A 54073-nucleotide genomic window follows, 5' to 3' on the forward strand; every position below is an offset into this window, starting at 1 on the left:
CAGGATGACGCCGTCCGGCGCGAAGACGTTGAAATAGCCCTTGTCGGATTGCGCGGTGCGGTTGGTCATGTCGACTTCCAGCACCAGCGCCTTCTGGCCCGGCTTCAGCGGCACGCCGTGGACCCTGGCATGGCCGACATAGGCGCGCACCGGCTGCAGGCGCCAGCGACCGGCCTCGATGACGGCATCTGGCGGCAATTGTGGTGGACCATGGGCGGGCAGGGCGCCGAATGCCCCCATCAGGCCTGCGACGAACAAGGCGGCAATGGTTCCCGCGCCGGCCGTTATCCAGGTCTGAACTTTTGAGCGGGCAGTCTTGAACATTCCAAATTATGTGCGTCGAACGAACAGGCACCCCAGGCGCAATCTAGAAAGAAAAATCAGGGATTGAAACCCGCAAATGGCTCGGTCCAGCCGTGCTCGGGCCTCAGGCTGCTTCAAGTGCCCAAAGACGATGGCCGAAACGGCGGAAGAAGCGCGCCACGAGCCGCTGCTGCTTCGCCCTGGCAAGATCGGCCAGGCGCCGTTCCTGGCGCCAGCGCGGCATGTTGCGCCAGCCGGCGATGAAACGGGCTGCATCCTCGACGGCTTCGTGCGCCGACAGCGCCGGGCCGATCGCGGCCAGGAACAGCGGCTCGGCGCGCTTCAACTCGTCGATGACGGCCTTGCGCCTGAAATGATCCAGGCGGGCCTGCGCGATGCCGGTGCGGCGGATCGCCTCGAAGGCTTCGAGCAAGGCGGGACTGTCGCCGGTGTAGCCGCAGGCGCGGGCGAAATCGGCATCCATTCTTGCTCCCGGATCTGGCGCGAGGTGATCCCGCGCCGACTCACATTTGCAAGTATGATATAAGCATAACTCAAACAGACATAGAAGGGAGACTTTTGGAGGAGTTTGGAAACTGCGACTCGACTCCTGCTTCGAAACACGGGAAGATAAGAACAAAGCACGAACAAAAGGACGGAGAAGTGATGGCGTTGCCAGGCAGGGAAGCAGTGATCGCGCAGGTCGCCTCGCTGTCGGTCGAGTGCGCCGATTGCGGCCGCAACAGGTGGTGGCGGCCCGATCAGTTGAAGCGCTTCGGTGTGAATGGGAGCACGCCGCTGGCCGCGCTGTCGGGCCGCATCGTCTGCTCGGCCTGCCGGGCCGACGGGCTGCCTGGCACGGCGATCTCGATCCAGGCCGCTTTCATCGACGAGCGCCAGCGCGTGCGCTCGGAAGCGCGCATGCTGAGCGGCCGCGACGTGCCGCTGGAGGGGTCGAGGCGGGCTTGAGGGCGCCGGCTGCCTAAGGCGTCAGCAGACGTGTCTTCGTCGAAGAGGGCAACGTCTCGCCCGCCGTGAAAGGCTTGCAAGACCGTCACGGTGTTGTCCTTGACGCTGAATGCTATCGTGGCTCGCGGGCGATAGCCCACGCCACGCAGGCCCGGTCTAGTATCCCAGCAGTTCCTTCAGCGGAATCACCCGCCAGACGTGCTTGATGGCGTAGCGATTGAAGGTCAGCGTCTTGGGCGGATTGTACTGCTCGACCACCAGCTCGCCCGCCGTGCGCCGGACCAGTTTCTTGATGAAGGCCTTGCCGTTCTTCTCGTTCTCGTCGGGAAAGGTCTCGATCACCACATGGTCGCCCGGCACCGCGTCGCGGCCGCCGCAATAGATCATGTCGCCGGGTTCGTAGCGCGGCACCATGGAATCCGAGAGGACATGGAGCGCGAATACTCTCGGCAGGTTGCGGACCCCTGGCGGACGCTGCACGTATCCTGCCGGCTCGCCGTTGAAGGTGAAGTCGCCGTCGTCGCCGCCGACGGCGGCGCCCAGCACCGGAATGTCCATCGCTCCGGCCGGCAGCGGGCCGGCGTCGGTGACGATCTCGGCGTCCGCCACCGGGCCGGCATCGTCGAGGAAGACAACCTGCCCTTGGCCCAGCGCCACGGGGTCGACGCGCAGGAAGGCGGCGGTCTTTAGCAAGTTCTCGGTCTTGGGCAGGTTGCGCCCGGTTTCCCAGTTGCCGACGGCGGCGACATCGGTATCGTTGTGCTCGGCGATGTGGCGCATGACCAGGCCACGCTGCTTGCGTGCCTGGCGGATCGCGGCCCCGACCCTGATCGACAGTTGCGTTTTCACCATGGCCTCATGTGAGCGGCAAGTCCTGCTTTCGTCCATGAAAGAATGGCTTGCATCATTTTTTGAGTTATGCTTATATCAACTCATGCAAAAGCTCAACCCTCTCAGAGTCGACAGCACCTCCAGACCGGCCTTGCCGGCCTGCCCTTTCCCTTCCGCCCCGGCCGCCTCCTCCCCGGCCGGGGCGAAGCGCGAAGCCGATTGCGTTGGTGCATCGGCCTTGCGTCCGGTCCGCCCGTTCCCGGCGGCCGGAACGGCCGGAGCCGCCGCTCCCCGCGGCTCCGGCCCCCCATTCGACCCGGCCGCGGGTGTTGCCTGTCGCACGCAGAACGGCACCGTAGATCCTGTACGAGCCGATGACGGGCAGGGCTGGTTCGGCCCCCCGATAGAGACCTGGCGCGGGCGCGGCTTGCGCGCCTCGCCGCAGGTCGCCCGGCGAGGCTGAGAGCCGGCTCGTCCACAGCAATCCCAGCGGCCGACAGGCCGACCAGGCCCGACAGCGCCCATGACGGCCGCGGGCAAACCCCACGCTTGCCTGACGGCGCCGTCCACGGCGGCCGCTGGCCGCGCAATGGAGACGGACATGGCAAGCTACAGTGACAGCGAATTGCAGGCGATTGCCGCCTGGCTCGGGGATGGGCTTTCGGCCTCCAGGATCGCGGCGGCGTTCAGCGCACAGCGCGGCAGCCCAGTATCGCGCAACGCCATTATCGGCATCGTCCATCGCAATGCCATGCTGGGCGCGATCGGCTTCGCCAATGGCAAGGGCCCGTCGGCGGCCGGCACGGCGATGGCCACGGCGGCGAGCCGAGCCGCCAAGGCGGAACCTCTAACGAGCCGTGCCGGCGCCATCCCGCAGCCGGGGAGCACACCGGCCGTGCGGCCGAAGCAGGCCCCTTCGCCCGTCCGGCCACGGCTTTTCCAACGCGAGGCGGGCGTGCTGATCGCTGATGGGCAAACCTACCGATTCAAGGTGCCGGCGTCGCCGCGCGGTCCTATCGGCCGGCAGCCGCATGGCGTGGCCATGCGCTTCATCGATTGCCTGTTCACCCGCTGCCGTGCTCCGCTCGACCTGGCGCCGGAGGAAGATGCTAAAAATGGTCAGCCCCGCGGACGGCCCGGCCAGGACATGCTGTGCTGCGGCATGCGCATCACTGCGATGAAAAGCTACTGCAGCTATCATCAGGCGCGCTTTCACCGCCCTGTTTGCGAAGCCGGGTGAAGCTCGGTCCCTTCTCCCCGTTGAATGGAGGAAAAGGCGCTTCTCACGCCGCCGTCACCAGTTTCGATCGCCGCCAATACCGGGAGAATTACCGTGAACGCCTATCGCGCCGCACCGCTATTTCGGCATCTGGCGCCCTTGTTTGGGCGGCTGCACCGCCCGTCGCTCCAGCATCGTCGCCGGGCCGCCGCCGGCAACCAGAATGCCGGCAACCCGGGCAAAGCCGGTGAACACTTTCATCGCATCGGATTGCGAGATCTGCGCCGCGATGGCGGCGCTGCAGGCGTTGAGGGCGCTGCGATAGACGTGGCCCCGCCGCTCGATCGGCCAGCGCTGCAGGAAATCGGCGGCCTCGCTGACAGTCTCGATCTCCTCGACATGGCCGTCCAGGGAGACTTTGAGCGGCACTCCGGTCTTCATCGTACCCACGGCATTCACCTTCGGTCCGGGCGCGGCGTTCGAGCCGACGCTCATAAACGCACAAGGCCTGCCGCCGGTTGCATCGCGGCCGTCTCAGGGGCTCGCTGCCGCGTCGAGCCACTCATGTGCGCGGCTTCTTGGCTTGGCCACCAATATGCCTTGTTGCCTGGCCGCCTCGCGGAAGGCCTCGAAGGCGGGCCGCGGACAGCAAGTACCCTCGACCGCGAGCCGGACGAGCCGCGCCGCCTCGAGATAGCCGGGCGCGGTTTTGTCGGGCCATTGGTGACGAAGCGCCATCGCCGCATCGGCCACCGAGCCGACCAGCATGGTCTTGTTGTCGCAGAAACGCAGGGTCACCGGCATGAAAGCCGTCATGGGCAATCCTCCCCTTGGGCATGGACGCGTCACAACGTCCGGACCGGCGGCGGGTTCCATTAGCGCGGCTGTAAGAACGAGGTGGTACGCGGCATGAGCGAACGGCCCTTCATGCAGCTCTACGTCTCCGATTTCGTCGGCGACACGCTGCAACTCTCGACCGAGCAGATCGGCGCCTACATGCTGCTGCTGATGGCGATGTGGAACGCCGGGGGAAGCCTGCCCGAGGATGACGCGAGGCTGGCGCGCGTGGCGCGCCTGCCGTTGAAGCGATGGCGCGCGATCAGTGCCGAGCTGCTCGCCTTCTTCGAGCGCGAGGGCGACGAGATCGGACACAAGAGACTGACGAAGGAGCTGCGCAAGGCGCGGCTCAAGAGCGAGGCGAGAGCGGCCGCCGGCGCGCGCGGCGGAGCCGCCACCGCCTTGAAAACAAAGGCGCATACCCAAGCAAATGCCGATGTTTTGACGCGGCATTCTCCAGAGTCCAGAAACCAGATGGAAAAAGCTTCGGCTTTTTCAGCGCGCGAAGGGCGCGAAAGACCGGGCCGGCTCAAAAAGCCGCCGGGCTGGACCAGGCCGAAAACCCACGGGGACGCCGCCAACGCCATCATCGAGGAGATCCGCGGATATGACCACGGTCGAACTGCAGCAGGCAACGAAGGCGCTGGCGGCAATGTTCTCCTGCTTCCCGCAATCCGCCCTGACTGACGTCGAGATGCAACTGCGCGGCTACCTCGGCGCGATCAGGGATGCCGAGCTGGGCGACCTGCAGGCCGCCATCCAGCGCTTCGTGCGCGGCGAGGTGAGGAGCGGCAACGCGCAGTTCTGCCCTTCGAGCGCGCAGCTCTGCATCGAAGTGCGCGAGCGGCGGGTGATGCGGGAGTTGCTGGCGCGGAGGGGCGCCGGCCTGGTTTCCTCGCCTGTGCGAAGCGGCGGGCAGGTGGCCCGGCGAAGCCCGGACGGAGAGGGGGACGCCCTCGGCCATGCCAGAGCCGACTGAGAATTGGCCACCACTCGAACACAACCAAGGAGCCACCCATGCCCAAAAAAACCAAGGCCGCCAGGCCGCAAGCGCCGAAACTGCCGAGAGGCGAGGCCGAGCAGGTGCGCATCCGTCGCGAGGTCGGCCATGATTTCGCGCTGAAGGACGATGCCTTCGGCCGCAAGCGGCTGACACCGGGCACGGCCGAGGCGCGGCGCGTCTACGAGGTGTCGAATGACGGCCACACTTCCACCGGCGGCATCGTGCGGGTGCGCAATGTCGACCCGCTGCTGGGCATCACCTCGCTGACCCGCCAACAGCGCGAGGCCGGCATGCGCTACCGCGAGCACTTCCGGTGCAGCCAGCAGGCCGATATCAAGCCGATGCGCTGGACGGAGCGCGTCGACGGCGGCCGCATCGGCGGCGGCATCGCCGACAGCGTGCTCAACGCCGGCCGCGCGCACGCCGCCGCGACACGGGCGCTCGGGCATTGGGACGTGGCGGCAATCGTGCGGAAGGTCGTGTGCCTGGAACAGCCGGTGAAGACCGTGGCCGAACAGAATGGCGAAGGCCGCGATGTGGTGACAAGGCTGTTGAAGGTAGGGCTCGACCTGCTGGCCGTGCACTATGGGATGATGATGGGACGTTAGGATTGTTCAACCCCGACGATGCGGGCGCGCCGGCAAATGCTGGTGTTTTACGCAAGCCGGACGGCAATATTGATCCGGCCGGCTAACGCCGGCCGGATCAAATCCCAAGGTCAGTAGCCGCAGACCCGCACTCTCTCGATTACACGGTGGTGGTGGCGCCAATGCTTCACCAGCTCGGTGTGGCAGCGGCGATGGTACATGCCGTAATAGCGCGGCCGGTAGCCGTCGTCGTACACGCCATAACGATAGTGGTGACGGCGGTAATAGGCTCCATCGTCGGAGTAGCCACCGTAATAGTCGCTATCGTCGGAGTAGTGACGGTAATAGTCGCGATGTCTGGGAACGTAGTAGTCGTCATCATAGCCGTTCCCGATGCCGAGCGTGATACTGGCGGCATTTGCCGGAGCGATCACCGCCATCGCCGAAGCGACCGCGATCACGGATGCAAGCAAGAGCTTTTTCATGACAACCTCCTTCTTAAGGTGTGCCTAATAAACGCTGCAGCCGCGGCCCTGTTCCCATAAATCGGTGGATCGATCGTTCGAGCTGTTTGCCGGGGCGCGAAAGGACCTGTCCGGCGATGCCGCCCTGGCCATACCTGTCAACATGGTGGGGCGCGTTTTGAACCTTGGCCGCCGCTGTCCATTTCCCCTGGATGCAACGGGGGCCGAGTAAGCGGGCGCCTCTTCTTTCTTCCGCAGGAGAAAGGAAACCCTCTAGAACAGCGCCTTTTCCAGCGGTGCTGCCAGTGTCTCGGCAAAGGCCGTCGCCAGATGATGCCTGTCGCGGAAGGCGAGTTTGCCGTCGATGAAGACGTGGCATTCGGTCGGGCCGCAGAAGCGGTCGGTGAGGTCGACATAGAGCGTGTCGGGGATGCTTTTCACCACCGCGCGCTCGGCGGCGGCCACGTCGTCATTGGCGGCCTCGGCCCTCGGCGTGTCGCACAGCGACGGCGCCTCGCGCCACCACAGCGCGCGGGCGACGCAGGCGTTCGCGAAGCTGTCGCCGATCGGCGTGTCGCGGATGACGGCGGCCTCGACGCCGGCCTGGCTGAAGGCCTCCAAGGTGGAGCGCAGGCCAGCCTGCCAGCGAGCTATCTCGGCCTTGCGGCTGGCGGCGGACATGTCGCGTGTCAGATTGCCGATCGAGAATTCCGAGATCACCACCAGGCGCGGCTTGCTGCGGATAATGTCTGAAATCGCCTGTTCGCGCCAGGCGTCGCATTCGATGTAGTCGCGCTTGAGCACGGCGTTGAAGGTCGACAGCCGTGAAGCACGGCACGAGGATTTGAGGTAGGTGACCACTTTGGTGTCGTTGCGTTTTGCTGCCTCGACCAGCGGCGTCGACCAGTGGTCGGCATGCGAATCGCCGAACAGCACGATGGTGTGGGCGGCGTCGGCCGGCCCGAAGGTGCAAGGTTTCGGCTCCACCGTGTGAAAATCGAGCAGGCAGTCCTTGTCGACGGCGCGCGCGATGGACGGCTGTTCGGCGGCCTCTTCGATGCCGCGCTGGGTGGGATCGATGTTGCGCGTGGCCAGATGCGCGTTGGCGTAGGCCGCAGCCACGCCGGCGGCGGTCAGCACGAGGGCCGGGGCGAGGGCAAGCCCGGGGAAAAGCCGAAGCGGTCCTGCGGCCGGGCTGGCGTCGAAGCGAAAGGCTCTGGCTGTCGCCGCCAGCCAGTCGCCGCGCCGCGCGGGGTTTTCGATCAGCCGGTAGGTGGCCGCCGACAGCGCCAGCGCCAGCACGGCGCAGCAGATGCGCTGCGCCACGCCGAGGTCGGGCTGCAGCATGGTGGCATAGACGATCACGGGCCAATGCCAGAGATAGAGCGAATAGGAGAGCGTGCCGACCCACTGCAAGGGCGGCAGCGAGAGCATGGCGGCGGGCGCCGAGGCTCGCCAGCGAGTCCTGGCCGGGGCATCGCCCTGCTCGCCGGCGCCGTTCAACAGCACCAGCACGGAGCCGGCAACCGGCAGCAGCGCGTACCAGCCGGGGAAGGGCAGGTCTTCGCTCAAACAGAGATAGGCGACGGCGATCAGCGCCAAGCCCAGCCATCCCTGTGCCGCCCGCAGCCAGGACTGATGCCGCCACAAGATTGGCGCGGCAAAGGTCGCCAGGCCGCCGGCGGCGAATTCCCAGGCCCGCAGCGGCGAGAAATAGAAAGCCCAGGCCGGCGAGAGACTGGTGAGCCAGAGACAAGCCGCGAAGGAGGCGAGGCCGACGGTACCGATCACGAGCACCGTCATGCGCCGGCCCCGATGCAGCCAGGCGGCGAAGACAAGCAGTGCCGGCCAGACGAGATAGAACTGCTCCTCCACCGACAGCGACCAGAAGTGGATGAAGGGGTTGCTCAAGGCATCGGCGGCGAAATAGTCGAACGACCAGCGCAGCAGCCACAGATTGATGGTGTAGGCCGCGGCATACATGGCGCCGCGCGAATAGAGCGCCTGTTCCTGCGGCGCCATGATGAAGGTGCCGATGGCGAGCGTGACCAGGATGACGAAGATGGCGGCCGGCAGAAGGCGCCGTGCGCGCCTGGCATAGAAGCGCCAGAGGTCGAGCCGGCCGGTTTCGGTGATCTCCTGCATCAGATGCGTGGTGATCAGCCAGCCGGAAATGACAAAGAAGATGTCGACCCCGGCAAAGCCGCCAGGCAGCGCCGTGAGGCCAAAATGGTAGGCGACGACGCCGCCAACCGCCAGCGCGCGCAAGCCCTGTATGTCAGGCCGAAACGATGCCGCCACGACAGCTCCTTCGTTTGCGCCCAGCCGTCACCTGTCCGGCCGGGTAGCCGATATTGCAATGCAGCATATATTTCGCAGTGCAACATGGCCAGAGCAAGGACGCTGTTTTTTCCTCTTCTTGAAAAAAGCGGGAAATGTGTTGATCGAGGCAAAAACTCGTGGGGTCAGGCACTTGGAGTGGGGGCCGAATGAGTAGCGGCAGGGCAAAGCACGGCGGTCACGAAAACAGCCCCGCGAACGGGGCTGTTTTCACGGCTGCGGCGCGTTATCAACTGCCGCCGTTCAATTTCACGCTGCTGCAGAACTCCGGATGCGTGTTGGTCGGGTTGGCGTTCTTGGCCTCGTCGGCGCAGGCGGTCTTCATGGCGGTCTGGTCCTCGGGCGTGAGGGCCTTCCAGGCTTTGACGAAGTCATCATTGCCGACCATCTTCTTCATGCCTGAGTCCGTGTAGAACGGCTTCATCTTGGCAGGATCGTCGAGAGCGGATGTTCCCGTGCTGCCTCCCGCGAGAGCCGAACCGGTGGCCATCGAAAGCGCCATCGCGCCAAGACAGATCATCTTGATGTTCATGACTGGATCCTTCCCTGTTGCTTTGTGATCGTCGAAGCAACGATCAAGGTTATAACGAAACAGTTTGCCCGAAAGTTCCGGTTTATCAGACCAAGATTCCCTAATTCCGCCAAAATGTGTTCTGTCTAACCTTTGAATATCTTCTATATTTGGAACGCGAGCCACGGCTCCAGACGACTGCTTGGTTTTGAGCAATCTTCCCCGCTGCTGCTCATCGCCGCTGACGCTGGACGACCAGGCTTCAGGTCGTCTGGACAACTTCGCGGCTCGCGGATGGTTCCGGGTTCCGGCAGGACGGCCTTGTCGCCGCACAAAAAAGGCCTCGCGGGCGCAGCCAGCGAGGCATTGATTGGAGGGACTTGTCATCGCCTCAGGAAGCGATTGCGCAGCAACGAGGCCGGCTTGCGGAAAGTTTCAGCGCCCAGCGACCGTCAAGCGCCTCTGCTACGAGAGCCGAGATCAGCTTGCCGGCACCTTGCAGACTTCGTCTGAGCTACAGCTTCGCTCGAACCTAGGAGGAAGCCTCGCTATCCCGCTGGATCAGCGTGCGCGCCGCGTCTGCCCCTGCCGCGAGGATGCGTTCCGAGAGTTCCGTTCCGTCCACGGCGCGGGCCATCTGAAGGGCGCCGATAAGGGTCGCAAAGATGCCCAGCGCAACGCTTTCCCGATTCCGGGTCCGCGGCGGCAGTTCCGCCGCCACTTGGCGCACCTGGGTCAGCAAGCGCTCGGTATAGAGTTGACGTGTTTCGGAAGGCTCGCGTGCGATCTCCGGCAGCAATGCGGCGGACGCGCAGCCCTGTCCCGGATTATCCCGGTGTGCCGTCGACAGATAAGCGTCGATGGCCATATCCAGGCCGCCGGCAGCCAAAGCTTCGCGGATCTGGTCCGACTGATCCTCCAAGGCCGCTGCCACGGTTTCACGGACAAGCGCCGCCTTGGATTGAAAGTGCGGATAGAAGGCCCCGTTGGTCAGGCCGGCGTCTTTCATGATGGTTGCGAGCCCGGACGCGGCGATACCGTCACCGCGAAAACGGTTGGCGGCAACCTCCATGATCCGGCTGCGCGAGGCGTCCTTCCGGCCTTTTTCATAGCGCATGGCTGCGATTCCTTTCTTCTATTGCATTATGAGTGTAATATGATATTACGAGCATAATTCTAACGAGGCGAAAAAGCTAGCCCTCATGATTTTGGAGCACCAAATGAACAGGAATTCGGGAAAGACCGCGCTCGTCACGGGAGCCTCCTCGGGCATCGGCCGCGCCAGCGCGGAAGCGCTGGCGCGAGCGGGATTTACCGTGTTCGGCACAAGCCGCCGCAAGCTCGGCGACAGCCCGAACGGAGTAACCATGCTGGTTTGCGATGTGACCGACGACAAGGCCATCGATGCACTCGTTTCAACCATACACGCGCGGACCGGCCGCATCGATCTGCTGGTCAACAATGCCGGCGTCGGCATGTTTGGAGGAGCCGAAGAATCCTCGATCTCGCAGGTGGAGGCGCTGTTCGACGTCAATCTGTTCGGCGTCATGCGCGTGACCAATGCGGTGTTGCCGTCCATGCGGCGGCAGGGCGTAGGACGCATCATAAATATCGGCTCGATCCTGGGATTGGTACCCGCGCCATATTCGGCGCATTACTCCGCGGTCAAGCACGCGCTCGAAGGTTATTCGGAATCGCTCGATCATGAGATTCGTGCCTTCAATATTCGCGTCTCGGTCATCGAGCCGGCATTCGTGCGCACCGTCTTCGACCAGAATGGAATAGAACCGAATTCCGTGCTGAAGGAATACGATCGGGCGCGAGCCGGCTTCAAGGCGTTGCTTGCCGATGTGATGCCCAAAGCCGATCGGCCGGAAGTGGTGGCGGATGTGGTCGTCAAAGCGGCGACCGCCAGCCAGCCGCGCCGGCGCTACACCGCGGGCAAGGCGGCCCGGCAGGTCAGCCTGCTGCGTCGCTTCGCGCCCGCCGGGATGTTCGACAAGACCTTGCGCAAGCAGTTCCGCTTGCCTGCCTGAGCAAACGATTTTCAGAAAGTGACCATGATGAAAGCCTTTGTCGTCGACAAATATCAGAAGAAGGGCGCCCTGCGGCTGGCCGAAATGCCAGAGCCGGATCCGCGGGACGATGATGTCCTGGTCGAGATCCATGCCGCCGCCGTGAACCTCCTGGATGCCAAAGTCCGGGACGGAGAGTTCAAACCCATCCTGCCCTATCGCCCGCCCTTCATTCTGGGCCACGACGTGGCAGGGATCGTCGTGCGGGTCGGATCGAAAGTCCGCGGCTTCAAGCCAGGCGACGAAGTCTATGCCCGGCCGCGCGATGGCCGGATCGGGACATTCGCGCAATCCATAGCCATGAACGAAGCCGACGTGGCCCTGAAGCCAAAAAACCTCAGCATGGAAGAGGCCGCCTCGATCCCGCTCGTCGGCCTGACTGCCTGGCAGGTGCTGGTCGAGAAAGCCAAACTGAGGAAGGGGCAGAAAGTCTTCATCCAGGCCGGTTCCGGCGGGGTGGGGACCTTCGCCATCCAGCTGGCGAAGCATCTCGGCGCGACGGTCGCGACAACAGCGAGCGCGGCGAGCACCGATCTGGTCAAAAGTCTCGGCGCCGATATCGTCGTCGATTACAAGAAGGACGATTTCGAAAACGTCCTGCAGGGCTACGACGTTGTCCTGAACAGCCAGGACGCCAAGACGCTCGCAAAATCGCTGCGCGTTCTGAAGCCGGGCGGCAAGCTGATCTCCATCTCCGGTCCCCCGGATTCCGACTTTGCCAGGAAACAAGGCCTCAACATCGTCCTGAGGCTGATCGTGGGCCTGCTCAGCCGTGGCATACGCCGCAAGGCAAAACGCGCCGGTGTCGACTATTCGTTCCTGTTCATGTGGGCGCAGGGCGACCAGCTGGGCAAGATCACGTCGCTCATCGAATCCGGCGCCGTACGCCCCGTCGTCGATCGGGTCTTCCCATTCGAACAGACCAACGAAGCATTGGCCTATGTCGGGACCGGACGGGCAAAAGGCAAGGTCGTCATCAAGGTCAGATAGAATGGCGCGGCAGCGCGTCACCTGTACCCGGCACTGCCCGTCATCATCCTTAGCCGGCGTCGCGGCCCACCGGTCCCATCTCGACCTCCCTGAGATAAAACGCCTTGCTCGGCTGCAGGTGGTCGACGCAGAGCTGCGCCAGCACCCAATTGTCGCTGCGTTTCAGCGCCTCGATCATCATCAGATGATGCTGGCGCGAGATTTCGAGCTTGTCCCGGTCGGCCAGCGAATTCGCCCGTACCGGCAGGCTGAGGCGCATATAGTGCTCGATCGAGGACACGAGATAGGCGTTGCCGCAGGCCGAGAACATGGTGAGGTGGAAGCGGTCGTTGGCCTCATGGATGCCTCTGAGGTAGCCGGCGTCGACATGGGTGCTGTAGACGCGGTGGATCTCGATCAGCTCGGCGATCAGCGCCTCGCTCGCCGGCAGCCGGATCATCAGCGCGGCCTGGCGCTGCAGCATCTCGCGCACCTCATATATCTGGCGGACTTCCTCGGGGGCGAGCCGGCGCACCGTGGCGCCCTTGTTGCGCTCGCGCGTGGCGACGCCAAGCCTTTCCAGCTGGTAGAGGGCCTGGCGGATGGTGTGGCGCGAGACCGGGAAGCGGGCCAGCAGCACGTCCTCGACCAGCCGCGTGCCGGGCGCCAGCCGGCCAAAGATGATGTCTTCCTCCAGCGCATGGACGATATCGGCTTCCTTGCCGCCATAGTCGACCGTGTTGAGCATCGCGATCCTCTTGCTGGCCCGGCCAAATCGTCATTGGCCCCGACCACTCTAGCGTTCGCGCGCGAGGCTGGCCACAAGCTGGTCGAGGCGCGTGTCGTCGAGGCTGACGACGCCGCACATCCGCATCGCGTGGCGCAGGCTGATCCTGCCGACTTGCTGGCGCATGATGACCGGCAGGCAGGCCGGCCCCGCTCCGGTCAGCACGAAGGCCTGGCCGACCAGGACCGGTTCGGAGAAGGGCGCCCACTGCACGGCCACAAATGGGACCTTCGGCCAATATCGCTGCTGGATATGGAAAGGCCCGCCACCGACGCGACTCGTGACGGGCCTTCCGAGTACGCCGGGCTTCCCACCGCCCGGCCATTTGCAAAACCAGCCGGCGGCGCGATCGTTCCATCAGGAAGCGCGGGCATCTCTGGGAGACGGGCTCACGGACCTTTGCGGGTCACTATTTGTGGATGAGCCATTCTATCAAGCCGGTCTCGGCCAGCTCGCAGCCGGTAAACTCGTGAACCAGGCTTTTGGCCAGATCGCGCCATTGACACTCGGGCACGTTCGCTTCGGAGACCAGATCTCGGAACACAGCGCGCAGAATGTCGGCATCGAACGCTGAGACGGCAAAGGGAACCGGGTCTGTAGCTTCCCAGGCTCGACTGTTGCCATCGCGCTGGCGTTGGCGAAGGCGTTTCAGAAGCTCGCGCGATTGCGCGATCGCGCGCCTGGAATGGTCCATTTCGCGGCGAAAGGCGATGTTTCCAGCAATGGAACGATGTCGTAGCAGGAAGCTGGCTTCGATAGCTGCCCGCGCCACGTCTATATGGCTTCCAACCATCGCTACCTCCCTGAGGTTGTTTTTTACGCCTCCGAAGGTGCATCTCAAAGGGCATTCAGCGTACGGTTTGGTACAAAACCCGCCTATGCGGTTGAGCACACCCGCGCGGTTGCTCAATTCCTGTCGGACGGCTTCGAGCGCATCCTCGACACCGTCTCGCGCTCGGCGCGTTTGGAGCGCAGCGGCGGCAGGCCACGGTCGATCAGGTCCATGTCCTCCAGCACCATGTCGCCCATGCGTTTGAAGGCGATGTCGAGGGCGCCGGCGCGATGGGCGGAGCGCAGGAAGCCGGGCAGCGCGCGCACGGGATGGTCGACTGCCAGCGGCTCCTCGGGAAAGACATCGCTGGCGGCAAGGATGTGGCCGCTCTTCACAGCCGCCATCAAGGCGGGGAAATCGACCACGCCGGCACGGCTGAGCAGGATGAAGGCGGCTCCCTTGCGCATCTTGCCAAAAGCATCGGCGCCCAGAAACCCTTGATTCTCGGAGGTTACCGAGGCGACGACGAAGACGAAGTCGCTTGATGACAGCACCTCGTCCAGCGAGGCCGGCTCGACGCCGTTTTCCCTCAGGATCGACGGCGGCAGCCAGGGGTCGAACACCTTCGTGTGGGTGCGGAAGCCCGACAGCAGGCGGTTGAGGGCGCGGCCGAGATCGCCAAAGCCGATGATGCCGACATCGGCTCCTGAAAGCAGCCGCGCCGTCTGGTTGCCGTCGCCGCCCCACAGTTCCTCGCCTTTGCGGAAAGCAAGGTCGGCATCGACGATGCCGCGGGCAAGGTTGAGCGCCATGGCCAGGCCGAGCTCGGCTACCGGCTCGGCGAAGACCAGGCCCGTCGTGACGACATGGACACCCCGGGCGAACAGTGTTTCGTAGGGCATGTTGTCGAGGAGGTTGCTCTCGACATTGAAGACGCAGCGCAGCGCCTTCATCGCTTCAAGCGTCCGCGGCGAGATCGGCGGCTGGCCGACGATGTAGCGGGCCTCGGCCAGCACCTGGGCCGGCAGCCGCGCCACGCCGTCCGGCGTCGTCTCGACGATGCGATAATGCGCCTTGAGGCGCGCCAGCTGCGGCGGCGTGAAGATCAGTTCGAGCGTGCGCGGCTCGGGCGCGCTGATCACCAGCGGCAAGGCGGTGTCTGACATTGGCAAGGTCCTCCCACGCGGCTTGTGGCGCTTTCTCGGTCCTAAATCTATCCCGTACCGGCGGATTTGAAAGTACGGTGGACCGATTCGCCCGGCGCGGGGCGTTTCGAACAATCACCACGGTCGTCATGGTACAATTGACATTGGCGGCGAAGCCGGTGTTCTCTGCGGTATCCAACAAGGGGAGATAGCTGGTGAAGAAATACGAGAAGCCAACCTGGCAGAAGCGCGAACGGCTTTCGGCCGTCACTGCTCTAAGCGGATCTTCAGGGTTACCGACCACGCTCTGAATGGGCTAGTGCATTCGCCGGTCGAACAAAGGCGCGATCGACCGATCGCGCCTTTTGCCTTTGCGAACGAGCAGGCCGTCACCCACGCCGCTTCGGCGGTGCGGGCTTCTGTCGCTCGCCGCTTGGCTCGGCGGACAGTCGCTGCTTGCGAAGGCGCTCGGTCTTTGCGTCGCGGGCCTGCCGTTCGGCGTCGAGGATGAGCCGCGACTCGCGATCGGCTCTCTCAAGCTTATGCTTGTCGACCAATCGGGCCACTTTGTCCTCCGGCAGCGTGTCGCATTCCATGAAACCAACGCCGTTCGGCAAGGTTCCGTTGGGTCCGAGCTTTGAGATCGCGTCAGGATTCTGCGTGGTCCGATCGCTCGGCGCGATGACCGGTCTGCCAACTGGTGAGTTGGCGCTCGGCCTCCGATATGGTCACGCTCATCAAGCCGTCAAATTCGGCCATGGCTTCCATATGCCCATGATCAATGATGGATTTGCGAAGAATGCGCATTGCCAGAATAGCATCCTGCAACGCGCGGTCGATATTCTTGACCATGACAGGATCTCCTGCGGGAATAACCTGTCGGCAAGCCGCTTGTTCCCACCGAACGGCACTGGATCTGCTTTTTGAGCGCGATGTCGCTGTCCCGGTGAAGCGCTCCAGCGGTTTCCTTCTCCGGGAGGGGTGGAGGCAGGTTAGAGGTACGGCCCTCAGGACAGAACCACGATGACGATAGAGGGTGGAAAGCCCCCTCACGCCATGCCCGGCTCCCGCCGCATTCCCAAATGGCGCACCTTGCGGCCGATGATCATCAGCCTGCGTGCCGTGTTGTTGCGCAGGCGCCGCGCGCGCCATTCCAGCCCGGTTTCGGTGGTGATCCGCCTGGCATAGACACTCACACGCATGCCGGCCTCATCGGAGGCCAGCTTGACCGGATCGTCATAGAAAGCGGCGATCTTGTCCGCCGCCATGCCTGGCGTTTCCAGCCAGCGTGGAATGTGAACGGAATGGAGCTGATCGACGTCGATCATGACCCGCCCTATGCCGACGCCCGGCGTCGGGCATGTCGTCCAGAACGCGTCACCGATGAAGACGACCCCGTCGCGGCGATGGCCTTGCGTCGTGGTCAGGTTGATCTGCCGGACCTCGACGGGACTTGAGACAGCGAAGTTGCCGCATTGCGCCGATATTTCAGGCATCAATTCGCAAAGCATTTTCTGCGGATTGGCCCGAAAGTCCCTCGTCCATTGTTCGGCCACGGTGCGATAGACGAACATGTTGGCCCGCATCTTGTCGCCGAGAGGAAAGACGGTGATGTAGGCGACGCGGTCGCTGGCCCGCCTGCCGTAGCAGGTGACGGCCTGGTAGCCGCATTCGCGCGGCGGAATGGCGAGGTCGAAACCCATCGACAGCGAATGAGCTTTCGATTGCTCGACCCGCTCGACGCCGATGGCGCGCCGCACCGCTTCGCTGTGACCGGTGGCGACCACCAGCAGGCGAGCCGTGATGACCCTGCCGTCGTTCAGCACAAGGCGCTGCCGGTCCGGTCCGGTCGAGACCTCGGCGACCTTGCCGACCGTTATCGGCACTTGCGGGGGAAGGGCATCGCGCAGCCCGTTGATCAACGCTCCATAGGAAAATGCGTATTCGGGCCTGCGCTCACGCGCGAACAACTGGCCAAGGCGGAAGACATGAATGTCGTCAAACGGCGTGACGAGCCGCATGATCGTTTTGTCGAGGCCGAGCTTCTCGAACAGCCGTATCTGATCGGTACCGATTTTTTCGGCCCGGAACTCGTCGTGATGAACGCGGTGCGGATCGATCAGTGCCACCTTGCGGCCGGCTTTTGCCAACACGGTTGCCAGCGTGGTGCCGGCCATTCCGGCGCCAACGATCGCCACGTCGACTTCGATGGGGTCAGCGTCGGCGGGGGTGATTTCGCTGCCCTTCATGCTGGTCATCTTCTGTCTCCACAATCCGTGGTGGAAAATATCTTCCGGACCATAATCAACCTCAAGCAACCAGCGCGGGTGGCCGGTAGTAACAAACGTTTAGGTTAACCACCGCCACCTCTTTTCCAGCGCGGCGCGATCGCCGAGCCGTCGATGAACTCCAGGCCGCCCGCCTCGTTGAGCGTGTGCAGCTTACGCCCACTCCATAGCGCGCCGGGGGTTAAGATCGTCTCGACACGCTGCTCCATGCCGTTCAAATCAAGGTGAGTGACGCGTGCGATGCCAAGGGCGCCGCCGTAGCTCCTGCGGCAGTCCTGTACCGGACGCAGCAACTGGCCGTCACGTTCGACCATGCGTCCGGCCGGCCGCGCCGAGGCGATGTCGATCAGCACCGGATTCCTGGGATGCGGCGTCCAGGGGCCGCGAAAGTCAGGCGCCGACCACAGATGCAGCGCGTCCGAGAAGGCGCCGCCGCCGTCCCGGGCGCTGCCTTCACCGTCCCGGACGGTGGCGAACAGCCACCACGAGCCGCCATGCTCGACCAAGGTGGCGTCGCTGGCGACGATGTCGGACAGCAGCGTCGCTTCCTTGACCCATCCGCCCGGGAAGGCCGTGGCGCGGTAGAGATCCACCGTCCGGTTGGCGCAGCTTTCCGGCACCATCCAAACCTCGCCATCACGCTCGAAGACGAAGGGGTAGGAGAGATGGTAGGGCAGATCGAGCACCGGCTCCGGACGGCCGATCGGCCCCGACGGACCAAAGGGCACGGCGGAAATGATGGCTCGGCCCAGGCGGTGGATATAGTCCTCGACGAACAGGGTTACCTGTCCCTGATGAAGGATCGGGAACGGATCGGCGTAGAAGCGGCTGCCGTCGTCGGGCAATTCTCGCCAGCCAGAGGCCGGATGCGCGCGCAGGTCGAACAGATCCCGCCCGCCGGTCTGGCGCCAGCCGACCTTCCAGTGCGGGGCGTTGTAGCAGAGATGGTAGATCTTCTGGACGACGCGGCGCGCCAATGCCTTGCCCGCCCTGACGCCGAGCTTGCCGGCCGAGGGCAGCGATGGCGGCCCCCTGCCGTCCTCCGGCTCGGGCAGGGCGGGTAGGGCGCCCCGCGCCGCGCCCGTCACCGCCGCCAGGATCAGGCTTGCCGTGCGCGCCAGCATGTCTTGGAACGAGGCGAGCGCGATGCCGCCATATTCGGTGCCCAGGCGTCCTTCGGCGACGACGGCGCCGTTCTCCTCGATGCAGGCCCGCGGGGTCCGGCCATCGAGGATCGACGCCAGCAGGGCCGCTTCGCCGCCGGCGCCGTCATAGGTCACATGCCATACGCGTGTTCCTTCCGTTCGCACATCGCCGCAGAGGTCGAGCACGAGGTCGGGCGCGGCGGCGGGCTGCGTGCGGTAGGGTGCCAGCGCCGACAACGGCAGGCGCTTGGCCAGGCCGTCCGCGGGCAAGCCGTGGATGACCGTTTCAAGCTGGAACAGTGCCGCGACGCTGCCTGGAATGCCGCTCCCGGCTGGGCGTGCGTCGACGCTGACCGCGACCTCGGCGAGCGCGGCCAGGCGCTGCAGCAGCAGCAGGTGAAAGGCACGGAGGCAGTCGCTGTCCAGGCGCAGGCTCACCTGCATGTCGCACCCCTAGAATTCTGATGTTCGGTATTGGCCGGTGTTCGATTTTTAGGCACGATCGGTGGGCGACAGTCGGACTGGAGGAAGATGTTGCTCCAATTCCATTCGTTTCCCGCTCGCTTGCGCCCTGTCAACACGGCCCATGCCTCTGCTACGCAAACTCCGTGCCAAAAATCAGAAGAGCTCCCAACATAATTAACAGTGTTTTAACAGTTGGAGTAATAGCTAAGCTTAAGCCGCAATTTAAGCTTTTGGGGCACATGGAGTGTTGTCGGAGCGACCTTTGCAATCATCCCTGCTCTCGTTGCCGCAACAACACGCTCCAGAGGTGATGCAATATGCGCCGGAGCCACCGCCGGCCGCGTCCTATCCGTCCTCGACCGTCGAGCTGGGTGACCTGAAGCGCATTCTGGTGCGCCGCCGTTTCCTGATCCTCGCCACCGCCGCGCTGCTGACCCTCGGGGCGCTGCTCTATGGACTGTTCACGCCTGCGCTTTACAGCTCGGTGGCGGAGATCATCGTCGATCCGCAGGACCTGCAGGTGGTCACCAACGACGTCAATCCGAGCCGCGTTCCGCCTGATGGCGGCATCACCATGGTGGAAAGCCAGGTTGCCGTCGTCCAGTCGAGCGGCGTGCTGCTCAGGGCAATCGCGGCGACCAACCTGACCGAGGACCCGGAATTCAACGGGCAGGGCGGGTTGTTGAGCCGCCTGCTCGCCGGCGTGCTGGGCTCGGGCTCGGCCGAAACCGACAAGGCGGGCAAGACGCTCGATGCGCTGCGCCGGCGGCTTGCGGTCAAGCGGGCCGACAAGGTGCTGGTCCTCGACGTGATCGTTACCGCCAAGAGCGCCGACAAGGCGGCGAAGCTCGCCAATGCCATCGCGCAGGCCTACCTGGCGGATCAGGCGAGCGCGCGCGCGAAGATGGCCACGGATGCTTCCGACTCGATCACGGCGCGGCTGGACGAGCAGCGCAAGCGCGTCCAGCGGGCCGAGAATGCGGTCGAGGCCTACAGGTCGGCCAACAACATGGTGATGGCCGCCGGCAATCTGGTCAGTGACCAGGAACTGACCGAGATCAACACGCAGCTCGCCGCCGCGCAGAGCCGCACCGCGACGCTGAAGGCGCAGGTCGACCAGTTGCGCCGGTCCGGCGGCGCGCCGGACGCGACCTCGGAAGCGATGCGCTCGGCGGTGATTTCGAGCCTGCGGGCGCAGGAGGCGACACTTGTCGACCAGGTTTCGCAGCTCGGCACGGAACTCGGGCCGCGCCATCCTTCGATGATGGCGGCCCAGCAGCAATTGCGCGACACGCGCGCGCTCATCGCGCGCGAACTCGGTCGTATCGCCGCCGCCGCCGAAACCGACTACGAGCGCGCGCTGGCCAACCAACAGGCGCTGGAAGCGAAGGTCGCGGGCATGAAGAGCAAGTCGCTCGACACCGACCAGGCCTCGGTCAAGCTGCGCGAACTGCAACGCGATCTCGAGGCGGTGCGCTCCGTCTATGCCACCTATCTGCAACGGGCGCAGGAAACGCGCGAGCAGGTCAATGTCGACAGCACCAATGCGCGCATCATCTCCGACGCCATGCCGGCCCTGAAGAAGAGCTGGCCACCGCTGTTGCTGCTGGTGTTCGGCGCGTTCTTCGGCGGGCTGGGGCTCGGCACCGGCATGGCGCTGATCGCGGAATATTCATCGCCGACGGTGCTTTCCAGCGCGCAGATGCAATCGGCCATCGACGCGCCCGTGGTGGGCGTGCTGCCGGCGAAATCAGCGCGCCGCCGCTGGTGGCCTTTCGGCGGCGCCGCCGCGCCGGCCGGACAGAAGATGGACGCCGTCGCCGGCCTGGCGTTGAGACGCCTGTTCTCCTCCAGCCGGCGTCCGCCGAACTGGCCACTGGTACCGTCGATCCTGGTGACGTCGGCGCCAGAGGACGCGGCGCAGCGGGGCCGGGTGGCGCGCCTGCTGGCCAACGCGGCGGCTGCCAGGGGCAGCCGTGTCCTGTTCATCGACACCAACAATGCCGGCGGCAGCCAGAAGGAGCCGCAGCCAGGTCTCCTCGACGTGCTGCGCGGCGAATACGCCTTCGAAGCGCTCAGCCAATACGCGCCCGGCAGCAACGTCGCGCTTCTGGGCAAGGGTCGGCCGAAGGCTGCTTTTTCCGAGGCGCAGGGCGTCTATTTCACACAGCATATGCTGGCCCAGGCGAGCCGCAATTTCGAACTCGTCGTCGTCGATGGCGGCGCGCTGGCCGACAATCTCAACGCCTCACCGCTGGTCGCCATGGTCGACGAGATTGTGCTCGTCGCCACGCTGAACGCGACGCCGATGCGCGATGTCACGGCGGCCTGGCAAGCCATTTCGGTCATGGGGCGGTTGCCGACGGGCGCCTTGCTGGTCGACGAGGCGGCCTGACATGGCTGCCATCCGGGGCGCCGCCCGGTCCGCCACCCCGGCGGCCGGCTGGGCTGGCCAGGGTCAAGCCCCGACCGCGCCCCGCACCGGCAATTCCGTCGACTGGGTGACCGGCTACGGCCTTGTGGCGGTGGTGGCGCTGCTGTTCAGCATTTCGGGTGGCATGCTGTGGCTGGTGGGCTACAATTACGACGGCCTGACCGGCAATCCGGCGACCAAGATCCATCCTTCCACCTATCTGCTCGTGCTGATGTTTGCTTGGCGCGCCTGCACGTTCGGCAACCCGGTAGGCTATACGCTGGCCATCGCCGACAGGCGGCCTGCCAGCGCGCTGCTAGCCGTCATGTCGATCATGCTGCTGGTCGTCGTCATCGTCAGGCAGCGCCCCGGCATGGCCGGCATGATCGACACGTTCGTGGCGGCGGCGCTGCTGGCGATGATGCTGGCCGAGGCCGACGAAAAGACGTTCGCCCGCATGCAAACCGTGGTGCACGCGGTGATGACGGTCAACGCGCTGCTGGCGCTGTTCGAGTTCGCCACCAAGACGCTGGTCTTTCCCTACCGGCTCGACGGCGAGGTGTTCATGAACGACCTGCGCTCGACGGCGCTCCAGGGCCATCCTCTGTCCAACGCCACGATCACCTCGATCTATGTGCTGGCGCTGCTCTCCGGTTCGAAATCCCTGTCCATGCCGCTGCGGCTCGGGCTGATCGGCCTGCAATGCGCGGCGCTGGTGGTATTTGGCGGGCGCTCGGCGATGGTGACGACGATCGCGCTCGGCGGCATCTATCTGCTTTTCAGTGGCGTGGCTTATCTGCGGCGAGGACGCATCAGCCTGCCGGGTGCCGCCCTTGCCGTCATGCTCGCCTCGCTGCTGCCGGTCGTGGTGGTCATGCTGTTCTCCTACGGCTTCTTCGACGCGCTGCTGGAGCGCTTCGTGTCGGACAGCGGCAGCGCCAATGCCCGCGTCGAAATGTTCGAGTTGTTCAAGCATTTCGAACTGCGCGACTTGATTGTGGGGCCCGACATCGATCTCATCGAAAGCCTGCGCCGCATCAACGGCCTCGAACAGGGTATCGAGAACCCGATCATCCGCCTGCTCCTCTATCAGGGCGCCTTCTTCACCCTGCTGTTGTTTTTCGGCTTCGCGCTGTTCATGCACGAAGTGGCACGCCGCTGCCATCCCGGCATCTGGCTGCCGATGCTGGGCTGGCTGATCCTGCTCAACACCTCCGAAAGCCTGGCGTCCAAGACGACGCTGATGACCAAGTTCGTGGTGATCGCGCTGGCGCTTTACAGGCCGGTGCGGCCAGCGCGGACGGCGGGGCGTCCGGGCGCACAAGGGGTGCCGAGGTAGCGCTCTACGGCGACAAGGAACTCGGCCGCATTTGGAAGGCGGTTATTCCGGCATCCTCAACCCGAGTGCATCCACCATCGCCGGGTCGAGCGAGCGGGTTTTGTCGTCCATCATGCCCATGCCGTCGAACAGGTCCCAGAAGGCCCAGGGGAAGCCGGATGCCTCGGCGCTCTGCCTGACATCGGCGATGTAGCGGGCGCGGTCGGGATTGGGGGCGGCGACGTAGCGGGCGTCGGTGCGCAGCGCGCCGAATTCGCCCATGATGACGCGCGTCGGGGCGATGCCGTGGCTGTCGGCCCAATCGCGCGCCTGGCCGATATATTTGTCGACGAACCAGCGATCTGGCCTGGCGTCGAAATAGACCTTCAGCACGCGTTCGGTTTCGGCATAGGCGGCCTGCTTGTCCGCTTCCGAGGTTTCGGTGTCCCCCGCCATGCGGGCCCTGACCGAGGCCAGCGTCCGTTCGAGCGAACCGGCGGAGGCTGGCCATGGCACGTTGTTGAGCGCGCGGTAGACCGGCTCGCGCATCCAGGGTGCGCCCTGATGGCTGAACAGATAGGGTTCGTAGAAATGGAAGGTGAACAGGATCGGCTCGAAGGCCACCAGCGGTTCCGGATCGAGCGCGGCAAGCCCGCTCACCATCGAGCCGCAGCCGCCGGTGACGACCAACGGCAACGTCTGGGATGACGCCCTGGCCGCCGTCAGGAGGGCCGCCTGGACGTTCGACCAGACGTTAGAGGAGCAGGATTGCGGCGGTTCGTTGACCGGCTCCAGTGCTACCATGCCCGACGGGAACCGCTGCAGCCTGCCGGCAAGCGTGCCGACCACCGCGCGATAGGCTTCGAATTCGGGCGCGGCCGTGCTGGAGACCATGCGGTCGGGATTCCAGTAATGGGTGGCGCCGTTGGCCTGCACGTTGACGATGATGCCGAGATCCGCATCGATGACTGCCGCGACGGCATCGTCCAGCATCGCCAGCAATTTTGTGCGCGTGGCGGCATCGGCGGCCAGGAACGGGCCGGGATCGACCGGCAGGCGGACGAAGTCGAGCCCGGTCCGGCGCAGCCGGCGAAGGTCGTCCGGTGTCGGCACCGGCCGCTGCGACTGGAAGGGCGGCCAGTCATAGTCGGTGCGCGGCGCGGGAAACTCACGCGTCAGCGCGAACCAGGGCCAGGCGTTGACGCCGCGGCGAAAACGCCATTCGCCGGTGGCGGCCAGCGCGGGCGATGCGGACGAGAGTGCTGCCGTTGCGGGCACCAGCGCCGTCGACAGCGCGGTCCTCAGCAGCCGCCGTCGCGACCAGCCCGTCATACGGCGCCGGGCGAGGGACGGTCGACCGGTTGGGCTGCGGCGGCGCTCACGCCCAGAAGCCGGTAAGCTTCGGTTTCATAGGCAAGCAGGACATCGTCCCAGCGGAAAGCTTCGTTGGCGCGGGCTCTCGCGGCCGCGCCGCAGGTCCTGACCAACGCGTCATCCTCCATCGCCTGCCGCATCCGCTCGGCGCAACTCTGCCGGTCGGTGAAATAGATGGCGGCCGCGCCGGCGGTCCATCTGTTATAGGGGTTGTCGTGGGCGATCACCATGTTGCCGGCGGCCAGCGCCTCGACCAGCGACGGGTTGGTGCCGCCGACGGTGTGGCCATGCAGATAGGCGCGCGCGTGAAAACGCAGCGCCTTCACCGCCGCCTGGTCGTAGATGGCGCCGGGCAGCACCACCGAGGCGTTCGCCGCCTTGCGGACGGCGGCATGGTAAGGGATATCGGGGGAAAGCGTGCCCAGCACCACCAGCTTCATGTCGCGCTTCTGGCTGCAGAAGGCTTCGACCATGGGCAGAATGTTGTTGTCGGGCTCGATGCGCGCGATCGAGATCAGGTAGTTGCCAGGCTCAAGGCCGAGCGCGCGCACCGGCGCCTCCGGGGCCGATGTCACCGGGTCGGCGCCATAGGTGATGGTGGCGATGGCGCTGCGCGGCCGGCGCGTCGCCAGGTGATCCGCGATCACCGGATGGTCGGCGACCAGGCGGTGCGAGGCCCAGGCGCCGATCCATTCGTTTAGCCAGAACCATGTGCGCGCAGCCATACCCCATTTTGGCCGGCGCCACTCGATGCCGTCCATGTTGGTGATGATCTTGCGCCGCATCAGCCTCAGCCAGGTCAGGAAGACCGCGCCATTATAGCCGAGCACCAGGCAGATGCCGGGCCGCCGGGCGGCGTCGAGCACGCATTGCCAGTCGAATTCCAGCGTCGCGCGGGGACCTTTCGAGGCGACCTGGACATGGATGAGATCGATGCCGTTCCAGGTGTCGACACGCACCCTTTGGTCGACCCGCTCGACCTCCTCCTGGCAATAGACGCCGACCTTCCAGCCGCGCCCGGCAAGAAACAGCGCCAGCCTCTCGGCGAAGGTTTCAAAGCCACCATGGGCCGCTGGAATGCCGCGCGTCCCGAGGATCAGGATGGTGGGCATTTCAGGTTTCATGGCTGCTGGCGCTTTCAAGTCCGCTCGATTCCGCAATGCGCGGCCGTCCCTCTGGAAACCACAGCCCAGCGAATATCCGTGCCAGACTCAGTTCCAGCCATCATCGCACCGGGGTGTAAAATATTTCTTCCAGCGGCCGGAGTTGTTTCACTATCGGTCAACTATCCCAGCGTATGTGTATCGAAACAAGGCAATGCCGCGACCGGGCGACCTGCAGACGGAGAAATCAGGGCCGGCATGATCCTTGCTCATGGACTTCTGTGCGCCACACCGGCGGAGGACGTGCAGCATTTGGTATGGTGATCCGGGTTCTACATCCGCTCGTCACCATGCCGGCAACAAGTGAAGTCCAAAGGGGTGTTGGGCTTGAAGTCTCCAGTCGCCTGTTCTGTCAGGCGGCGGGATCGTCAAACTACCCCTGGCAGAAAGATGCATGGGAATATGCGGATTGCATGCGTCCATCAGGGCTATGAACTCTATGGTTCCGATCGCAGCTTCGCGGAGAGCGTCGCCGCGTTGCGCGCCGCGTTTCCTTCAGCCGATATCGAGGTCGTCCTGCCGCGCAGCGGACCGATCGTGCGGATCCTCGAACCGCATGCGACCCGGATCGTCTTCGAGCCGCTCTGGGTGCTGAGGCGCCAGGCGATTGCGCGCCTTGCCACCATCGAGATGGCGCGGCTGCCGGTCGCGGTGCTGAGGGCCTGGCGGCGGCTCCGGGATTGCGATCTCACCTATGTCAACACCTCGATCGTGGCCGACTATGCGCTGGCCGCGCGCCTGCTGCCGCACAAGGCCGTGCTGCACATCCACGAAATTCCCGAAGGCGCCATGCGCAGGATCCTTGTTGGCCTGATGCACTGGAGCCATGCCGATCTCATCTTCAACTCGCGCGCCACGCGCGCCGCGTTCGGCGAGCCCAGATCCGCGCGCTCCCATGTGGTCTATAACGGCGTTGCCGGCCCGGCCGCGGCCGAAGCGACGACCTATGACGGCAAGCGGCCGCTCAAGGTGCTGCTGCTTGGCCGCATCAACAGGATCAAGGGCCAGGAAGTGCTCTTGGAGGCGATCGCCTCGTTGCCGGCGGAACTCAAGTCGAGGATCGAGGTGCGGCTGGTCGGCGGCGCCTTCGAAAGTACCGAGCGCGAACGTGCGCTCGCCGAACTGGTCGGCAGCATGGGGCTCGGCGGACGCGTCAGCGTGCTGCCCTTCATCCCCGATCCCTCCGAGCATTATCGCTGGGCCGATATCGTCACCGTGCCCTCGCGGCGTCCCGAATCGCTCGGCCGCGTCGCCATCGAGGCGATGGCCTACGGCCGGCCGCCGCTGGTGTCGGCGATCGGCGGGCTGGTCGAGGTGGTGAGCGACGGTGAGACCGGCTGGCATGTTCCGCCCGGCGATGCCGCCGCCCTTGCAGCCAAACTCGAGGAGATCATCCTGCGGCCCGAGGCCTGGCGCTCCTTTGTCGCTGCCGGGCGGGCGCGCTACGAGGCGGTCTTCAGCGAACCGGTCGCGGCGGCGGCGATCGCGGCGATAGCCGCCGACAAGCTGAAGACAGCCATCGCCAGGCCGGGGCGGACGGCAACCACCCGCCAGGCGGAGACACGGCCGTGAAACTTCCTGGCCATCTGGTGCGGCGTCTCGTGCTGATGATCGGCGGCGAGGCGATGCAGAGCGGCTTCCACTTCGCCCTCAACATCGCGCTGCTGCACATGCTTTCGGCGCAAGGCTACGGCCTCTTTGCCATCGGCATGGTGATGGGCGGCGTCGGCCTGTCCTACATCAGGTCGCTCACCGCCGTTCCGGCCTCGATATGGATGGGCAAGAGCACCAACAGCGCCGGCGTCGATGCCTATGACGTCGCCTTCGGGACGGCGGCGCTGGTCGTTGCCGTGCTGATGGCCGTCGGCACGGCGATCGTGATGCATCTCTTGGGCGACCCCAGCGGAATTGCCGCGGGCTGTTTCGTTGGCGCATGGTCGCTGCGCAGCCACATGCGCACGGCCTTCTTCGCGCGCCGCCAGCAGGTGATCGTTTCCGTCAGCGATGCCGCCTTCACGATCGCCGGCACGGTCATGGCCGGCCTGGCGATCTGGCTGGCCAAGGACGCGCTGCAGACCGTGTTCTATGCGCTTGCGGCGGCCAATGTGTTTGGCATCTTCGTCCTGGTCAGGCTGGCGCGCCGCACGATGCGCATCAGCTTCCGCATGCCGACGCGGCGGCGCTATGCGAGGCTGTGGTCCCAGCTCTGCTGGTCGGCATTCAGCGCCACCACCACCAACATCCAGGGGCAATGCCTGGCGCTGCTGGTCGCGGGGATTGCCGGGCCGGCCGCCTATGCGCCGCTGGCGGCGGTGCTGGTGCTGTTCGCGCCGCTGCGCATCAGCAGTCTTGCCTTCGTGAACATGACGCAGCCCGAACTCGCCAAGCTGATGCGCAACAACGAAACGCGCCGTGTCTGGGCGCAGGCAAAGCTGTGGGCCGTTGTCATGGGCCTTGGCGCGGTTGTCTATGGATGCGCCATCCTGTTCGTCCTGCCGATGATAAAGTCCCAGGCTCTCCAGGACGCGTCGGTGGGATTCATCGGGTTTTTCGTGATCGCGAATTTCGTTCCGATCATGCTCTACATCATGCCCCGCATCGTGCTCGAGATAATGGGTGACTTCCGCATCGTCGCCTTCATCACCCTGGGCGGCGCCATCGTCGGGCTGGCGTTGATCGCCATCCTGCTGTCGATCGCCTCCCCGCCATGGGCGCTGCTGGGTTCGGCGGTGTCCGAGATCTTCGTGCTCGTGGCATCATGGTATTTCGTGCATCACCGCATGTGGAACATCGAACACCCGGACCAGCAGCGCGACAGCCGCCTGGGCTCCTGGCGACGGGCGGTTTCGTTCGCCGCGGTCAAGCGATAGGAGAAGGATGTGACAGGCCACGCAGTGCAAATTGCCGCGATGACCGACTTGCCTGGCGGGCAGGTCTCGCATCCCACCTCCGTCGCGGCGAACGACGCCTATACGGCAAAACTGCACACCAGCCTCGAGGCGGTCAGGCCACTCTGGCTGCGCCTCCAGGAAAGCGGTGTGTGCACCGGCCACCAGAATTACGCCTGGGCGGAAGGGATCGCCACGCGGCTGCTGCCGGAAGGCGCCGAACTCCTCATCGTCGAGGTGGGCGACGCCACGACTGGCGAACCCAGGATGCTGGTGCCGCTGATGCGGCGCAGGGCCTTCCAGCATTGGGTGGTCGAATGGTTGAGCTGTGGCGTCTGCGACTATTCGGCACCGCTGCTGGCCGATGCCAGCCCGTGGACGCGACAATCCGCGCAGGCTGCGTGGGCGGCGGTGCGCTCGGCGCTGCCGCCGGCGGACCGCGTCCACATCGTGGGGATTCCCCGACAGATTCAGGGCGTCGCCAATCCGCTGGCCTTGCTGTCGGCCACACGCGATTCCATCCAGACCACTTTCGGCCTCGCCATCGACGGCGATCCCGAAACAGTGCTCAAGCGTCTCTGCAGGCCATCCTTCGTCAAGGAATTCGGCAAGGACTGGCGCCGCCTCGAACGGCTTGGCAGCGTGGAACTGGTCGAGGCCGGGGCGCCGGCCGAGGTTGACCGTATCTTCGGCGAACTGGTGCGGATGCGGCTCGATCGCTTTCGCGAGCTTGGTCGCTTCGATCTGCTGACCCAGGAGAACATCGTCGAATTTTACCGGAACGCGGCTGTTCAGGGCCTGTTGGACGGTTCGGTGCGGCTTTTCGGGCTGCTCGTCGGCGAGGCTCTGATCGCGGTTCAATATCTGCTCGTGCATCAAGGGACTGTTCATGCTCTGCTGATAGCAATGGACCAGGGCGTCGTGCCCAATGTCTCGCCGGGGCTTGCAATCATGGGCAGGTTGATCGGCTGGGCGCGCGAACGAGGCTTTGGATATTTCGACCTGTCGGTCGGCAACCAGAGCTACAAGGAACATATGGGCGCCAAGGGTTCGGTATTGGTCGAACTCTGCCATGGGTTCACGATGCGGGGCAGTGTGGCGACCACCGCCATCGAGTTCCGCAGGCGGGTCGAGGCTTTCGTACGCTCCAGCCCAAGGCTGCTCAACGCGGTCCAGGGAACAATGCGGGGTTTTCGGCGCTTGCGTGGATAATGCCCATGCGCCCCAGAACGAATGGGAGAGGCATGTGGCAAGCCAGGCAGTGCGGTTGGTCGCGACGGCGGATGCACCGGTTCAACCGATTTCGCCGGTTAGAGCAGGCATGGGCGCCACCGCGCACTATACGGCGCGGCTGCACACCAGCTTCGACACCGTAAGGCAGCTCTGGCAGCGTCTTGAGGAGACCGGTTTGTGCACCGGCCACCAGGACCTTGCCTGGGTGGAAGGGATCGCCGGGCGGCTGATGCCCAAAAGCGCCGAGCTGCTCGTCGTCGAGGTCAATGATGCCGCCACGGGCGCGCATGTCATGCTGCTGCCGCTGATGCGGCGCCGGGCGCTCGGCCACTCCGTGATCGAATGGCTGAGCTGCGGCGTGTGCGATTATTCGGCGCCGCTGCTGGCCGATGCCAGGCCTTGGACCAGGCAAAACGCCGACGCCGCCTGGGCCGCGGTCCGCGCCGTGCTGCCGCCGGCCGACCGCATCCATATTGCGGGGATTCCGCGGGAAATCCACGGCGTGGCCAATCCGCTGGCGCTGCTTTCGGCGGCGCGCGACTCCATTCAGATCGCCTCGGGTCTGGTCATGGATGGCGAGCCGGAGACGCTGGTCAAGCGTATCTGCAAATCCTCCTTCACCAAGAATTTCAACAAGCACTGCCGCCGCTTCGAACAACTCGGAGGCCTCGCACTGGTCGAAGCCGAGACGCCTGAGATGATCGAGGAGCAGTTCGGCAGGCTGCTCGACCTCAGGCTCAACCGCTTTCGCGAACTCGGGCGCTTCGACCTTTTGACGCAGGCGCCGATCGTGGAGTTCTACCGCAACGCCGCGCTGCAGGGGCTTTCCGACGGCTCGGTGCGGCTGTTCGGGCTGCGCGTCGGCCAGGCCTATCTCGCTGTCATGTACGTGCTGGTCATGAAGGGCACCTTGCACGCCCTGCTGCTCGGGATCGACCAGGACGCGGTGGCCAACGTCGCGCCGGGCCTGACGATGATCGGCAAGCTGATGGTGTGGGCACGGGCGCAAGGGCTCGGCTATTTCGACCTCTCGGTCGGCGGACAGGGATACAAGCAGCATATCGGCGTCTCGAACTCGGTGCTGGCCGAACTGTGCGAGGCGATGACGCTGAAGGGCAGGGGCTCGACCGCCTATATCAGGCTGCGCTGCAAGGCCGAGCTGTTCGTGCGCTCCAAGCCGCGGCTTTACAAGGCCGTGCAGGGCGTGATGCGCCGTTTCCGGCGGTTGAAGACCTGAAGGACGCCGCCCGCGAAATTGACAGGCGCGCGTGTCTCCGCCATCCTTGGGGCCAGTCGCCAGGCGGCCAAGAGCGGCCGAGTTCCGTGTCAGGCGACCGAGGGCGAAGCGCATGTCCACTGCCGTGAACGGCCAGAACTCCAAGCGCGCCGCGGTGCGCAAGGCACTTGACCGCCACAAGGTCTACGTCACCGCGCAGCGTTTCTCAGGCGGCACCTACAGTGCGCGCGTGCTGGTCGACGGCGAGGCCTACTGGGTGGATGAGTTCCGGCTGAGCCAGTTGCAGCAGGGTTTGTCGCCAGCCGAGCTGGAGCTGACGCCGGCGACGGACGACTGAGACCACGTGATAAATCGCGAGCGGTGCCAAGATAGCGCCCCACGGCGCGAAGGAACGAGGCGGTTGTTGGTTTCCGCCAGGCTCGGCTTTTGACATGCCGCCCGCCAAGCTCGGATCCTATCGCGCCAAGCGCGAGTTCTCGAAGACGCCGGAGCCGGCCGGCGGGCTGATGACCGGGGGCGGCAACCGCTTCGTCATCCATAAGCATCACGCTACGGCGGACCACTACGATCTGCGCCTGCAGGTTGGCGATGTCTTGAAAAGCTGGGCGGTGCCGCGCGGGCCATCGCTCAACCCAGCCGACAAAAGGCTGGCGGTGGAGACCGAGGACCATCCGCTCGAATACATCGATTTCGAGGGCGTCATTCCCGAAGGCGAATATGGCGGCGGGCCGATGATCGTCTGGGACACCGGCAGCTGGGCGCCGATGGACGATGTCGACAAAAGCCTGCGCACCGGCGCCTTCAAGTTCCGGCTGGCCGGCGAAAAGCTCAATGGCGGCTGGATGTTGACCCGGCTGAAGCCAAAGCCCGGCGAAGACGAGAACAAGAAGAACTGGCTGCTGTTCAAGGAGCGCGACCTCGCCGCCGACACGGGGCTGAATATCCTCGAAGCGCGGCCGGAAAGCGTGAAATCCGGCTTGCGCATCGAGGAGCTGGCAGCGCCACCTAAGCCGGCCGCGAAGTCCGCGCCAAAGCCCGGTTCGCTGAAGCCGGGCGACCTGCCGGGCGCGGCCAAGGCGCCGGCGCTGAGCCGCATCGAGCCGCAACTGGCGAGCCAGGTGCCGAAGCCGCCGGGCGGCGAAGGCCTTGCCGAGAATACGAACGAGCTCTGGCTGCACGAGATCAAATTCGACGGCTACCGCACCATGGCGCATATCTCCGACGGGCAGGTGCGGCTGATCACGCGCGGTGGCATCGACTGGACGAGACGCTATGGCGACTTGCCACATGCGTTCGCCAAGCTGCCGTGCCGCGAGACGATCATCGACGGTGAGATCGTCGTGCTCGATGCCAAGGGCATTTCCCGCTTTGCGCTGTTGCAGGACGCGCTGGCAGCGGGCGCCGGCAGCAAGCTGCATTTCTACGCCTTCGACCTGCTGCATCTCGACGGCTGGGACCTGATGAAGGTGCCGCTCATCCGGCGCAAGGCGCTGTTGGCCGAACTGCTTGGCGGGCTTGGCGCCAACTCCGCGATCCAGTTCTCCGACCATGTCGAAGGTTCTGGGCAAGCGCTTTACGACCAGGTGACGGAACTCGGCCTGGAGGGCGTGGTCTCCAAGCGCGCCACCGCGATCTATCAGAGCGGCCGCACCAAGAGCTGGACCAAGACCAAGGCACTCGAAAAGGACGATTTCGTCATCGCCGGCTACACCATTTCGGACGCGGCCGAGGGGCTGGCCGCGCTCGGCATGGCCGAGTGGGTGGACGGCGAACTGCACTATCGCGGCAAGGTCGGCACCGGCTTCGATGCCGGGACCGCGGCCGACCTGCTGGCCCGGCTTGGGCCGCTCACATCCGGCGCCACGCCGCCGGAAGGCGTGCCGCGCGAAATCATGCGCGAGATGCACTGGGTCAAGCCGCTGTTTTCGGCGCGCATCCATTTTGCCAACCGGACCGCGGACAATTCGTTGCGCCACGGAGTGTTCCGGGGCCTCAGGGATGTCGGCCTGTCGACGCCGGTCTCCTCGACGCGCAAGCGCCTGATCGCCGAAGCCGATCTCGCCACCATCTGGGTGACAAACCCGACGCGGCGGCTGTTCGGCAAGACCGGCCCGACCAAGCTCGACATCGCCGTCTATTACGCGCTGGTCGGCGACTTCATGCTGCCGCACATCCTTGGCCGCCCGGTGTCGCTGGTGCGCTGCCCGACCGGCCTGCCCAAGGACTGCTTCTTCCAGCGTCATGCGTTCACCGGCATGCCGCCTTCGGTGGTGACATTCCAGGCGACCAATTCCGAGGGCGAGACCAAGTCCTATCTCTCGGTCGAGGGCGCGAAAGGATACCTGGCGCTGGCGCAGTTCGGCGTCGTCGAGTTCCACACCTGGGGCACGCATCGCTCGAGCCTCGACAAGCCCGACCAGATCGTCCTCGACCTCGACCCGGGCGAGGGGATTTCCTGGCGCGAGGTGGTGGAGGCCGCCGTGCACATCAAGGGCGAGCTGGAGGGGCTTGGCCTGGTGCCGTTCGCAAAAACCTCCGGCGGCAGCGGTATCCACATCACCGTGCCGGTGACGCAAAAGCAGAACTGGAAGAAGCTGCATCAGGCAACCAGCGCCATATCAACGCATCTAGCGGCCACCGCGCCCGACACCTTCACCACCACAATGGGCAAGGAAAACCGCAAGCGGCGCATCTTCATCGACTATCACCGCAACGCGCGCGGCCACACCTCGGCCGCGCCCTATTCGCTGCGCGCCCGAACCAACCTGCCGGCCTCGACACCGGTGAGCTGGGCCGATCTGGAGGCGATCGATGCACCGCAGGATTTAAATTATGCGTCGCTGCCGGGGTTGCTGGAGACGTCGGGCGATCCGTGGGCTGAGATCGACGACTTCGCCAGGGATCTGCCGGTGGTCTCGGGAAAGGTAAACGGGCTTTGAGGCGCCCTTCGACGACCAGGGCTCCTGAACTTCGTCATCCTAGGGTCTGCGCGCTTCGCTCCTTGCTACGCCCTAGGATGACGAAGCGTGGAGCGTTCGCTGTGGTCGCCGGCGTGTCGGCTCAAACGCCATCGACGCTTTCGACAATTTGAATTATCTTGTCGCCGGTCCTCTCGCAGCCCCGGCGGGAAGATTTCGTCAGGGATTTGTCGGTATTGTGCGGGGTCGGTGTAGGATTTGCGCAGCCTTGTTCGTCCTTCGGACGAAAGCGCTGCGAAGTAACAGTCAGTGCATGGCCGCGTAGGAGTTCATCATGGCGCCCAGGGCAAGTTGGAAGGGTTACCTCAAACTCAGTCTCGTCAGCTGTCCGGTGCGGCTATATCCCGCCACCAGCGCCAGCGAGCGCATCTCGTTCAACCAGCTGCACAAGAAGACCCACAACCGCATCAACATGAAGCCGGTCGACCCTGAACTGGGGCTCGTTGAGCGGGCGGATCTGGTCAAGGGCTACGAGTACGAGGACAAGCAGTACATCATCATCGACGATGCCGACCTCGACGCGGTGCGCATCGAATCCAACCACACGATGAACATCGAGGCTTTCGTCGATGAGGACGAGGTCGACGTCATCTACCAGGACGCGCCCTATTACATGGCGCCGGACGGGGCGATGGCGGAAGAGACTTTCGCCGTGCTGCGCGAAGCGATGCGCAAATCCGGCAAGCTCGCCATCGCCAGGCTGGTGCTGTCCAGCCGCGAGCGCGTGGTGACGATCGGCGCGCGCGAGAACGGGATGTTCGTGTGCACGTTGAGGAACCCGAACGAAGTGCGTGGGACGGCTGAATATTTCGGCAACATTCCAGCCGGCAAGCCTGACCCGGAAATGCTGCAGCTTGCCGAAGCGCTGATCAAGCAGAAGGAAACCACCTTCGATCCGAAGAATTACGAGGACCGCTACGAGGTCGCGCTGATGACGATGATCCGCGAGAAGCTGAAGGGCCACAAGCCGATCATCGCGGCGGCACCGGAGCGCGGCAACGTCATCAACCTGATGGATGCGCTGAAGGCCAGCCTGTCTCAGTCGAAGCCGCCGGCCAAGTCGAAGAGCAAGGCCGACGAGGCCGACAAGCCCGCCGCGAAGAAGGCGGCCGCGGGTGGTGCGCCTGAAAATCCGCTCAAGGCCAACCTGCTCAAGGCGGTCGGCAAGAGCAAGAAATGACGGCACCGGCCGTTCCGGGCGCTGTCTTCGGCACGATCGGCGCACTGGCGGCGTTTCCGCTCAGGCTCGCCGCACGCGAGGTGGAGCGCCAGCACGGCCAGCTCAGGCGCGGCGTCACCCGCCGCACCACGCATGTCGTGTTCGGACGCGCATTGTTGGTCAAGGCGGGGTTGGTCAAGGCGGGACTCACCAAAAATAGCGATAGCGAGATCGAACGTCGCCTCGACGCCGAGCGCGCGGCCGGGCGCATTCTCATGAGCGAGAACGGTTTCCTGCGGCTGCTCGGGCTGATGAAGGCGCCCGAGGCCTCTTCGCTGTCGCGCCAATCGCTGATCGACCAGTCAAGGCTGTCCGGCGCCGATCTCGACAGGCTCAGCCTGTTCGACGCCTTCGAGCATGATGGCGAGCCCTATTCCTTCCGCGACCTGATCCTGGCGCGCAAATATGCGGGGCTGATCGCCGGGGGCGCGACATGGGGCGCGATCGCGCGCTCCGTCCACCGCTCCGGCCCGGTGGCTTCGCTGACCGCCAAGTCGCTCAATGTCGGCTCGCAGCACGGCCGCCCCGACGCCATCTACCTCGAAGGCGGCCAGAGCGAGCTCGACGGGCAGCTGCTGTTCGATCTCGGCGCCGCCGCACAAGGCGACGACACGCTGGAAGATTTGTTCGCCGAGGCGGAAGCCGCCGAGGAGAGCGGCGACCATGACGGGGCCGCCGCACTCTACCAGCGCTGCCTCGCCATCGATCCCACCGACGCCATCGCCGCCTTCAACCGCGCCAACTGTTTGCGCGGGTCCGGGCGCGTGGCGGAAGCCGCGCATGATTATGCCAGGGCGATCAAGCTCGATCCGGCCTTCGTCGAAGCCTGGTTCAACCTGGCCGGGCTGATGAGCGAGCAAGGGCGCGACGCTTCGGCGCGAAGGCATTTGCAGAAGGCGATCGCGCTCGACAAGACTTATGCCGACCCGGTGTTCAATCTGGCGCGGCTGGAGTTTGACGCCGGCAATCTGCTTGAGGCGCGGCGGCTGTGGATGCGGTACCTCGAGCTCGACGCGGTTTCGGAATGGGCAGGGGTGGCTGCCAGGTGTGTGCAGTTCGTGGACATGCATCTGGCGAAGTCGGCGGGATGACGATGGTGGGCGAAGGCCGCGATGACAGCCGATCTCTCGCTTCGTGGGGGGAGATCGGCAGCTTCGCCGTCGCGCGGGGTGTCACATCATGACCAGCTTCCTCTTCGACGGTCACGAGACCGCTCCCGTCACCATCCTGATTGCCCATGGCGCCGGCGCTTCAATGGACTCTCCCTCCATGACCGCCACCGCCAAGGCGCTCGCCGCCGCGGGCTTCCAGGTCGCGCGCTTCGAGTTCCACTATATGGCCGCGCGCCGCTACGGCCAGCGCAAGCCGCCACCGCGTGCCGAGACGGTGAACCCGGAATACATCAAGGCGATCGCCGACCTCAGGGCGAAGGGCGTGACGGGCAAGCTCATCATCGGCGGCAAGTCGATGGGCGGGCGGGTCGCGTCGATGATCGCCGACGAGATGTTTTCCAAGGGCGAAATATTAGGACTGGTCTGCCTCGGCTATCCTTTCCATCCGCCTGGCAAGCCCGAGCAATTGCGGACAAAACATCTCGCCGGGCTGAAGACGCCGACGCTGATCTTCCAAGGCACGCGCGACGAGTTCGGCACGAAGGACGAGGTTGCGACCTACAACCTTTCCAATGCAATCGAAGTTATCTGGCTGGAGGACGGCGACCATGATTTGAAGCCGCGCAAGAGTATTTCGGGTTTCTCTACCGCGGATCATCTGGCGACGCTGGCGGAGACGGTGAAGGCTTGGATGGGCAGGATCGCGCCCTGATCCAATGAAGATCGCCAGCTTCAACATCAACAACATCAACAGCAGGCTGGACAACCTGCTGTCGTGGCTCGGCTCCGCAAAACCCGATGTGGTCTGCCTGCAGGAACTGAAGGCGCGCGACACACAATTTCCGCGTACCGCGCTTGCCGATACCGGCTATGGCGCGGTGTGGAAAGGCGAGCCGACCTGGAACGGCGTCGCGATACTCGCGCGCGGTGCCGAGCCGGTGCTGACCCGCGATGTGTTGCCCGGCGACGATGCCGACCGGCAGAGCCGCTACATCGAGGCTGCGGTCAACGGCATCGTCATCGCCTGCCTTTATGCGCCCAACGGCAACCCGCGGCCGGGGCCGAAATTCACCTACAAGCTCGCCTGGCACGCAAGGCTGGAAGCGCATGCCGAACAGCTCATCGACACCGGCCTGCCGGTAGTGCTGGCCGGCGACTACAACATCGTGCCCGAACCGCGCGACATCTACGCCACACGCTCCTATGACGACAACGCGCTGGTGCAGCCGGAAAGCCGCGCTGCCTTCGCCGCGCTGCTCGAACAAGGCTGGACCGATGCGTTGCGCAAGAAATACCCGAAGGAGACGCTCTACACCTTCTGGGATTACCGACGGAACCGCTGGCCACGCAACGCGGGCCTGCGGCTCGACCACATCCTGTTGTCGACGACGCTGGTGCGCAAGCTCAAGGCGGCAGGCATCGATCGTGACGTGCGCGGGCAAGATGGCGCCAGCGACCACGCGCCGGTCTGGGTGGAATTGGGGTGAAAGGCATCGCGCGACGGTCGTCGCGTAAACCACGCAACGGCAACGCTGTCACAGCCTCAAGAAAGACAGAGCATCCCTGCCTGCCGATCGGACAGTGCCCCCAACATTATTGGCGGATATGTTCCCGGGTACTGAGATCAGCCTGGCAGTATCGGCGCCGAGGGCCCGGCCGTGACCGACTTCAGATTGCCCTTCTTGACCAGGATGGTCGTTCATAAATCTTCTTCATAGTGCAAGCTCTCCACTATATCCCGTCACGATAGTGACACATCACGGTCATCTGTCAAAGTTGTGAGGGAGATAGTCGAGGTTAGCCCACCGCAGCATTGCGGACTCTGGGCTCCAGGAGGCCGGGTGCCCTGGCGCAAATCCGAATACTGCGATCGGTATACACCAGGGCAGGAAACAAGAGCGGCGCTTTGCGGCATCCACCGGCGCTGATAATCTTGTCCAAATCGGCGGGCGGAGGGCGCGATGAACAGGTTGGCTGACAAGGTGCTGGCGCTTGTCCTGGCCGTGGTCGCGGCTGCCTGTCTGGCCCAGGTCTATCCGCTGATCGACATCCTGGCCGGGCGTGGCCTTGCCGGGCTCGACGTTGCCACGCTGCGGCCGGCGGCATATTCGGCGGCGGCACTTGCCTGTTTCATCGGTGCGTTGCTGTTCCTGGCGGGTCAATTGCCCGGCCGGCCCGTGCACGCGGCCGGGGTGCCGCTGTTCGGCAGGGACGCCGAATTGGAGCCGGCGGGCCGCCCACGCCTGCGCCGGACTTTCCTGGTGCTGCCAGTGGTTGTCTTGCTGGCGCTGCTTGGCGACGGGTTCGGCTCGTGGCGGCCGCATGAGGGTGGCGAGCATGTCGCCAGCGCGCCGCCCATGGAATCCGCGCCAAAGCCGGAACCGCCGGAGCCGTCGCCGGTTGCTCCGACACCGCCTTTGCCGCAGGCCCCGCCGCCCGAGCAGACGGCCACGCCGCCAGCCGCTGCAAACCCGCCGGCTTTGCCGGTGCAACCAGCTCCGCCGGTGGCCGCGCCTGCTGTTCCGCCGGCGTCTGCGGCCGCGACGCCGCCGGAGGTCGCGGTCATTCCGCCGCCGACGGTGGCGCCGTTGCCGCCGTCGCCGCCGGCGGCACCAACGCAGCCCGACGGCCATCGCGATGCGGTCGTCTGGCTGCGTTGGTGCCGGATGGGCGTTCGATCATGAGCGCCAGCACTGACCACATGATCAAGCTCTGGGACATGGGCGGCAAGCACCTGATGCGCAATCTCGGCGTGCACAAGGACATGGCGCGCACCGCGCTCTACATGCCCGACGGCATCAGCGCGCTGACGGCCGGCGACGACGGCGAGATCGTGCAGCGAAAACTCGCCGACGGCGCGGTGCTGCACGTCTTCCAATCCGGCCAGAACGGTGGCGTCAACAAGCTGGCGATCAGCCCGGACGGCAGGCGCGCCGTCAGCGGGCACGACACCGGCAACGTCATCATCTGGGACCTCGTCAACGGGTCCGTGCTGCATGTGCTGACCGGCCACGACTGGTCGATCAGCGCGGTCGCCGTCTCGCCCGATGGCAAGCAGGCCCTCTCGGGCAGCATCGACGGGACGCTGAAGCTCTGGGACATCGACAGCGGCAAGCAGTTGCGCAGCTGGCACGGCCATGAGCAAGGCACCTATGGCGCCGTGTTCACCGCCGACGGGCATCATCTGATCACCGGCAGCGGCGACCTGACGATCAAGGTCTGGGATGTCGACAGCGGCCGCGAGGTGAAGCGCTTCGAGGGCCACGAGGGCACGGTTTACGCACTGGTGCTATCGGCCGACGGCAAACGCCTGCTGTCCGGATCACTCGACGGCACCGCAAGGCTGTGGGACATGGCAAGCGGCAACCAGATCGCCATGTTCGACAGCCAGACCGGACCGATCTACGCCGTCGCCTTCGCCGCCGATGGCACGGTGCTGACCGGCGGCTCCGACCGCACCATCAGGGATTGGCCAGCGGCCGGTGGTGACGGCGTCGTGCTGTTTGCAGGGGCGCCGGGGTGAATGCCTGGAGACGCTGGGCCGGGGCATGGACGCTGGTCAAGTAATCGGGGCGCTTGCCATGGTCGACGCGGACGGGGGGCGCATTGTTGGGGTGTGCTCGGCGCCCGCGCCAACCAGGGCGGCTCGTACCGCCGCAACAACACCATCGCACATCGCCCACACGTCGGAAACTTCCGCGAAAGCGGAATAGGCAGGGGCTGCAAGACCCGGCATTCTAGCCGGGCATGATCGGCCAACCCCAGGCGGCTGGCGAGGCGGTAACGCAGTATGGCAAAGTGCTGGTCCCTGGATTGACCGGGGACGTTGCGTTGCTATCTGACTCGATGGGCTGCGGCCTGCGGATCGAACTGATCGGTTTTCCTTGTTGGACCAAGGTCTTGTTTCGTGCGCCCGAAAGTCCGAGAGGCCCCGTTCGGTTCCGGCAATGTCCATTGGACGTTCCGCTATTTTATCCAATCGAGATATGATCACCCGGCCTCGCCGCTAGGTTCAAGAACGGTAGCCTGCTCGGACAGGCATGGGCTGGTGACCGCCCGGCAGGGGAAGACAAGCGCAAAAGGTTCCGGCGAGAGCCGCTGCCAGCCAGCCTGCCCGCGTGAAAGCGGGTAGCTCTTGAGGTCGTTTGTTTCGGAGCGAAAAACTTGACCGCTCCATGCAGGCAAGGGATCGAACTGCCTGGGCTTGCCGTTACCCCAGCCACCACCACAATGCCGCGATCACCGCCGCGATGGCGGCCATCGTCAGCCCCAGCATGATGTAGGAGCCTTTGATGATGTCGCGGATGATCTTCTTGATCGTTTCGCGGTCGTTCAGGTTGGGGAAAGTTTCGTTTGGCTGGGCGACGTCGAGGAAATGGCAGAGCGGCCCCCAGCCTTCGCTGACGTTGAACACCAGCAGCTTTTCCGGCGGCACGGCTGCTTTCACTTCGTCGACATAGCTGGCGTAGCGGGCAACCGCCTTGTCGCGGTCACCCATGACGCCGGCCAACGTGCGGCCCCAGATGAGCTTGCGCGACATGTCGCCGAACTTGCGGCCGAACGGTGTGAGCCATTCCAGGACCTTGAACTGCCACAGGTTCTCGGTGAAGTAGATCGTGTCGATGGTGCTTTCATACCAGGCCTCGGCGCCGCGTGGGTGTAATGTCAGCAGCACCTTGGCGTCGGGGTAGGCAGCCATCAATTCCTTCCAGACGCAGCAGCCTGGATTGTCGACGGTGGCCGTATAGCTTGCGAACACGCGGTTCCAGTCGTGCTGGGTGCCGGGCGGGCTGTTGGCCACCGCGCGCCAGAAATCAAGATGGCCCTTATTGGCCTTGTTCATGATCACTTCCTGCATATGATAGCAGGGCAGGCCGAGCCTGTTAAGCGCTGCAAAGGTCGACCATGTGCCGGTGCGGCCGAAACCGGCGCCGATAAGCTTGAGCGTCATTTCCAATCCCCACCGGACTTCTTTTCCCTGATATCGCGGTCCGCGAGCATCAAACTGCTCCTGCCGGGGCCGCCCCGCAACAAACTTCTACATGGATGCCTAGGCGGACGCCATACTTGCGTAGTTGCTAAAATAATGAAAGCCTGTGCGCGGGTGTGGAGATGGGCAGGGAGTCGCCGGACCGGAATCGGTTCGGCGATCTTGATGGTCGATGTATTTTGGGTCTTTTCTCGTCGGGATGTCGGCGACCACGATCGTTGTCGCAGTGTGGACCTATATTGCTACCGGTTCGTTCTGGGTGGCGCTTGGCTGGACAGTGGTGGTCCTGGTCGTCCTGCAGGTCGGCTATTTCGTGCTCGTCGTGGGGCTGATTTACAGGCGCGCGCAAAACGTCGCGATGAGCCCGGATGCAGTCAACCCGGTGCCGCCGCTCCATCGGGACGGCGTCCGATTCTGACGAAGAGCTCCCGCTCCGGTATCGAGCGTTGCGCACCTTCCGCCAAATCGCGGCGGCCGGTGGAACGAAGCTGTGATGCGTGCGTTTTTCCTGCCTCGATCGGTGAGGCGCCACCTCCACCGGTCCGTTGAAGGCCCGTTCTGCTCCCGGCAGGGCGGGCCTTTTTGGAGCCGGTAGGGCATTTGGAACGACATTCTTCGGTATACGTTAGTTGTTGCTAAGGAGCGGGTAATCCGAGAAAGAGGCGACATTGCTTGCGCTGCAAAGCGGGATGTTTTTGCTATTCCCGCAAATTAGAAGAAGTTTCTTCAGAAAAGAAAAGCATGCCGGTGCTTATCTTCACATGTGTGCATAATAAAATGTGGCATGTTTCTGGTTGTGCGCCACATTTATTTCACAAACAAGGATGGAACCTCCCAGTTGCGTGAGAGTTTTCCCTGAGGCGGAGCGAAATACCCAATCATGGAGGTTGTTATGAAACATTATCTTACGAGCGCCGCGGCTGCCATCGTCCTGCTGGGCGGTGTCGGAGCGGCCCTGGCGGACACGATCGTGGTCCAGCCGGAACAGGAGACCGTGGTTCGCGAATACATCAAGAAGGAGCCGCTGGCGTCGGTGAACCTGCTGGGCGTCGAGCTCAAGCTCGGCTCGTCCGTGCCGGACAAGGTCGAACTGCGCGAAGTCCCCAATGTCAAGTATCGCGTTGCGGTGATCAACGATCAGACCGTGCTGGTCGACCCGGACACCCGTCAGATCGTGGGAGTTCTTCACTGATCCGTCTCATGCATCAAGCAAAAAGCCCATCACCGATTTAATCCGGTGATGGGCTTTTGTTTGTCGCCCGCCAGTTCTCCAGAATTTACTCGGCGGCCAGCTTGTCCTGCGTCCTGGTGTCGAAGTCGCTGGCGTCATGGCGTTCGTGCAGTTGCATGGACGGTTCGCCAAAGGCGCGGTTGACCATGCGGCCACGCTGGACAGCGGGCCGTTCGTCGATCGCCTTTGCCCAGCGCTGAACGTGCTTGTAATCGTGGACCGACAGGAATTCGGCGGAATCATTGTACATCCGGCCGAGCGCCAGCCCGCCATACCAGGGCCAGACCGCCATGTCGGCGACCGAATAATCCTTGCCACCGAGATACTCGACCTCGGCCAGCCGGCGGTCGAGTACGTCCATCTGCCGCTTCACCTCCATCGAGAAGCGGTCGATGGCGTATTCGAACTTCTCCGGCGCATAGGCGTAGAAATGGCCAAAACCGCCGCCGAGATACGGCGCAGAACCCATCTGCCAAAACAGCCAGGACAGCACTTCCGCCCGGTCCGGCTGTTCGGTGGGCAGGAATTCACCGAATTTTTCGGCGAGATAGACCAGGATCGAGCCGGATTCGAAGACGCGCAACGGGGTCTTGCCGCTGCGATCCATCAGGGCGGGGATCTTGGAATTGGGATTGACCTCGACAAAGCCGCTGCCGAACTGGTCGCCATCGTTGATCCGGATCAGCCAGGCGTCGTATTCGGCGCCCTTGTGGCCAAGCGCCAGAAGCTCCTCCAGCATCACCGTCACCTTGACGCCGTTCGGCGTCGCCAGCGAATAAAGCTGCAGCGGGTGCTTGCCGACGGGCAGGTCCTTGTCATGCGTCGGACCGGCGATCGGCCGGTTGATGCTGGCAAAGGTGCCGCCATTGGCCTTGTTCCAGGTCCATACTTTCGGCGGGGTGTATTCAGTCATTGCACGGCCTCTTGTCGTGGGAAGGATGGATAGGCGTTTATAGGTAGGGCCGTGGAGGGGGAAGTTCAACTTGTGTTGAACTATGTTAATCTTGGGCCGCCGCATTGCCCTGCCGGGCGTTCGAAACTCGAAAGGCCAAGTGATTGGCTTCGTGGTCCATGCCCACCGTTCTCACCCCTTGCGCCTTCTCCCGCGTGGCATACCTATACAACAAGCCGCCAGGCATTCGCACCGCAGGACAAAATCATGACCATCAATCCCAATCCGCGCTCCGTGGTTGCCGTGCGGGCGACCGTTCCGGAGGATGCCTTCACGGCCGGGGCCCTCGGCACGCTCAGGGAAGGCAGCGGCGTCGTCATCCGCGATGACGGGCTGGTGCTGACCATCGGCTATCTCATCACCGAGGCGGAAGAGGTCTGGCTGACCTCGCATGACGGCCGTGTCATCCCCGCGCACGCGCTGGCCTACGACCAGGAATCAGGCTTTGGCCTCGTCCAGGCGCTGGCTCCGACGGGCCTGCCGGCCGTGGCGCTGGGCGATGCCGGCAAGGCCAGGATCGGCGACGCGGTGGTGCTTGCCGACGGCATCGGCCGGGCAGTCGAGGCCAAGATCGTCACCAAGCAGGAATTCGCCGGCTATTGGGAGTATCTGCTCGACGAGGCGATCTTCATCGCGCCGGCGCATCCGTCCTGGGGCGGCGCGCCCTTGTTCAGCGCCGAGGGCGCACTGCTCGGCATCGGTTCGCTGCGCCTGCAGATGAGCCGCGCCGGCGAGGTGGCCGATATCAACATGGTGGTGCCGATCGACCTGTTGCCGCCGATCCTCGACGACCTGCTGACGCGTGGCCAGGTGGCCAAGCCGCCGCGCCCGTGGCTCGGGGCGCTGTCGGCCGAAAGCGACGGTAAGGTGGTGGTGATGAGCGTGACCGAGGGCGGCCCGGCCGCCAAGGCCGGCCTGCGCGAAGGCGACGTCATCTCCGAGGTTCGCGACGGCGCGGTCGACGGGCTCGCCGATTTCTATCGCAAGCTGTGGGAAAGCGGTTCGGCCGGTGCCGAGATCCCGATGCGGGTGGTGCGCGACGGCCGCGAAACGTGGCTGCGTGTGAAATCCGCCGACCGCGGCAGTTTCCTGAAAAAGCCGCAGCTGCAGTAGGCCGGGCGATTTCGGCCAGCCGATGCATCCAAGACTGCTCAAGACCTTCCTCGCGGTGGCGCGCTGCCGTACCGTTACGCGCGCCGCCGAGACGGTTCATCTCGCCCAGTCGAGTGTGAGCGACCAGGTCCAGTCGCTGGAGGCCGAGCTTGGCGCTGTCTTGTTCACGCGCTCGAAGTCGGGCCTGGAACTGACGCCGGCGGGACTGGTGTTGAAGCCTGTCGCCGAGGAATTGCTGCGGCTCGATGCCGAAGCGCGGGCGGCGGTGCTCGCTGTGGCGGGACAGACCAGCGGAGCGCTGACCATCGGCGCGCTGGAGACGATCGCCTCGGCCCGGCTGGCGCCCTGGCTGCCGGGGTTCCAGGCCAGTTATCCTGACATCGCCGTGCGCATGAAAGTGACTGATAGCGGCGCGCTGCTGCGCCTGCTGGAGGAGGGCGACATCGATGTCGCCTTCTGTTTCGAGCGCCGCGATATGTCCAACGGCGGCGCCGATCAGCGCTTCGCCAGGCGCACGATTTTGGCCGAACCGCTGGCGCTGGTCACCGCGCCGGGGCAGAAGCCGGTTCCGTGCGACCTGGCCGCCCTTGCCGCGCTGCGCTTCGTGGCAACGGAGCCTGGATGCATCTACCGGCACATGTTCGACACCGCCTTTGCCGAGGCGGGCACTGGTACGCCTGAACTTGCCGCCGAAGTCGGCAGCATCGGTGCCATTGCCCGGCTGGTGGCGGCCGGCGCGGGGCTGGGCCTCATTCCACGTCTGGCGGTCAGCGACGCGCTCAAGCGTCGTGAGCTGATCGAACTGCCTTGGCCTGGCCCGGAACAGGCGGCGCCGCTGACGATGATCTGGCGGCGCCGGCGCGTCCAGCCGCCGGCATTGCGCCGACTGCTCGCCGCCGCGCGCGACATGCAGGCGCCGGCATCCTCGAAAGCCAGTTCAGACGCTGAATCCTCAAGCCGCTCCAAGGTCCTGCTTTAAAAGCATTTCGCAGAGCCGTCCGTTTTAGACGAGACGATGTCCGCCCTCGACGTGGAGCGTCGTGCCGGTGGCAAAGCCATTGCCGATGAGGAAGGCGATCGCGTCGGCGATGTCCTCGGGCTGGCCGATCCTGCCGACCGGCAGCCGCTCGGCCATCACCGCAAGCGTGTCTGCCTTCCTGTCGCCCGCCACTTGCGCCCAAATTTCGGTATCGACCCAGCCGGGTGACACCGCGTTGACGCGGAGCGGCGCGAGTTCTATGGCCAACGCCCGCACCAGCCCTTCGAGCGCGGCATTGACGGCGGCGACGACCGAGCCGCGCGCGGCCGGCCGGTAGGCGGCGATGCCGGAGACGAAGGTCATCGATCCAGCCACTGCCAACCGTGGCGCACCATGCTTGGCAAGCAGCAGCGGGCCGAAGAGCTTGCTGTCGACCACGCGTTGCGCCGCCTCGAGACCGAGCTCCGGCAGCAGCCGGTAGGCGCCTTCGATGTCGGCGGCGGTGCTGACGATATGGTCGAGGCCGCCGATCCCGGCGAACAACGCCCCGACCTGGTCTTCCCGCGTAATGTCGACAGTGGCCATCCCCAGCCCTGCGGGATTGCCCAGCGCCTCACGCGCCTGCCGCAGCCTGTTCTCGCCGCGCCCGGCGATGATGACTTCGGCCCCGGCTGCCAGGCAGCGCCTTGCAAGCGCGAGGCCCATGCCGGATCCGCCGCCGACGATCAGGATTCTCTGGTTCGAAATGCTCATTCCGCTCTGCCTTCGTTGGTTGGACAAGGGCAGGGAATTGGCAGCTCGATGCGGTGAGGGGAAACGGAAGAAACCGATGGTGCTATCGGAGATGCCGATTGGTCCGACGCCGTGCGGATTGGAACCCGATTGCCTCGATGGCCGGAGCTTGGTCAACGGGCCAGCGGGCTATCCCAGACTGCGAACAAGAGCGCCTTAAGTTCGGCGAAGCGCTTCGGCCCAAGTTCGGTGCGCCAGTCCTCCTCGATGTCGCTCAATATGTCGACCATTTTCCAGAAAGCGGCGTGGCCGCGCTCGGTGGACCGCACCACGCGCGCGCTGCCTTCGCCGTCGGAGCGGACGAGATAGCCGTAGCCTTCCAGACTGGTGAGCAGCTGGTTGATGGCCTGCTTGCTCATGCCGGCACGCTCGGCGATCGTGCCGGGCCGCGCGCCGTCCGGGCCGGGAAACTGCAGCACGGCCATATGCGGCAGACGCAGTTCGTCGAAGCCGGCGGCATTGAGCTCCCTGATCAGCCGGCGCTGGATCGCCTGGGCTGGCACGCGCAGCAGGGCGCCGATCAAAAGGTCCTCGGTCTTGGTCTGCAGAACTTCGGTGGAGGTGGCCATTGACGATCCGGTAAATTGAATTTACTGATAGCTAGTAAATGTAATTTACCGGAGGGGTTTGCGCAATGTCATCCATGAATCCTGGGGTCAACCCAGCCGATGAAACCATCGGCACCAAGGGGCTGTCGGTCCGTTTCCTGGTGTCGGGCGAAAATTCGAACGGCAGCGTCGCCGCTTTCGAACTGATGGTGCCAAGCGCGCAGCGCTTGCCCGCGCCGGCGCACAGCCACGACCATTACGAGGAAACGATCTACGGCATTGACGGGGTTTTGACCTGGACCGTGAACGGCAAGCCGATCGAGGTTGGGCCGGGGGAGGCGCTGTGCATTCCACGCGGCGCCGTCCACCGCTTCGACAATAACGGCACCCGGGATGCCAAGACGCTGTGCGTCATCACGCCGGCGGCAATTGGTCCGGACTATTTCCGCGAGGCATTCGGTCTGCTTAACGCCGCTGCCGGCGGGCCGCCCGACAAAGCTGCGATGATGGAGATCATGCGCCGTCACGGCCTGACGCCGGCAATGCCGCCACCGGCCTGATGCCGGCCGAAGCCCAGCGAGCCATTATTCCTGGCAAGCAGCGAAGGCGTCGCCCGAGTTCCAGTCCCGGAATGCGATGGTCTTGCCTTCCGCCGACACGGTCTTGTGCTTCGTGCTGCCGTCCGGCTGCTGCTTCGAGCTGGTGCCCTTGCCGGTCAGCACATTGTAGTCACAGGCGCTGGCGGCATTCTCCTGCAGGTAATCATCGGAATCGTAGGCGAATCCAGCAACGATGAAGGCGCCGTTGCGGTAGGCGACGGTCAGCGTCTGGTTGGTGCGCTCGCTGCCGATCTCCGGCGCCGGCAGATGGAATTTGATCGACCCGTTGGGCAGCATTGTCAGCTCCGGCCCGGCGTCGGAGTTTTCGTAGCCCGGCCGGTCGTAGCCGTTCCACTCGCCACCGATCTGTTCGCGCACGATCTCGACAGGCTTGAGGTAATTGTGCTCCTTGTCCCCGAGGAAGAAATGGATGTCCATCGGGTCGGTCGGGCCGGTCTCGACCACCATGGCAAGGTCGGGAGCGCCGTCGCCGTTGAAGTCGCCGGTCAGCGCGGTGATGATCTTGCGGGTTTCGATCGGTTCGGCCAGCGCCACGCCCGGCAGCAACAAGGCAAGGCCGAAGAGCAGAGATTTCATTGCGGCATATCCCCCCGCGTGGCATTTGTGGTCCTATAGCACGGTGGGGAAGCGTCGTGCTCCTCCATCTGGTCGGGCGCGCTTCAGCCGCAACGCGGCAATCCATGGTGTGTTTCCAACTTCATGACAGCGTCTCCACTGCTGACGGGAATTGGGTGTGATGCCATGATGGCGGGCCGCAGGATGACGGAGGCAAGATGACAGGGGCCCTAGCGACAACAATTCTGAACCGGCAGGCCCGCTGATGGCTCCGGTCAAGGTCGATCCCGAAAAGGTCAGGGAATTTCCCGACGCGGCCAGTTTCCATACCTGGCTCGGCCAGCACCACGCCACGGAAACCGAAGTGTGGATCAAGGTTCACAAGGTAGGCTCGGGACTGAAGTCGATCACACCGAAGGAAGCCATCGACGTCGCGCTGTGCTTCGGCTGGATCGACGCCGTGCGCAAGGGGCTGGACGAGAACAGTTTCCTGCAGCGCTACACGCCGCGCGGCAAAAAAAGCATCTGGAGCAAGATCAACATCGACAATGTCGCGCGGCTCATCGAGGAGGGCCGCATGACCGAGCACGGGCTGAAACAGGTCGAGGCGGCCAAGGCCGACGGGCGCTGGGCACGTGCCTATGGCAGCGGCAAGGAGATGAAAATCCCCGATGATTTGCAAGCGGCGATCGATGCCGAGCCGGCGGCCAAGGCGATGTTGGAAAAGCTCAGCGCGCAGAACCGCTTCTCGCTCGCCTTCCGCACCCACAACATGAAGACCGAAGCCGGGCGCAAGAAGAAGATCGAAGCCTTCGTGGCGATGCTGAAGCGCGGCGAGACAATCTATCCGCAGGGAAAGAAATAGGAGCCTTCAGACGCGGTAGTGTGGGTCAAGGGTCCGGGAATTGTCCGCACGGGCGCCGACGACGCCATCAAGACATCGCCGCGGACGGCCTGGATAAGAAAGTCGAGCACCGTTGTCACACGCAGCGGGATATTCCGGCGGGACGGGTAGACGACATTGATCGGCAGGCGCGTCGGCGGAAAATCCGGCATCAGCTTGACCAGCCTGCCCGCTTCGATGTCCGATCCGGCGAGGATGTGGGAAAGCACCGCAAGCCCGGCTCCCGCCAGGGTAGCGCGATGGACGGCCATCGAATTGTTGGCGACGAGGCGGGGCTCAATCCGCAGAACCACTTCCTCCGCTCCACTGGAGAACGACCACGACCGGCCGTCCCCGCCACGGCTGTAGCAAATGCAGGAGTGATCCTTGATGTCTTGCGGCGTTCGCGGTGTGTCGCGTCCCTCGAGATAGGCTGGCGAGGCCACGAGAAAGGCTGTTGTCCAGCCGATCCGGCGGCAGATCAGGCTGCTGTCACAGACCGGCCCGAGGCGTACCTCGAGATCGATCGCATTCGCGACCACGTCCGACGGTTCATCCCGAAGGAGCAGTTCGACCTGAAGTGCCGGATGGCGCTCCAACAGCCCTGCCAGACGGTCGCTGAGGAAGAAGCCGAGGGGCGTCGGCAGGCTGAGCCTAACCTTTCCGGATATGGCTGCCGCTTCGGCGCCGCTGGCTTCGCCGAGCGCTTCGACCGCTTCGATGACGCGCAGCGCCGTCGGCAGCATCCGTTCACCCTCCGCCGTCAAGGCGAGCGCGCTCGTCGTGCGATGCAGGAGGCGCGTCTTGAGATGCGATTCCAGCGCGGAGACCTGCCGGGATACAGCCGGCTGCGTCAGATTGAGGTCGATGGCGGCCGCTGAGAAGGATTTTGTCTGCGCCACCCGCAGGAACGTTCGCAACGCCGATACGACGTCCATTCTCGCCCTCATACTTTTCGACATAAGCCTTATGTTCGCATCGTAGGCGGGTGGCGCTTTACTGTCTAGTCATTATGGATATTAATTGTCCTTAAGGACACATGATATCCAAAAAAGGAAAAGCCATGACGCAGCGCCTGAACGCCGCCCAGCAATCGCCTGAACTCTTCAAGAAGCTCCTCGATTTCAGCATGGCCGAGACACATGGCGCGATCGAAGAGAAGCTCCGCGATCTGGTCCACGTCAGGGCATCCCAGATCAATGGCTGCGCCTTCTGCCTCGACATGCACGTCAAGGAAGCAAAGATCCACGGCGAGAGCGAGCTGCGGCTGTACCATCTCGCCGTCTGGCGCGAATCGATCCTATTCATTCCCCGAGAACGTGCCGCCCTTGCCTGGACCGAAGCCGTCACCAAACTCCCCGAAGGCGGTATCCCGGACGAGCTCTATGAACGCGTGCGCGGGCAGCTTTCGGAGAAGGAAATCTCCGACCTCACCTTCTCGATCATGGCCATCAACGCCTGGAACCGTGTCAGCGTCGCCTTCAAGACCGTGCCCGGCTCCGCGGACAAGCTCTATGGCCTCGACAAGGCCGGCCTGAACTGACCTCTCCCTCAACGAAACCAGCAACGACGCGGCGCGGCCGCGAACGGAGACTATCATGAAAATCGTCATCATCGGGGGCACCGGGCTTATCGGCTCCAAGACGGTCGAACGGCTGCGCAAGCAGGGCTGCGAGGTGGTTGCCGCCGCCCCGAATACCGGCGTCAACACCATCACGGGCGAAGGCCTGGAGGTGGCGCTGGGTGGCGCCGAGGTCGTCATCGACCTCGCCAATTCACCTTCGTTCGAGGACCAGCCCGCCATGGATTTCTTCACCACTTCAGGCCGCAACCTGCTCGCCGCGGGCAAAATTGCCGGGGTCAGGCACCACATCGCGCTCTCGGTTGTCGGGACCGAACGCCTGCAGGACTGCGGCTATTTTCGCGCCAAGCTCGTCCAGGAAGAGCTGATCAAGGCCTCCGGCATCCCCTACACCATCGTTCATTCGACGCAGTTCATGGAATTCCTGGCCAGCATCGCCAAGTCAGGCACGGTCGGCGAGGCCGTGCACCTGTCGCCGGCCTATGTGCAGCCTATCGCATCGGACGACGTCGCCGATGTGATGGCCGGGATCGCGCTCGACGCGCCGATCAACGGCATGATCGAGATTTCCGGTCCGGAGCGTGCGCGCATGAGCGAACTCGTCGCCCGCTACCTCAAGGCTGTCGGCGATCCCCGCGAGGTCGTGGCTGATCCGGAGGCGCTCTACTTCGGCGCGAGGCTGAACGACACTTCGCTCGTCTCCGACAACAATCCGCGCCTTGGCCGCATCACGTTCGAGCAATGGTTCGCCACGGCGGCGCGGAAATGAACGCCAGGATGCGCCGTAGCTCAACACACAAAGGAGTTTTCGAATGATCAAGTCAATCGCCATCGCGCTCGCCCTGACGGCGGCACTGGCCGGCCCGGTTGGAGCCAAGGAGGCCCATCGCGCCGGCGAGAAGGCCGCCAAGGTCACCCTCGTCTATGAGCATGAACTGCCGAATGCCCCCGGCAAGAGCATCAAGGGCATCCTCGTCGAATATGGCCCGGGCGGCTATTCGGATGCGCATACGCATCCAAGCTCCGCCTTCATCTATGCCACCGTTCTGGAAGGCTCCATCCGCAGCCAGGTCAACGACGACCCGGTCAAGGTCTACAAGGCCGGCGAGAGCTTTTCGGAGATGCCGGGTGATCGCCACAGTGTTAGCGAAAACGGCAGCGAGACGAAGCCCGCGAAGCTGCTGGCGGTGTTCGTGGTCGATAGCGCTCAGAAGGAATTGACCTATCCGGCCAAGAAATAGGGGCGCAAGGCCGGTCGCCCTTCCTCGCGTCCGGCCCTGCCGCCAGCCAAAATACTGTCGGTGAGCCCATGTTCGGCGATCACCATTTCCTGGCCCTGGTCTCGATCAACCTTCTCGGGCTTGCCGGCATCGTGTCTGATATTTCCAGGGCCGTGGGCACGCCTGAGGCCGGGAGAAGCGCGCCTGCTCCAGGACCTGGTGGTCGCCGCCATCTATCTCGGCGTGGCGCTGTCGATAACGGGCGGCCCAGAACGATGCGGGCATGGCTAGCCGCCTGCATGCCGGCGACGGGAGACCGGCCGCCCGCGACGGTCATGCGGCCACGTTCATCCGGCGCGCTCTAGCACCCATTCGAAGCTGTTTTTCCAAAGCTCCGCGGGGATGTCGAGCGCCAACGCTTCGGTGAGGTCGGAAAGCCTGACGGCGCGCAATTTTGCGCGCCAGGCCTCATCGGCCTCCCACATGATGCGCGCCACCGGGCAAGGATTGCTTTCGCAATAGCCCTGGGGACGACACGGATTGTTCTCGCGGATATTGTTGCAGACAAACGTCCGCGCCTTGCCCTCAACCGCCTCCACGATGTCGAGGAAGGTCAGCTCTGCCGGCGTCCGCGCCAACCGGTATCCACCCGACGGCCCCAGCGTCGTGTGCACCAGTCCCGCCTGCGACAGGCTTTGCAGTGCCTTGGAGAGATATTCCTTGGGAAGACCGTGGAACTCGGCAAGCGCTTTTGTGGAGAGATACCGCCCCTCGGGCAGACCGGCGAGAATGGCGCAGCAGTGCAGTGCCCATTCGACTTGGCTTTTCAGGATCATCCACGGGTTCCCGGGCCGGTGCCGACCGACCTATTAAGGATAAAAAGTATCCCTATTCCACCGCGGTGTAAACAGAGACGGATTCTGGCGGGAGCCAGATCCGTCAGCGCATGCGCTCAGGCTCCGGAATGCGGATCGATACCGTAGGGATGGACGGGGTAGCCGGGTCCGATGGCATCGCGCACGCGCTCCATCCATGCGGCGAACGCTGAATAGTCAGGCAGCGAAAAGCCGCAATCCCCGGCGCGATGGCTGTAGGCATAGACGGCGATGTCGGCGACGGTGAAGTCGCTGCCGGCGAGGAACGGCGTCTCGCCAAGGCTGCGGTCCAGGGCGGCGAGCGTACGGGCTCCGGCTTCGCGTTTTCCGGCAACCATGGCCTGGTTGCGCTCGAGCCGTCCCGTCAAGGTCCAGAAGCGCAGCGAGCCGATGACGGGCTCGATATTGTACTGTTCGAAGAACAGCCATTGCATGACCTTGGCACGCCGATAGCGGTCCGACGGCAGGAAGGACGTGCCTTCGGCGAGGTAGGTGAGGATCGCATTGGATTCGGCAATAGCGCTGCCGTCTTGGAGTTGAAGTACGGGAACAGCGCCTGCCGGGTTGAGCGCCAGGAAGGCGTCGGTATGGCTCTCGCCCTCGAAAATCGAGACGGGATGACTGTCATAGGGAGTCTCAAGCAATCCGAGCAGGACCCGGACCTTCCAGCCGTTCTGCGATGGCAGATAATCGTGGAGCGTGAGCATGACCGGTCCTCATGATGGATCAACGATCGCATGGCGCAGCGCCGGCCGACACCCGATTCCTGCGCAAACCAATCCATGCAATCGATCGCACAATGACTGCGATCTCCGCCGCCTAATAAATCAATTCCCTCCGTGCCATCTTCGCTTCGATGATCGGCAGCCACAAAGGCATGACAGATGAACACCCATTCCGACAAAGTCGCCCTCGTCACAGGTGCCAATCGCGGCATCGGTCAGGAAACCGGCCGGCAATTGGCCAAGCTCGGCTTCACCGTACTGCTCGGCGTGCGCGATATCGCCAAGGGCGAGGCGGCGGCCAAGGCGCTCGATGGCCATGTCGAGGTCATCGCGCTCGATGTCGCCGCGCCTGACGCGGCTCAGACGGCAGCCGAAGAGGTGCAGCGGCGGTTCGGCCGGCTCGACGTGCTGATCAACAATGCCGCCATCCATTACGACACCGGCTCGCGCGCCTCGCGGCCCGACTGGACCGTCATCCGCGAGGCGTTCGAGACCAACGTCTTCGGCGCCTGGCGGGCGGGCGCCGCCTTCGCGCCGCTGCTCGGGGCGGGCGGCCATGGCCGACTGGTCAATGTGTCGTCCGAAGGCGGTTCGCTGGCCTCAATGGGGGCGGGGGCGCCGGCCTATTCGACCTCGAAGGCGACGCTCAACGCGCTGACGCGCGTGCTGGCGGCGGAGCTGCGCGGCTCCGGCGTGCTGGTCAATGCCGTCTGCCCTGGCTGGGTCGCCACCGACATGGGCGGACCGGGCGGACGCCCGGTCGCGCAAGGGGCGGCCGGCATCGTGTGGGCCGCGACCTTGCCGGACGACGGCCCGACCGGCGGCTTTTTTCGCGATGGCAGGAGATTGCCGTGGTGACGGCGGGACTGCCGTGGTGACGGCGGGACTGCCGTGGTGACGCCGTGCAGAATTCGTCGACCGCGTTCTACCCGGATTCCACCCAGATCCGTCATCAGAACTTTGCCGCCATCCAGCAAGGGCAAGACATGCTGCGCGAGGGCGGACCGCTCGCGGCATTGCCCGCAGGAAAAGCCGCCCTTTTCGTGACGGTCTTCAAGGGTGATGGCTGCTCGTCACTGGTTGAGGTCGACCGGTGTCACGCCGAGGAGCTTCAGGGCGTTGGCGTAGGTCCGGATGCCTTGCGCCTGCTTGCTCTCGGCACAGAACCGGTTCGCCTTGTCCTGCAGTGCCGTTGCCTGCGCGATCTGGCTCGCACTGGCACCCGGCCTGGCCCTGGTCTGGATGGCGCCGTCGAGTTGAAGACCGAGCCGGCTGCAATATTCGCTTCGGGTGACCGCCGCCTCCGCACCCGACTGTGCGACCGCGAGCATGGCCAGCGAAATGCCTGCGAGGGCACTCATCC

59 protein-coding genes (1 of these 59 cut by a window edge) are annotated in these 54073 nt (G+C 64.5%); 31 read left to right on the plus strand and 28 right to left on the minus strand.

All coding sequences use genetic code 11. The features are described 5' to 3' along the window. Window positions 1-324 carry the 5' portion of a hypothetical protein gene (locus tag FJ936_RS21360; protein WP_140788388.1) on the minus strand. It extends 303 nt beyond the left edge of the window, so only the first 324 of its 627 coding nucleotides appear in the window; its start codon is at window positions 322-324; its stop codon lies beyond the left edge, outside the window. Window positions 325-427: 103 nt separating this feature from the next. Beyond that, window positions 428-787, minus strand: a complete 360-nt coding sequence (locus FJ936_RS21365) for a hypothetical protein (RefSeq protein WP_140788390.1) — start codon at window positions 785-787, stop codon at window positions 428-430. Window positions 788-969: 182 nt separating this feature from the next. On the opposite strand from FJ936_RS21365, the gene FJ936_RS21370 reads away from it, so the two are divergent. Beyond that, window positions 970-1272, plus strand: coding sequence for a hypothetical protein (locus tag FJ936_RS21370; protein WP_015316815.1), 303 nt, complete (start codon window positions 970-972; stop codon window positions 1270-1272). A 156-nt stretch (window positions 1273-1428) separates the two neighbouring features. Here FJ936_RS21370 and FJ936_RS21375 read toward each other — a convergent pair whose 3' ends face one another. Further along, a complete protein-coding gene (locus tag FJ936_RS21375; protein WP_181166485.1) occupies window positions 1429-2124 on the minus strand; it encodes a helix-turn-helix transcriptional regulator in 696 nt (231 codons plus the stop codon). Window positions 2125-2704: 580 nt separating this feature from the next. On the opposite strand from FJ936_RS21375, the gene FJ936_RS21385 reads away from it, so the two are divergent. After that, window positions 2705-3343, plus strand: a complete 639-nt coding sequence (locus FJ936_RS21385) for a GcrA family cell cycle regulator (protein WP_140788392.1) — start codon at window positions 2705-2707, stop codon at window positions 3341-3343. A 117-nt stretch (window positions 3344-3460) separates the two neighbouring features. Here the strand turns inward: FJ936_RS21385 and FJ936_RS21390 are convergent, their stop codons facing one another. After that, the gene (locus FJ936_RS21390; RefSeq protein WP_140788394.1) at window positions 3461-3817 is read right to left on the minus strand and encodes a DUF982 domain-containing protein; all 357 of its coding nucleotides are present in this window, start codon (window positions 3815-3817) and stop codon (window positions 3461-3463) included. Between the two features lie 39 nt (window positions 3818-3856). After that, window positions 3857-4138, minus strand: coding sequence for a DUF982 domain-containing protein (locus tag FJ936_RS21395; protein ID WP_015316819.1), 282 nt, complete (start codon window positions 4136-4138; stop codon window positions 3857-3859). A 93-nt stretch (window positions 4139-4231) separates the two neighbouring features. On the opposite strand from FJ936_RS21395, the gene FJ936_RS21400 reads away from it, so the two are divergent. From FJ936_RS21400 to FJ936_RS21410, 3 genes are read left to right on the plus strand one after another with little or no spacing between them, the layout of a single operon-like run. Then, window positions 4232-4846, plus strand: a complete 615-nt coding sequence (locus tag FJ936_RS21400) for a DUF1376 domain-containing protein (RefSeq protein WP_015316820.1) — start codon at window positions 4232-4234, stop codon at window positions 4844-4846. Beyond that, window positions 4767-5138 (plus strand): hypothetical protein, encoded by a 372-nt coding sequence (locus FJ936_RS21405; protein WP_140663511.1) that lies wholly within the window; start codon window positions 4767-4769, stop codon window positions 5136-5138. The genes FJ936_RS21400 and FJ936_RS21405 overlap by 80 nt, the downstream gene beginning before the upstream one ends. 38 nt (window positions 5139-5176) lie before the next feature. Then, entirely contained in the window at window positions 5177-5770 is a 594-nt protein-coding gene (locus FJ936_RS21410; protein WP_140788396.1) for a DUF6456 domain-containing protein, read from the plus strand. Between the two features lie 110 nt (window positions 5771-5880). On the opposite strand, the gene FJ936_RS21415 is transcribed toward FJ936_RS21410, so the two are convergent. The 4 genes from FJ936_RS21415 to FJ936_RS21430 form a co-directional block, all read right to left on the minus strand. Next, the gene (locus FJ936_RS21415; RefSeq protein WP_140788398.1) at window positions 5881-6234 is read right to left on the minus strand and encodes a hypothetical protein; all 354 of its coding nucleotides are present in this window, start codon (window positions 6232-6234) and stop codon (window positions 5881-5883) included. Window positions 6235-6486: 252 nt separating this feature from the next. Beyond that, on the minus strand, window positions 6487-8514 hold the full coding sequence (locus FJ936_RS21420) for an acyltransferase family protein (RefSeq protein WP_140788400.1): 2028 nt from the start codon (window positions 8512-8514) through the stop codon (window positions 6487-6489). Between the two features lie 268 nt (window positions 8515-8782). Continuing rightward, on the minus strand, window positions 8783-9085 hold the full coding sequence (locus tag FJ936_RS21425) for a hypothetical protein (protein WP_015316825.1): 303 nt from the start codon (window positions 9083-9085) through the stop codon (window positions 8783-8785). Window positions 9086-9596: 511 nt separating this feature from the next. After that, window positions 9597-10181, minus strand: coding sequence for a TetR/AcrR family transcriptional regulator (locus FJ936_RS21430; RefSeq protein WP_140663505.1), 585 nt, complete (start codon window positions 10179-10181; stop codon window positions 9597-9599). Between the two features lie 103 nt (window positions 10182-10284). Here FJ936_RS21430 and FJ936_RS21435 point away from each other — a divergent pair, with 103 nt between their 5' ends. Together FJ936_RS21435 and FJ936_RS21440 are read left to right on the plus strand one after the other, a co-directional pair. Further along, window positions 10285-11100, plus strand: coding sequence for an oxidoreductase (locus FJ936_RS21435; protein ID WP_140788402.1), 816 nt, complete (start codon window positions 10285-10287; stop codon window positions 11098-11100). 27 nt (window positions 11101-11127) lie between these two features. Then, window positions 11128-12129: an NADP-dependent oxidoreductase gene (locus FJ936_RS21440; RefSeq protein WP_140788519.1), complete on the plus strand. Its 1002-nt coding sequence runs from the start codon at window positions 11128-11130 to the stop codon at window positions 12127-12129. 49 nt (window positions 12130-12178) lie between these two features. Here the strand turns inward: FJ936_RS21440 and FJ936_RS21445 are convergent, their stop codons facing one another. The 8 genes from FJ936_RS21445 to FJ936_RS21480 form a co-directional block, all read right to left on the minus strand. After that, window positions 12179-12856: a GntR family transcriptional regulator gene (locus FJ936_RS21445; protein WP_015316829.1), complete on the minus strand. Its 678-nt coding sequence runs from the start codon at window positions 12854-12856 to the stop codon at window positions 12179-12181. A 48-nt stretch (window positions 12857-12904) separates the two neighbouring features. Then, a complete protein-coding gene (locus FJ936_RS21450) occupies window positions 12905-13114 on the minus strand; it encodes a hypothetical protein (protein WP_246680506.1) in 210 nt (69 codons plus the stop codon). A 190-nt stretch (window positions 13115-13304) separates the two neighbouring features. Beyond that, the gene (locus tag FJ936_RS21455) at window positions 13305-13688 is read right to left on the minus strand and encodes a hypothetical protein (protein ID WP_141906948.1); all 384 of its coding nucleotides are present in this window, start codon (window positions 13686-13688) and stop codon (window positions 13305-13307) included. A gap of 113 nt (window positions 13689-13801) precedes the next feature. Continuing rightward, window positions 13802-14833 carry a hydroxyacid dehydrogenase gene (locus tag FJ936_RS21460; protein WP_141906949.1) on the minus strand — a complete coding sequence of 344 codons (1032 nt, stop codon included), beginning with the start codon at window positions 14831-14833 and terminating at the stop codon, window positions 13802-13804. A gap of 368 nt (window positions 14834-15201) precedes the next feature. After that, window positions 15202-15429 carry a hypothetical protein gene (locus FJ936_RS21465; RefSeq protein WP_015316832.1) on the minus strand — a complete coding sequence of 76 codons (228 nt, stop codon included), beginning with the start codon at window positions 15427-15429 and terminating at the stop codon, window positions 15202-15204. Between the two features lie 31 nt (window positions 15430-15460). After that, window positions 15461-15664 (minus strand): hypothetical protein, encoded by a 204-nt coding sequence (locus FJ936_RS21470; RefSeq protein ID WP_140617918.1) that lies wholly within the window; start codon window positions 15662-15664, stop codon window positions 15461-15463. A gap of 197 nt (window positions 15665-15861) precedes the next feature. Next, window positions 15862-17070: an NAD(P)/FAD-dependent oxidoreductase gene (locus tag FJ936_RS21475; protein WP_181166486.1), complete on the minus strand. Its 1209-nt coding sequence runs from the start codon at window positions 17068-17070 to the stop codon at window positions 15862-15864. 95 nt (window positions 17071-17165) lie between these two features. Further along, window positions 17166-18689 carry a formyl transferase gene (locus tag FJ936_RS21480; RefSeq protein ID WP_141906950.1) on the minus strand — a complete coding sequence of 508 codons (1524 nt, stop codon included), beginning with the start codon at window positions 18687-18689 and terminating at the stop codon, window positions 17166-17168. Between the two features lie 283 nt (window positions 18690-18972). On the opposite strand from FJ936_RS21480, the gene FJ936_RS21485 reads away from it, so the two are divergent. Together FJ936_RS21485 and FJ936_RS21490 are read left to right on the plus strand one after the other, a co-directional pair. Continuing rightward, a complete protein-coding gene (locus FJ936_RS21485) occupies window positions 18973-21105 on the plus strand; it encodes a Wzz/FepE/Etk N-terminal domain-containing protein (protein WP_141906951.1) in 2133 nt (710 codons plus the stop codon). Window position 21106: 1 nt separating this feature from the next. After that, window positions 21107-22462, plus strand: a complete 1356-nt coding sequence (locus FJ936_RS21490; RefSeq protein WP_181166487.1) for a VpsF family polysaccharide biosynthesis protein — start codon at window positions 21107-21109, stop codon at window positions 22460-22462. Window positions 22463-22504: 42 nt separating this feature from the next. On the opposite strand, the gene FJ936_RS21495 is transcribed toward FJ936_RS21490, so the two are convergent. Beyond that, on the minus strand, window positions 22505-23773 hold the full coding sequence (locus FJ936_RS21495; protein ID WP_141906952.1) for a cellulase family glycosylhydrolase: 1269 nt from the start codon (window positions 23771-23773) through the stop codon (window positions 22505-22507). Continuing rightward, window positions 23770-24939 (minus strand): DUF1972 domain-containing protein, encoded by a 1170-nt coding sequence (locus tag FJ936_RS21500; protein ID WP_141906953.1) that lies wholly within the window; start codon window positions 24937-24939, stop codon window positions 23770-23772. The genes FJ936_RS21495 and FJ936_RS21500 overlap by 4 nt, the downstream gene beginning before the upstream one ends. A 441-nt stretch (window positions 24940-25380) precedes the next feature. Between FJ936_RS21500 and FJ936_RS21505 the strand changes: the two genes are divergently transcribed. The 12 genes from FJ936_RS21505 (at window position 25381) to FJ936_RS30955 (ending at window position 39168) form a co-directional block, all read left to right on the plus strand. After that, window positions 25381-26550: a glycosyltransferase gene (locus FJ936_RS21505; protein WP_141906954.1), complete on the plus strand. Its 1170-nt coding sequence runs from the start codon at window positions 25381-25383 to the stop codon at window positions 26548-26550. Continuing rightward, window positions 26547-27848: a hypothetical protein gene (locus FJ936_RS21510; RefSeq protein WP_181763157.1), complete on the plus strand. Its 1302-nt coding sequence runs from the start codon at window positions 26547-26549 to the stop codon at window positions 27846-27848. The genes FJ936_RS21505 and FJ936_RS21510 overlap by 4 nt, the downstream gene beginning before the upstream one ends. 9 nt (window positions 27849-27857) lie before the next feature. Next, window positions 27858-29078: a GNAT family N-acetyltransferase gene (locus FJ936_RS21515; RefSeq protein WP_140788421.1), complete on the plus strand. Its 1221-nt coding sequence runs from the start codon at window positions 27858-27860 to the stop codon at window positions 29076-29078. Between the two features lie 34 nt (window positions 29079-29112). Further along, complete coding sequence (locus FJ936_RS21520; protein WP_141906955.1) at window positions 29113-30336, plus strand: GNAT family N-acetyltransferase; 1224 nt, start codon at window positions 29113-29115, stop codon at window positions 30334-30336. A gap of 112 nt (window positions 30337-30448) precedes the next feature. After that, on the plus strand, window positions 30449-30673 hold the full coding sequence (locus FJ936_RS21525; RefSeq protein WP_015316844.1) for a hypothetical protein: 225 nt from the start codon (window positions 30449-30451) through the stop codon (window positions 30671-30673). A gap of 94 nt (window positions 30674-30767) precedes the next feature. Then, entirely contained in the window at window positions 30768-33275 is a 2508-nt protein-coding gene (ligD, locus tag FJ936_RS21530) for a DNA ligase D (protein WP_140788425.1), read from the plus strand. Between the two features lie 313 nt (window positions 33276-33588). Next, on the plus strand, window positions 33589-34494 hold the full coding sequence (locus tag FJ936_RS21535) for a Ku protein (protein WP_140788427.1): 906 nt from the start codon (window positions 33589-33591) through the stop codon (window positions 34492-34494). Continuing rightward, window positions 34491-35624: a tetratricopeptide repeat protein gene (locus FJ936_RS21540; RefSeq protein ID WP_140788429.1), complete on the plus strand. Its 1134-nt coding sequence runs from the start codon at window positions 34491-34493 to the stop codon at window positions 35622-35624. The genes FJ936_RS21535 and FJ936_RS21540 overlap by 4 nt, the downstream gene beginning before the upstream one ends. A gap of 88 nt (window positions 35625-35712) precedes the next feature. Further along, window positions 35713-36357, plus strand: coding sequence for an alpha/beta family hydrolase (locus tag FJ936_RS21545; RefSeq protein ID WP_140788431.1), 645 nt, complete (start codon window positions 35713-35715; stop codon window positions 36355-36357). 4 nt (window positions 36358-36361) lie between these two features. After that, window positions 36362-37132 carry an exodeoxyribonuclease III gene (locus FJ936_RS21550; protein ID WP_140788433.1) on the plus strand — a complete coding sequence of 257 codons (771 nt, stop codon included), beginning with the start codon at window positions 36362-36364 and terminating at the stop codon, window positions 37130-37132. A gap of 474 nt (window positions 37133-37606) precedes the next feature. Then, window positions 37607-38329, plus strand: coding sequence for a hypothetical protein (locus tag FJ936_RS30950; RefSeq protein ID WP_246680507.1), 723 nt, complete (start codon window positions 37607-37609; stop codon window positions 38327-38329). Beyond that, the gene (locus FJ936_RS30955) at window positions 38326-39168 is read left to right on the plus strand and encodes a WD40 repeat domain-containing protein (RefSeq protein WP_246680508.1); all 843 of its coding nucleotides are present in this window, start codon (window positions 38326-38328) and stop codon (window positions 39166-39168) included. Before FJ936_RS30950 ends, FJ936_RS30955 begins: the two co-directional genes overlap by 4 nt. A 687-nt stretch (window positions 39169-39855) precedes the next feature. On the opposite strand, the gene FJ936_RS21560 is transcribed toward FJ936_RS30955, so the two are convergent. Then, window positions 39856-40596 carry a sulfotransferase family protein gene (locus tag FJ936_RS21560; RefSeq protein ID WP_140663473.1) on the minus strand — a complete coding sequence of 247 codons (741 nt, stop codon included), beginning with the start codon at window positions 40594-40596 and terminating at the stop codon, window positions 39856-39858. A 211-nt stretch (window positions 40597-40807) separates the two neighbouring features. Between FJ936_RS21560 and FJ936_RS21565 the strand changes: the two genes are divergently transcribed. Continuing rightward, complete coding sequence (locus tag FJ936_RS21565; RefSeq protein ID WP_015316854.1) at window positions 40808-41053, plus strand: hypothetical protein; 246 nt, start codon at window positions 40808-40810, stop codon at window positions 41051-41053. Window positions 41054-41527: 474 nt separating this feature from the next. Further along, on the plus strand, window positions 41528-41827 hold the full coding sequence (locus FJ936_RS21570) for a DUF1236 domain-containing protein (protein ID WP_140788437.1): 300 nt from the start codon (window positions 41528-41530) through the stop codon (window positions 41825-41827). An 85-nt stretch (window positions 41828-41912) separates the two neighbouring features. On the opposite strand, the gene yghU is transcribed toward FJ936_RS21570, so the two are convergent. Continuing rightward, the gene (gene yghU / locus FJ936_RS21575) at window positions 41913-42779 is read right to left on the minus strand and encodes a glutathione-dependent disulfide-bond oxidoreductase (protein WP_140788440.1); all 867 of its coding nucleotides are present in this window, start codon (window positions 42777-42779) and stop codon (window positions 41913-41915) included. A 246-nt stretch (window positions 42780-43025) separates the two neighbouring features. Between yghU and FJ936_RS21580 the strand changes: the two genes are divergently transcribed. Next, window positions 43026-43931, plus strand: coding sequence for a S1C family serine protease (locus FJ936_RS21580; protein ID WP_023775064.1), 906 nt, complete (start codon window positions 43026-43028; stop codon window positions 43929-43931). A gap of 22 nt (window positions 43932-43953) precedes the next feature. Then, complete coding sequence (locus FJ936_RS21585; protein ID WP_141906956.1) at window positions 43954-44910, plus strand: LysR family transcriptional regulator; 957 nt, start codon at window positions 43954-43956, stop codon at window positions 44908-44910. 24 nt (window positions 44911-44934) lie between these two features. On the opposite strand, the gene FJ936_RS21590 is transcribed toward FJ936_RS21585, so the two are convergent. Together FJ936_RS21590 and FJ936_RS21595 are read right to left on the minus strand one after the other, a co-directional pair. Beyond that, window positions 44935-45663: an SDR family oxidoreductase gene (locus FJ936_RS21590; protein ID WP_141906957.1), complete on the minus strand. Its 729-nt coding sequence runs from the start codon at window positions 45661-45663 to the stop codon at window positions 44935-44937. A 152-nt stretch (window positions 45664-45815) separates the two neighbouring features. After that, on the minus strand, window positions 45816-46271 hold the full coding sequence (locus tag FJ936_RS21595; RefSeq protein WP_141906958.1) for a MarR family transcriptional regulator: 456 nt from the start codon (window positions 46269-46271) through the stop codon (window positions 45816-45818). A gap of 65 nt (window positions 46272-46336) precedes the next feature. Between FJ936_RS21595 and FJ936_RS21600 the strand changes: the two genes are divergently transcribed. Beyond that, the gene (locus FJ936_RS21600) at window positions 46337-46810 is read left to right on the plus strand and encodes a cupin domain-containing protein (protein WP_140617937.1); all 474 of its coding nucleotides are present in this window, start codon (window positions 46337-46339) and stop codon (window positions 46808-46810) included. Window positions 46811-46834: 24 nt separating this feature from the next. Here the strand turns inward: FJ936_RS21600 and FJ936_RS21605 are convergent, their stop codons facing one another. Beyond that, a complete protein-coding gene (locus tag FJ936_RS21605) occupies window positions 46835-47446 on the minus strand; it encodes a hypothetical protein (RefSeq protein WP_141906959.1) in 612 nt (203 codons plus the stop codon). Between the two features lie 244 nt (window positions 47447-47690). Between FJ936_RS21605 and FJ936_RS21610 the strand changes: the two genes are divergently transcribed. Further along, complete coding sequence (locus FJ936_RS21610) at window positions 47691-48290, plus strand: YdeI family protein (RefSeq protein WP_140725121.1); 600 nt, start codon at window positions 47691-47693, stop codon at window positions 48288-48290. Here the strand turns inward: FJ936_RS21610 and FJ936_RS21615 are convergent. After that, complete coding sequence (locus FJ936_RS21615; RefSeq protein WP_141906960.1) at window positions 48269-49246, minus strand: LysR family transcriptional regulator; 978 nt, start codon at window positions 49244-49246, stop codon at window positions 48269-48271. The genes FJ936_RS21610 and FJ936_RS21615 overlap by 22 nt on opposite strands. A gap of 125 nt (window positions 49247-49371) precedes the next feature. On the opposite strand from FJ936_RS21615, the gene FJ936_RS21620 reads away from it, so the two are divergent. Genes FJ936_RS21620 through FJ936_RS21630 form a run of 3 tightly spaced genes read left to right on the plus strand, consistent with a single transcriptional unit; the run spans window position 49372 to window position 51131 of the window. After that, window positions 49372-49851 (plus strand): carboxymuconolactone decarboxylase family protein, encoded by a 480-nt coding sequence (locus tag FJ936_RS21620; RefSeq protein WP_015316865.1) that lies wholly within the window; start codon window positions 49372-49374, stop codon window positions 49849-49851. Between the two features lie 55 nt (window positions 49852-49906). Continuing rightward, a complete protein-coding gene (locus tag FJ936_RS21625) occupies window positions 49907-50659 on the plus strand; it encodes an SDR family oxidoreductase (RefSeq protein ID WP_141906961.1) in 753 nt (250 codons plus the stop codon). A 43-nt stretch (window positions 50660-50702) separates the two neighbouring features. Next, window positions 50703-51131, plus strand: coding sequence for a cupin domain-containing protein (locus FJ936_RS21630; protein ID WP_141906962.1), 429 nt, complete (start codon window positions 50703-50705; stop codon window positions 51129-51131). 326 nt (window positions 51132-51457) lie between these two features. Here FJ936_RS21630 and FJ936_RS21640 read toward each other — a convergent pair whose 3' ends face one another. Then, window positions 51458-51946, minus strand: a complete 489-nt coding sequence (locus FJ936_RS21640) for an Rrf2 family transcriptional regulator (protein WP_015316869.1) — start codon at window positions 51944-51946, stop codon at window positions 51458-51460. A 116-nt stretch (window positions 51947-52062) separates the two neighbouring features. Continuing rightward, complete coding sequence (locus FJ936_RS21645) at window positions 52063-52692, minus strand: glutathione S-transferase family protein (protein ID WP_141906964.1); 630 nt, start codon at window positions 52690-52692, stop codon at window positions 52063-52065. A gap of 177 nt (window positions 52693-52869) precedes the next feature. On the opposite strand from FJ936_RS21645, the gene FJ936_RS21650 reads away from it, so the two are divergent. Beyond that, on the plus strand, window positions 52870-53568 hold the full coding sequence (locus FJ936_RS21650; RefSeq protein ID WP_140663460.1) for an SDR family NAD(P)-dependent oxidoreductase: 699 nt from the start codon (window positions 52870-52872) through the stop codon (window positions 53566-53568). Between the two features lie 215 nt (window positions 53569-53783). Here FJ936_RS21650 and FJ936_RS21655 read toward each other — a convergent pair whose 3' ends face one another. Further along, entirely contained in the window at window positions 53784-54071 is a 288-nt protein-coding gene (locus FJ936_RS21655; RefSeq protein WP_140716425.1) for a hypothetical protein, read from the minus strand. Window positions 54072-54073 lie beyond the last annotated feature (2 nt).

Origin of the sequence: Mesorhizobium sp. B2-4-13, from assembly GCF_006658535.1 — a bacterium.
Lineage (GTDB): Bacteria > Pseudomonadota > Alphaproteobacteria > Rhizobiales > Rhizobiaceae > Mesorhizobium > Mesorhizobium australicum.

Excerpts from the sequence above, each read along its gene's own strand:
- FJ936_RS21455 (WP_141906948.1), bottom strand. The coding sequence starts at position 13,688 with ATGGTTGGAAGCCATATAGACGTGGCGCGGGCAGCTATCGAAGCCAGC.
- FJ936_RS30955 (WP_246680508.1), top strand. The coding sequence starts at position 38,326 with ATGAGCGCCAGCACTGACCACATGATCAAGCTCTGGGACATGGGCGGC.
- FJ936_RS21590 (WP_141906957.1), bottom strand. The coding sequence starts at position 45,663 with ATGAGCATTTCGAACCAGAGAATCCTGATCGTCGGCGGCGGATCCGGC.
- FJ936_RS21500 (WP_141906953.1), bottom strand. The coding sequence starts at position 24,939 with ATGAAACCTGAAATGCCCACCATCCTGATCCTCGGGACGCGCGGCATT.
- FJ936_RS21395 (WP_015316819.1), bottom strand. The coding sequence starts at position 4,138 with ATGACGGCTTTCATGCCGGTGACCCTGCGTTTCTGCGACAACAAGACC.
- FJ936_RS21655 (WP_140716425.1), bottom strand. The coding sequence starts at position 54,071 with ATGAGTGCCCTCGCAGGCATTTCGCTGGCCATGCTCGCGGTCGCACAG.
- FJ936_RS21365 (WP_140788390.1), bottom strand. The coding sequence starts at position 787 with ATGGATGCCGATTTCGCCCGCGCCTGCGGCTACACCGGCGACAGTCCC.
- FJ936_RS21550 (WP_140788433.1), top strand. The coding sequence starts at position 36,362 with ATGAAGATCGCCAGCTTCAACATCAACAACATCAACAGCAGGCTGGAC.
- FJ936_RS21585 (WP_141906956.1), top strand. The coding sequence starts at position 43,954 with ATGCATCCAAGACTGCTCAAGACCTTCCTCGCGGTGGCGCGCTGCCGT.
- FJ936_RS21625 (WP_141906961.1), top strand. The coding sequence starts at position 49,907 with ATGAAAATCGTCATCATCGGGGGCACCGGGCTTATCGGCTCCAAGACG.
- FJ936_RS21390 (WP_140788394.1), bottom strand. The coding sequence starts at position 3,817 with ATGAGCGTCGGCTCGAACGCCGCGCCCGGACCGAAGGTGAATGCCGTG.
- FJ936_RS21490 (WP_181166487.1), top strand. The coding sequence starts at position 21,107 with ATGGCTGCCATCCGGGGCGCCGCCCGGTCCGCCACCCCGGCGGCCGGC.
- FJ936_RS21425 (WP_015316825.1), bottom strand. The coding sequence starts at position 9,085 with ATGAACATCAAGATGATCTGTCTTGGCGCGATGGCGCTTTCGATGGCC.
- FJ936_RS21650 (WP_140663460.1), top strand. The coding sequence starts at position 52,870 with ATGAACACCCATTCCGACAAAGTCGCCCTCGTCACAGGTGCCAATCGC.
- FJ936_RS21580 (WP_023775064.1), top strand. The coding sequence starts at position 43,026 with ATGACCATCAATCCCAATCCGCGCTCCGTGGTTGCCGTGCGGGCGACC.
- FJ936_RS21630 (WP_141906962.1), top strand. The coding sequence starts at position 50,703 with ATGATCAAGTCAATCGCCATCGCGCTCGCCCTGACGGCGGCACTGGCC.
- FJ936_RS21385 (WP_140788392.1), top strand. The coding sequence starts at position 2,705 with ATGGCAAGCTACAGTGACAGCGAATTGCAGGCGATTGCCGCCTGGCTC.
- FJ936_RS21505 (WP_141906954.1), top strand. The coding sequence starts at position 25,381 with ATGCGGATTGCATGCGTCCATCAGGGCTATGAACTCTATGGTTCCGAT.
- FJ936_RS21375 (WP_181166485.1), bottom strand. The coding sequence starts at position 2,124 with ATGGTGAAAACGCAACTGTCGATCAGGGTCGGGGCCGCGATCCGCCAG.
- FJ936_RS21565 (WP_015316854.1), top strand. The coding sequence starts at position 40,808 with ATGTATTTTGGGTCTTTTCTCGTCGGGATGTCGGCGACCACGATCGTT.
- FJ936_RS21620 (WP_015316865.1), top strand. The coding sequence starts at position 49,372 with ATGACGCAGCGCCTGAACGCCGCCCAGCAATCGCCTGAACTCTTCAAG.
- FJ936_RS21605 (WP_141906959.1), bottom strand. The coding sequence starts at position 47,446 with ATGAAATCTCTGCTCTTCGGCCTTGCCTTGTTGCTGCCGGGCGTGGCG.
- FJ936_RS21445 (WP_015316829.1), bottom strand. The coding sequence starts at position 12,856 with ATGCTCAACACGGTCGACTATGGCGGCAAGGAAGCCGATATCGTCCAT.
- FJ936_RS21615 (WP_141906960.1), bottom strand. The coding sequence starts at position 49,246 with ATGGACGTCGTATCGGCGTTGCGAACGTTCCTGCGGGTGGCGCAGACA.
- FJ936_RS21440 (WP_140788519.1), top strand. The coding sequence starts at position 11,128 with ATGAAAGCCTTTGTCGTCGACAAATATCAGAAGAAGGGCGCCCTGCGG.
- FJ936_RS21645 (WP_141906964.1), bottom strand. The coding sequence starts at position 52,692 with ATGCTCACGCTCCACGATTATCTGCCATCGCAGAACGGCTGGAAGGTC.
- FJ936_RS21470 (WP_140617918.1), bottom strand. The coding sequence starts at position 15,664 with ATGGTCAAGAATATCGACCGCGCGTTGCAGGATGCTATTCTGGCAATG.
- FJ936_RS21600 (WP_140617937.1), top strand. The coding sequence starts at position 46,337 with ATGTCATCCATGAATCCTGGGGTCAACCCAGCCGATGAAACCATCGGC.
- FJ936_RS21525 (WP_015316844.1), top strand. The coding sequence starts at position 30,449 with ATGTCCACTGCCGTGAACGGCCAGAACTCCAAGCGCGCCGCGGTGCGC.
- FJ936_RS21410 (WP_140788396.1), top strand. The coding sequence starts at position 5,177 with ATGCCCAAAAAAACCAAGGCCGCCAGGCCGCAAGCGCCGAAACTGCCG.
- FJ936_RS21435 (WP_140788402.1), top strand. The coding sequence starts at position 10,285 with ATGAACAGGAATTCGGGAAAGACCGCGCTCGTCACGGGAGCCTCCTCG.
- FJ936_RS21405 (WP_140663511.1), top strand. The coding sequence starts at position 4,767 with ATGACCACGGTCGAACTGCAGCAGGCAACGAAGGCGCTGGCGGCAATG.
- FJ936_RS21640 (WP_015316869.1), bottom strand. The coding sequence starts at position 51,946 with ATGATCCTGAAAAGCCAAGTCGAATGGGCACTGCACTGCTGCGCCATT.
- ligD (WP_140788425.1), top strand. The coding sequence starts at position 30,768 with ATGCCGCCCGCCAAGCTCGGATCCTATCGCGCCAAGCGCGAGTTCTCG.
- FJ936_RS21430 (WP_140663505.1), bottom strand. The coding sequence starts at position 10,181 with ATGCGCTATGAAAAAGGCCGGAAGGACGCCTCGCGCAGCCGGATCATG.
- FJ936_RS21595 (WP_141906958.1), bottom strand. The coding sequence starts at position 46,271 with ATGGCCACCTCCACCGAAGTTCTGCAGACCAAGACCGAGGACCTTTTG.
- FJ936_RS21400 (WP_015316820.1), top strand. The coding sequence starts at position 4,232 with ATGAGCGAACGGCCCTTCATGCAGCTCTACGTCTCCGATTTCGTCGGC.
- FJ936_RS21545 (WP_140788431.1), top strand. The coding sequence starts at position 35,713 with ATGACCAGCTTCCTCTTCGACGGTCACGAGACCGCTCCCGTCACCATC.
- FJ936_RS21560 (WP_140663473.1), bottom strand. The coding sequence starts at position 40,596 with ATGACGCTCAAGCTTATCGGCGCCGGTTTCGGCCGCACCGGCACATGG.
- yghU (WP_140788440.1), bottom strand. The coding sequence starts at position 42,779 with ATGACTGAATACACCCCGCCGAAAGTATGGACCTGGAACAAGGCCAAT.
- FJ936_RS30950 (WP_246680507.1), top strand. The coding sequence starts at position 37,607 with ATGAACAGGTTGGCTGACAAGGTGCTGGCGCTTGTCCTGGCCGTGGTC.
- FJ936_RS21495 (WP_141906952.1), bottom strand. The coding sequence starts at position 23,773 with ATGACGGGCTGGTCGCGACGGCGGCTGCTGAGGACCGCGCTGTCGACG.
- FJ936_RS21415 (WP_140788398.1), bottom strand. The coding sequence starts at position 6,234 with ATGAAAAAGCTCTTGCTTGCATCCGTGATCGCGGTCGCTTCGGCGATG.
- FJ936_RS21540 (WP_140788429.1), top strand. The coding sequence starts at position 34,491 with ATGACGGCACCGGCCGTTCCGGGCGCTGTCTTCGGCACGATCGGCGCA.
- FJ936_RS21370 (WP_015316815.1), top strand. The coding sequence starts at position 970 with ATGGCGTTGCCAGGCAGGGAAGCAGTGATCGCGCAGGTCGCCTCGCTG.
- FJ936_RS21475 (WP_181166486.1), bottom strand. The coding sequence starts at position 17,070 with ATGACCAGCATGAAGGGCAGCGAAATCACCCCCGCCGACGCTGACCCC.
- FJ936_RS21535 (WP_140788427.1), top strand. The coding sequence starts at position 33,589 with ATGGCGCCCAGGGCAAGTTGGAAGGGTTACCTCAAACTCAGTCTCGTC.
- FJ936_RS21570 (WP_140788437.1), top strand. The coding sequence starts at position 41,528 with ATGAAACATTATCTTACGAGCGCCGCGGCTGCCATCGTCCTGCTGGGC.
- FJ936_RS21610 (WP_140725121.1), top strand. The coding sequence starts at position 47,691 with ATGGCTCCGGTCAAGGTCGATCCCGAAAAGGTCAGGGAATTTCCCGAC.
- FJ936_RS21460 (WP_141906949.1), bottom strand. The coding sequence starts at position 14,833 with ATGTCAGACACCGCCTTGCCGCTGGTGATCAGCGCGCCCGAGCCGCGC.
- FJ936_RS21480 (WP_141906950.1), bottom strand. The coding sequence starts at position 18,689 with ATGCAGGTGAGCCTGCGCCTGGACAGCGACTGCCTCCGTGCCTTTCAC.